We start from the raw sequence: 57,671 nt of genomic DNA on the forward strand, positions 1-57,671 counted from the left end.
AGTCAGACGATGTATATCATCAAACACTAAAGTCGGTGTATTTCTGACAGTTAGGCCGCCAGTATTAATTGGCGGCTTTTTCTATTTTTTTAATTTGCTCTCAGTGGTGATGAGATAATTAAATCTATCTGGTCACTTTATGTTTAGATTATTTTACTACATTTAACATTGCGTTTTGTTAGTGTCAGACGGTTCTGTTATGGCTGCGGCGAGCTATCCTGGTTCACCACCTTTAAAGATCGGGTGGCTAGCGCTACACTGAGCTAATTGCATGATAAATTACGAAATAGAGGATGTTGTTGTGGATGTAGTCGAAGGGAAAGCACTTCAAGTCTCTGATGCGGTTTATGCCTATCAACTCGATGGTAAAGGGGGGGTGACGTCAATAAGTGTTGATGCCGTCGCCACCGCGGGGCAGCCTTGCTGGTTGCATCTGGATTATACCTATCCGCAAAGTGCAGCCTGGCTGCAAAATACACCATTACTGCCAGAGGTGGTCCGTGATGGCCTGGCGGGGGAGAGTGTGCGTCCTAAGGTCACCCGGCTGGGTGATGGCACGATGATAACCTTGCGTGGTATTAACTTTAACACCGATGCCCGTCCCGATCAGTTAGTGACGATTAGGGTCTATATCACGGATAAATTGATCGTCTCAACTCGCCATCGTAAGGTTTACTCCATCGATGATGTATTAAATGATTTACAAAGCGGCACCGGCCCGACAGACAGTGGTAATTGGCTGGTGGAGATTGTCGATGGCCTGACCGACCATACCAGTGAGTTTATCGAAGACTTACACGACAAAATTATCGATCTTGAAGATGATTTACTGGAGCAAAAAATCCCCCAGCGTGGGCAAATGGCATTATTACGCAAGCAGCTAATTGTGTTACGCCGCTATATGGCACCACAGCGCGATGTATTCTCTCGATTAGCTAGTGAGCGTTTGCCCTGGATGAATGATGATGATCGGCGTCGAATGCAGGAAATCTCAGAACGTCTGGGCCGTGGATTAGAGGATTTAGATTCAAGCATCGCCCGCACGGCAGTGCTGTCTGATGAAATTAGTTCATTAATGGCTGATGCGATGAACCGGCGGACCTATACCATGTCGCTTTTGGCAATGGTCTTTTTACCGACGACCTTTTTGACCGGTTTGTTTGGGGTCAACCTTGGTGGGATCCCCGGTAACACCGACTCTTTTGGTTTTGCAACTTTTTGCATGATGTTGGTGGCTTTGGTATTAGGTGTTGCCTGGTGGTTAAAGCGCAGTAAATGGCTCTAATAATGAAGCGGCAGGCGTGTAAAAGAGTGTGCCAGAGATAGGGTTAATCACTGCAAAATTGAGCCACATCAAGATTTGATGGTAATGACTCAGGCATTATCACTGTGCAGGTGAATGCAACGTCAAGCGATGGGCGTTGCGCTCCATATTTGTAATACTTTTATTTTGAATTACTGCATAGCACATAATTGTTACGATGCCGATGTTGTCTCAACATCGGCATTTTTTTTATGCATTTTTAGCCAGATATTTAATTCCTTTCAACCTGCTCAGGGTCGCTGCAATTTCTACTGTTTCATGGATGCATAAACTTACGTATAATAACGCTTTACTTTTTCACTCGGAATTAGTCGCTCTGAACGTTATTAGAGACCTGATAAGTATTTATGAATCAAGAAGATACAAGAAAAGAAACCCTTGAGTTCAATAAACTCCAGAAGCGCATTCGGAGAAATGTCGGCAATGCTATCACCGATTACAACATGATCGAAGATAATGACGTTGTAATGGCATGCATGAGTGGTGGGAAGGACTCGTTTGCAATGTTGGACATCCTGCTCGGCCTACAAAAGGTTGCGCCGATCAAGTTCGATGTTATTGCGGTAAATTTAGACCAAAAACAACCCGGTTTTCCTGAACATATTCTGCCTGAGTATCTTGAAAGCCTTAATATCCCTTATTATATTGTGGATAAAGATACTTATTCGGTTGTTAAAGAGAAAATACCTGAAGGTAAAACAACCTGCGGGCTATGTTCTCGTCTACGCAGAGGAACATTGTATTCATTTGCGGAGAAGATTGGCGCTACAAAAATCGCGCTCGGTCACCATATGGATGACATTGTTGAAACGCTATTTTTGAATATTTTCCATGGTGCACGCATGAAAGCGATGCCGCCAAAATTACGTTCTGACGATGGACGTAATATTGTTATCAGGCCGCTGGCATATTGCCGCGAGAAAGACCTGATTAAGTATTCTGAGTATAAAACTTTTCCAATAATTCCATGTAACCTGTGTGGTTCGCAGGAGAATTTGCAACGTCAGGCGATTAAAACCATGCTAAGCGAATGGGATAAAAAAGATCCGGGCCGGGTTGAGAGTGTATTTAAGTCAATACAAAACGTAAGCCCAAGCCAGTTAGCTGACCGTAACCTTTTTGATTTCGTCAACCTGCCGTTAGATCGTGAAGGGGATAGGGAAGAGTACGCGTTTAGTGAAGCAACGGTTTCTTCTACCAATATCAATAACGCCCTGTATATAGATGTAACCAATCTCTGATTTTATTTATCTATTAAGTTAACGCGGTAATATCACCTTTGACCCATTCTGCTATTCCCCCATTGATTTATGGGGGAATACTCAGTACGAGAAAAACAATAGAATAGGGTGCCCCCAGAATCAAAACCCGCAGTACAACGCCCCGAATGAGGCGTTGTTATCCTGCTGATAAACGATGTTGATACTGAGTGGACTTATCCCTCAGAGGCGGTTTTTTCTGTTTTCCCTGCCAGTAAGCTCAGGAAGTCGTAGCGTTTTTTCAAGTCTTTCTCCGCCGCCGCGTACAACTGTGCCGCCACCTCCGGCTCTTGGGTATTGAGTCGGCGGAAACGTTGCTCATTCAGCAGTGTGGTGGTCAGGTCACTGCTTGGTGGGCGGGAGTCCAATGCCAAGGCCGCTTTGCCTTCGTCAGTGCGGCGTGGGTCAAAGCGGTATAGCGGCCAGAAACCGGTGGCGGTTAATTGCTTCATTTGATCATGGCTGTAGGCCAAATCATAACCATGCTCCTCACACGGACTGTAAGCGATAATCAGCGATGGGCCAGGATAGGCTTCCGCTTCTTGAATGGCTTTTACCGTCTGATTGAGCTGCGCTCCCAGCGAAATCTGCGCAACATAGACATGGCCATACATCATCATACTGACGCCTAAGTCTTTGCGCGCCTTACGTTTGCCATGCTCACCAAATTTAGTGACTGCCCCGAGCGGGGTCGCTTTAGATTGCTGGCCGCCGGTGTTGGAGTAACACTGGGTATCGAGCACCAGCACATTGACGTTTTCTGTTAGGCTCAATACATGGTCAAGTCCACCAAAACCAATGTCATATGCCCAGCCATCGCCACCAATCAACCAGATGGATTTATCGACTAAATAATCCGCATCCGTTGCCAATTGTTGAGCATCATTGCCTGGGATGTCACGCAATAGCTGACGCAATTGAGAGACTTGCTCACGGCGTACTTCTGGCGTGGCATCCTGAAGTATTAACTGATCGACCAGCTCTTGCGGCAACTGTGGTGCCAGTTGGTTGATTAGGCGGGTTACCCGCTGACGATGCTGATCGACGGTGAGGCGGAAGCCCAGCCCGAACTCGGCATTATCTTCGAACAGTGAGTTAGCCCATGCCGGACCACGGCCATCGGCGTTGGTGGTATAAGGCGTGGTAGGTAGATTGCCGCCATAGATTGATGAGCAACCGGTGGCGTTGGCAATTAACAGACGATCGCCATATAACTGGGTCAACAGCTTAATATACGGTGTTTCGCCACAACCCGAACAGGCTCCAGAGTATTCAAACAGCGGGGAAATCAATTGTGACGTACGGATATCAATACGTTCCATTTGGGTTTTATCGATTTCCGGCAATTTGAGGAAGAAGTCATAGTGCGTTTTTTCTTCCACCAGGTGCTCCAGCCGTGGTTGCATGTTGATGGCTTTGATTTCAGGATTCTGGCGATCTTTGGCCGGACAGACTTCATAGCACAGGTTACATCCGGTGCAATCTTCCGGCGCAACTTGTAACACATACTTCTGCCCACGCATATCACGGGCTTTGACATCGAGTGACTGCAAGCTGTCAGGTGCACCAGACATAGCCTCTGGCGGTACCACTTTGGCACGGATTGCTGAGTGCGGGCAGGCGGCAACGCAGTGGTTGCACTGGGTACAGAGATCGGGCTGCCAGATAGGAATATTTTCTGCAATATTGCGTTTTTCCCACTGGGTCGTACCCACCGGCCAGGTTCCATCAGGCGGGAAGGCCGACACCGGCAGCGCGTCACCCAAACCAGCCAACATGGTTGCGGTAACTGTTTTGACGAAATCAGGTGCCTGATCGGAGACGATCGGTGGCCGCATCGGGCTGTTTTCATTAATCGGTTGTAGCGGGATTTCAATCAGTGCATCAAGGGTGGCATCCAGCGCCTGCCAGTTGCGCGTGACAATTTCTGGCCCTTTATTGCTGTAGCTACCATCAATCGCGGCCCGCAACTGCTGTTGCGCCATCGCAGTGGGTAAAATCTGTGTCAGATGGAAGAACGCCATCTGCATCACGGTATTAATACGAGCGCCCAGTTTGCATTCACGGGCAATTTTGGCTGCATTGATCACAAACAGCCGTGCATTGCGCTGGTGTAATACGGCTTGCACTTCTTGTGGTAGGCGAGACCACATTTCGTCTGCACTGAATGGGGTATTAATCAGGAAGATACCACCCGGTTTCAGCCGTTCGGCCATTTGGTAAATATCAATAAACTGCAACTGGTGGCAACCGACAAAATCGGCGTGGCTGACCAGATAGGCGGAATTGATCGGCGTTTCACTGACGCGCAAGTGCGAGACCGTCAGGCCACCCGCTTTTTTCGAGTCATAAACAAAATAACCCTGTGCATACAGTGAGGTACTGTTGCCGATTATCTTGATGTTGTTTTTAGTGGCAGAGACCGAACCATCACTGCCCAGGCCATAGAACAGCGCCTCCAGTGTGGCGCGTTGTTCTATCTTTTCATCAGTCAATGGTAATGACAGGCCAGTAACATCATCAAAAATCCCTACGGTGAAACGTGGACGAGGCAGATCTAATGTCAACTCTTTGAAAATGGCGAGAGCACAATCAGGGCCAAACTCCTTGGAAGACAAACCATAACGACCACCAATCACTTTCGGTAATGTGGCGCGTTCGCCACGGCTATAGGCTTCAGCCAATGCGGTCATCACATCAAGATAGAGTGGCTCGGCCAGTGCACCCGGTTCTTTGGTGCGATCCAACACGGCCACTTTTATTACTGATTGGGGTAAGACACTCAACAGCTGCGCTGCAGAGAAAGGGCGGAATAGACGCACTTTAAGCACGCCGACTTTTTCGCCGCGCGTCAACAAAGTATCGATCACTTCTTCGCAGGTGCCGATAGCGGAACCCATTAAGATAATGACACGCTCCGCCTGTGGGTGGCCGTAATATTCAAATGGTTTATATTCGCGCCCAGTGGCCTCGGCAAAAGCGGCCATGGCATCAGCAACATGCTGATAGGTGTTGTTATACCAAGGGTTGGTCGCTTCGCGCGACTGGAAATAGGTATCAGGGTTGGCAGAGGTACCGCGCACAACCGGACTCTCCGGTGACAGCGCTCGGCTACGGTGGCCATCTATCCCTTTTTGCGGCAATAATTGGCGTAGCGTGTCATCATCGAGTGGCACAATTTTATTGATTTCATGTGAGGTGCGAAAACCATCAAAGAAATGAATAAATGGAATGCGACTATTGAGCGTCGCTACCTGTGAAATCAGGGCGAAATCCTGCGCTTCTTGTACACTGCTGGCGCACAGCATGGCACAACCGGTCTGGCGCACGGCCATAACATCGGAGTGATCACCAAAAATGGATAAGGCATGAGTCGCAATGGTTCGGGCTGCAACATGCAGTACGAAAGGGGTCAGTTCACCCGCTAACTTATACAACGTGGGGATCATCAACAGCAATCCCTGCGAAGAGGTAAAGGAGGTCGACAGCGCGCCAGTTTGTAGTGCGCCATGCACAGTGGCAATGGCGCCGCCTTCTGACTGCATTTCAACCACGCGGGGAACGTCTCCCCAAATATTGACTTTACCATCACCTGACCATGCATCAGCAAGCTCTGCCATGGTAGAACTGGGTGTAATAGGGTAGATAGCAATAACTTCGCTGGCGCGATAGGCCACAGAAGCTACTGCACTGTTACCGTCAGTAGTAATCATTAATTTATACCTTCACATTGCTTGTCACGCAGAGACCAAAGTAGTAATGGGTGCCTCTGACGGTTAACGAATTATTTGAACTAATACTGAAATTCTAGCAGAGTGCATTTTTGTCAGTTATCGAATTTGTGTGGCTGGGGGGCTAAATGCTTTCAGTTAAAATGCAGAAAATAAGCCAGTAACGCTGGCAAAGCTTATATAGATGTTATTCGGATAATAATTATTACAATTAGAAAACTATTTATTGCGCTGCTCAGATATCGCTTGGCGAAGCAATACCTATGGGTGCTTTTGTAAAATAATTGTGAAACTGAATTAGATTTAATGAACATTTAATATGGGACGGGCATAATGTTGACCCAATACTGAAATGAGAAAATGATGATGAGCGGTTTCATGTATTTAATGATGGCAATTGTTGCCGAAGTAGTGGCGACTACGATGCTGAAAGCATCTGATGGGTTTACCCGATTGGTACCCTCAATTGTGGTGGTTATTGGCTACGGTGTTGCATTTTGGGGGCTTTCGCAGGTGGTTAAAACCATGCCATTGGGTATCGCTTATGCCATCTGGTCAGGGTTGGGTATTGTTTTGGTGTCGATCGCCGCTACCTTTATGTACCAACAAAAACTTGATTGGGCAGCCATTGCCGGGATGACGCTAATCATTGCGGGGGTTATGGTGATTAATCTGCTGTCTAAGACACCCATGCATTAATCACGCCTGTAGGATACAGGCGGAACTCATCTATTAGCGCGTTATCGTGGTGGGGCGGGATAACACGCTAATGGGTGAGGGTCGGTGTCACTGAAACGTAGGACAACGTCCTTTTCAACTATTTAATGTCTAATTGATGTATGCCATCAATAGCCAATAACGTCTCATAAAACTGATCGAGACTTTTTCTAGGTGACAAGGTCACTTCCATGGTCAGTTCACAACCGGCATTCTTCTCTTCACGTTTTTGTACCACTGACAGGTTAATTGGCCGCAGTCGCAGTTTTTGCAGTGCGACCAGAATAAGTGGCACACTCTCGGGTAACAGTTTGATCGAGACATAATGGTGCTGGCCAAGCAGGCGATTACTCAATTGGCGGAAGATCTCCAGTACCACCAGTGTCATCAGCGTGCCATAGATGCCAATTTCATACAGGCCGCTACCAATCACCAGGCCGATAGCCGCTGTTACCCACATACCGGCTGCGGTTGTTAGGCCTTTAACCATCTGCTTTTGAATCATAATCGTCCCGGCCCCCAGGAACCCCATGCCGCTGACAACCTGTGCTGCGACTCGACTAGGGTCAAAACTGACGTGTTCCAGTGTCAGTAAATCCTCGAAACCGTATTTTGAAACAATCATAAACATGGCACTGCCGATGCCAACCAGGATATGAGTACGCAATCCTGCTTCTTTTGACCGCAATTGACGTTCAATACCTATTAACCCACCCAGCAATCCGGCAAGGGCTATTCGTAGCAGTAAATCAGTGATCATAGTTATTCCCGTTTTATTTTTATCCAAATCGTAGGTAACTGATTCTCTATCTAATTAGTCTCGGTTTGGTTATTTCGCCAAATTTTTAACAGCAAACTACCTTGATAATTCGGCTATTCACCTTGTTACAGGTTAAGTTTAATTATCGAATTTGCGCTTATTTATGTTGTGTTTTAATTATAACAGATATTATATAAGCCAATTAGCGTAGATGAAATTGCATTAAACAATAGATTTATGCCTTTCTCATGCCGGAGCAGAAGAATGAAAGTATTATCAATGTTTGTGGGTGGCGCTGTGTTCTTTTTAGCCGCCTGTAGCAGCAATGACCCAACGGATACAGCTTTAAATAATGTTGATGCCTATGAACCCGTGCAACAAGCCACCAGCGCCAGTGTCCACCATAATATTAATATGGCCAATCCGGCGGCATTCAATTGTGCCAATGCCGGTGGTGTATTAACCATTGCCAAACAACTCAATGGTGGCAGCGTAGGGATGTGTCAGTTACCCGATGGTAAACGTTGTGAAGAATGGGCGTTAATGCGCGGCGCTTGTCCGGCACGTTGATACCCGCCATCTTTCAAGTATCAGGTGTATTGGCTACTTCTGTTTGCCATCTGCCTGTGCTCGAAATCTATTGGGTATCTCATGCTGCCGCTTGTTAAACGTATAAATAATCAGGCGGTAATAATATTCGGGCAGGGTTCACCCTTTTTCAACTGGGCAATATTCTGCATTGTGGTGGCCGAAATACTGGTCAGCGCCTCTTCGGTCAGAAACGCCTGATGCCCGGTAAATAACACGTTATGACAAGAAGATAAACGGCGGAAAACATCATCCTGAATCACGTCGTTGGATTTGTCTTCAAAGAACAGGTCACGTTCATTTTCATATACATCCATGCCGAGCGAACCTATTTTTTGCTGTTTCAGGGCATCAATGGCTGCGGTAGAGTCAATCAGACCACCCCTACTGGTGTTGATGATCATTACACCGTTTTTCATTTGATCAAATGATTGTTTATTAAGCAGATGATGGTTTTCCGGTGTCATCGGGCAATGCAAGGAAATAACGTCAGATTCAGCATATAGCGTTTTGAGATCGACATATTCAGCACCCAGTTCCAGAGCTTGCGCACTTGGATAGGGGTCAAAAGCGAGCAGACGCATACCAAAACCCTTCAGAATGCGCATGGTTGCCACACCAATTTTACCGGTACCGATAATCCCGGCAGTACGGTTATGCATATTGAAGCCGATCAGTCCTTCCAGCGAGAAATTGGCATCACGGGTGCGCTGATAAGCACGATGAATTCGGCGGTTAAGGCTCATCATCATACCCACAGCATGTTCAGCGACCGCCTCAGGTGAATAGGCCGGGACACGAACTACCTGAATTCCCAGTTCTTTCGCGGCTTCCAGATCCACATTATTGAAACCAGCGCAACGCAACGCCAGAATCTCGACGCCGACACTTTTCAGTTCTTCTAATGTCGCACGACAACCATCATCGTTGACGAAAAGACAGACCGCATCACAGCCAGCAGCCATTTTTGCTGTTTTTGGCGTTAACAGAAAATCGAAAAACTCTAATTCAAAGCCAAAATCTTTGTTGACCAATTCGAGGTATTTACGGTCATACTGTTTAGTACTGTAAACGGCTAATTTCATCGCGATATCTCCGCTAAAATATTGTGATCAATCTAACAGATTTGAATAAATCATACAATTTGCCACAATAATAAGTTAAATAGAGCACTTGTAACTTTTTCATGCCAAAGAGATAAGGTTTTTATGCCAACTTTCAATGGCAACAGTTTTGTCTGAGTTGCAAGGGTAGCGTTATCTATTATGGTATCTTGCGGTGATTTGATTAAAGCACACCGTAAGTCTGGTTGGGGATAAAACAAGGCGAGTCATGGCTAAATGCGCAAAAATAGTGGGTTGGTTGTTATTAATCAGCGCAATTTCTCTGATGGCATTATGGAAAACCCTGCCACAGTGGTTACCCAAAGTGGCACATTATTGGTTACCTGTGGGGAGTCAGATAACGCTGGCTACGCCACCGGTATGGCGTGACGGCGCACTGCGTATCAAGCAATTGCGCTATTCGATACAAGACTGCACCCTCGCTAATATGAATCAATTGAGTGTCGGCTACCATCAGGGGCGCTGGCAACTTGCGGCCGGTAATGTTGCGTTGGATACCGCCTGTTTGAGTAAATTACCGACTAATGGCGACAGCGCACCACTGAATTTAGCTTACTGGCAACAGCAGTTATCGGTGCTGGATCTGGATATCAGTAATTTGCAGATTACGCCCTGGCAGCAATATGCCGGTAAACTGACCCTCACCTCGCCCGATAAGCTTAAATTGATTCAAGAGTTACGTTATCAAGGGCCGCAACTGAGCTTTGCCGCGACCCTTGATCAGGATCAACAACTGAGTTTGCATCAATTCTCTATTGCGGTTCCTGGTACCCCGCAGCCTTTCGAACTCAGTGGCAAAATAAAGATTCCTTTGTCACTGGATGATTGGCCGGAACAGGGTGAATTACAGGGGATGCTAACCACCGGTTATCTGTCTAAACCACTGCTTCTAAACTTGAGCTGGCAACAGCAGCAAGGTGTGCTGACGCTCACTGAGCGTGGCGATGATGTGCCGCTCGCACGGTTGCCATGGCGTGTTGCGGTAAACCAAATTCAGCTAGTTAACGGACAGTGGCAATGGCCATACGCGCAGCAACCATTAAGTGGCGGTATTAACCTGACGTTACATGACTGGGACCAAGGGTTGGATCAGACCTCAGTTGACGCACGAATTAATGTGATTACCTCTGGGCAGAGCGGTAAGGGGAATGCCGTGTTGACCCTCGGGCCGGGTAATCTGAGCATGATAAACAGCGATTTAAAATTCCAACTCAGTGGTCAGGCCAATCTGGAGAAAATGGTGCTTAATGCCACCATTCCAGGGCTGCTCAGTGGTTCGGTGTTGAACCCAACGTGGGTGCTGCACCCAGGGGCGTTACTGCGCGCGCATGGCAATGTGACGCCTGAATTGCGGATAAGAGATGCTCGCTGGCCATTGGCTGGTGTCAAGGTCACGGCTGCCGGGGTTAGCGGGCGTCTACAAGCCATCGTTGATGCACAAGACAGCTATTGGGGGAATTTCAACCTGCATTTGGATGGTCAGGCGCAAGAGTTTTGGCCGGACAAAGGTTATTGGCAGTGGCGTTACTGGGGCAATGGTCACCTGCCGCCACTGGCTGCTCGCTGGGATATGGCGGGCAAGGGGAGTTGGCGCGATACATTAATCACCGTTGACCAGCTCTCGACCGGTTTTGATCGGTTGCAATATGGTCTGGTTAAGGTTGAGGCACCAAGACTGACATTGGTGAAGCCACTCACCTGGCAGCGCGATAACCATCACCCAGCCTTTATTGCCGGTTTTGCATTAGGGGCGAAAAAAGTGTCGTTCAGCGACGGGGGCGGTTATCTACCTCCCGCTGAATTATCTTTGCAACTCAATGGTCGGGAACCAAACAGCTTTCTGTGGCAGGGGCAATTGCAGGCGCAGCCGATCGGGCCGATCCCACTGCGCGGCCGCTGGGATGGCGAGCGGTTACGGGGTGAGGGCTGGTGGCCGAAACAATCGTTAACCGTATTCCAGCCGCTTATCGCATCAGAATTAGGCATCAAACTGCGTGATGGAGAGCTGTATGCTCAGGCGGCCTTTTCGGCAGCCCGAGAACAAGGCTTTACCGCCGGTGGTCACTGGGTGGTGAACAATGGCGGGATGTGGCTGAAAGACGGCGAAATGAGCGGGTTAGATTTTGTTATGTCGTATCGCTTGCAGAATCACCACTGGCAGTTGGGCGCGAAAGACCCGGTGATGTTGCGTATCGCCTCAATAAGCAACTTGTTTGAAATGCAGAATATTACTGCTGATTTACAAGGTACTTATCCCTATTCTGATGATGCACCGTTAACTTTGAGTAACGTCGGTATGGACATTCTTAACGGCCATCTGAGTTTGTCCGCGTTACGCTTACCGCAACACGACGCCGCCGTGCTGAAATTAACTGCCATTGACTTGAGTGAGCTATTTACGGTGCTACAACCGAAACAGTTTGCGATGTCGGGGAAGGTCAACGGGGAATTGCCTCTTTATCTCAATAACCCACAGTGGTTGGTGCGTAATGGTTGGATTGCTAACGATGGCAGGGTGACATTGCGCCTCGATCAAGATCTGGCCAATTCAATCGGTGATAGTAACTTTGTCGCCGGTGCCGCGATTGATTGGTTACGCTATATGGAGATTTATCAATCTTATGCCAAAGTGGATCTGGATAATTTGGGGCAATTGACATTACGCTCGAAGATTCATGGTGTGAATACGCAAAAAAACTCAAAGCGTGAGATAGTATTGAATTATCAGCATCAGGAAAATGTGTTCCAACTCTGGCGTAGCCTGCGTTTTGGTGACAATTTACAAGAGTGGCTACAACAGACGCTTTCTTTACAACCAACAGTGATACCGGCGAGGACGAAGGAATGAAGATCTTGACAGGGGAACGTGTGGCAATAGCTTTGGGTGTTTTGATGCTCAGTGGCTGTTTACGCCTTGAGGTAGCGACACCGGAAAAACCGATCACTATCAATATGAACGTCAAGATTGAGCATGAAATCCAGATAAAAGTTGATAAAGATGTGGAAAACTTGCTTAAAAATCAATCCAATCTATTTTAAGGAGCCACGATGAAAAAGCAAAGTTCAGGCTGGATTGGTGGCAGACTAAGGCTGATTCGAGTGATGTTGGGGTGGACGATATTGAGTGGCAGTTTGCTGTTCAGCGCCATGGCTTTCGCCCTGACAGTGGAACAGGCAAAGCAGCAAGGGCGGGTTGGCGAAACCCTAAGTGGTTATTTGGCTCCGGTCAAAAAAGATCCTGAGACACTGGCGTTGGTAGAGCAAATCAATATTGCCAGAACAGAGAAATATCAGGAAGTGGCGCAGAAAAACCATATTTCAACTGAAGATGTTGCCAAGCTGGCAGGGCAAAAGTTAGTTAACCGTGCGGCTGCCGGTGAATATGTGCGCGGTATTAATGGCCAGTGGATGCAGCGCTAATTGTTGCGATGATGGTATCAATGACGCTATGGAAAACGCCCGTCTCAGCACGGGCGTTTTTTATGTCTAAACTTCGGGTTGCTGAAATATTGATTTCGACGGTATTGGCCTCAGCTTAAAAAATAACCCGCTAGCGCTCAGGGTGTAAACTGGCCGTAGCAGGATGCCCCGCGAGGCTATCGAGTGATTCTTTGCGATAATAGGTATCTGCATGCCCTGGTTGCTCAACTTTAACAATCAGGGTCAGCACAGCAGCAATCAGATACAGCGCAGTATAAACCCACACCACGCCAACAATATCGAAGAAAGGTAACACCAGCGAGGCAATCGCCGGGGCAACAAAGTTACTCAGACCCGCAGACAAGTTATAAATCGAGATGGCTGCACCTTTGTGTTCCGGTTCCAATACCGGGAATACCGCGGTCATCGGAACGAAAGCGGCTACGGTTATCCCCAACATTACTGCCGGGATCAGGGCCGCCCAGAAATTATGGCCGAAATGAACCGGAATATAGTAGAACGCCAGACTGGAAAGGGCACAACCGATACAGCCAAACCAACGCACCTGCCGCATCCAACCAATTTTTTCGCCCAAGATCCCCCACATAATATTGGTGAAAATTGTCACGAAGAAGAACACCGCCCAGATTTGCAGCCATTCAGACATGGTAAAACCAAGTCGGCCAACGAACAGGAGCGGCATAATAACGGCAAAACCAAATAATGACAGGGTGTTGATGATGCGGATTAAACAGGATAAGAAGATGTTTTTATTGGTAAACAGAATAGTGACGGCCCGAGACAACTCTTTGATTTTTTCTTTATTTGAGAGTGATGCTTTAGGGCTGGCAGTGCCAACATTGCGCAGTAATATCAACGCCATCATACCGCCGGCCATGACCCAGACAATGGCAAACCACAACGTACCGGTTTCACCCATCACCGGAATGGTAAAACTGGGCAAATAGCTCCCTATGACACCGATACCGACTGAATACATCGCCCAAAACCAACCCATGGCAGAAGAGAGTTGCTGTTTAGGGACGTTTTGGACAATTAACATAACAAATGAATAGATAAATAACGGATAGGCCAACCCACGAATACCATAGAACAGCAACATAAGTGGATAACTTTTAATGCCTAAACCGAATACCATAAATAAGCAGTGCATGACCACCCACAGCACAAAACCAATCCGCATGGCGCGTTGTGGCGTGATGATCTCTGCAACCACACCAGAGCTCCAGGCGGCAATGGCAGCAGCTAGGCCATAGAGTGTAAACACAAAGGCTGATTGTGCCGGAGAAAAGCCCATATCAGTAATATGTTTGGATAAGAAGGCCATTTCAAATCCATCGCCGCTCATAAAAATGGCAATGGCAATGTAACCCCAGAACAAATTCATTGGCAAACCAAACCAGTGGGTAGGTTTTTTTTGCATAGTAAGTTCCTCTGGCGCTTGAGCGCCGGCTGGTTGAGTTGCTGGTAGGAGCAACAGTTATAGGGACAGAGAAAAAGGGCGATAGGCTCGCCCGGGCTTGTTATATCTTTATTTTTTAGATGGTTATTGCGGCAGTTGTTGGCGTAACTGCCGCTGCTGTTGATAGAGCAGTCGATAGCGTTCAAGGCGGGCAAACAAGGCATCTTGCCGGTTAACATCAGGGATGAAGCGTTGGTCGATTTGTGGTTTGCTGCACACCTCCTGCTCATCACCGCCGCTGGCGAGCCACCCTAAACGTGCGGCACCTAAAGCCCCACCAGCCTCCCCACCGCTGTGGGTGACAATTGGCAGGTTAAGGGTGTCAGCCATCAATTGCCCCCACCACACACTGCGTGCACCACCACCAATCAAGGAGGATTGGCTCAGTTGGGTACCGGCCTGCTGTAACACCGCCAGGCCATCAGCAATACCGAAAGTCACCCCCTCCAGCACGGCATATCCCAGCGCCGCACGGTCTGTCGCATGAGTCATGCCATGAAACGCGCCAGTTGCCAGCGGATCGTTATGGGGGGTGCGTTCGCCTGAAAGGTAAGGCAGGAAAATTGGTGCCAGCCGCTGCTCTGACCGACTGAGTTGCGCCACCTCGGATAGAAGGGTGGTTTCATTGGTTCCCAGCAGTTGGCACAACCAGCGCAGGGCGCTGGCTGCGGTCAGCATGACACTCATCTGATGCCAGCGATGTGGCAAAGCATGGCAAAAGGCATGAACGGCAGATTGTGGATTGGGCCGGTAGCAATCATTAACGGCAAACAATACACCGGACGTGCCCAGAGAGATGAAGCCATCACCAGGATTGATGGCACCAATCCCAACGGCACTGGCTGCGTTATCGCCACCACCGCCAGCAATAATCACTTTATCGGCTAAGCCCCACTCGCGCGCAATATCTGCTTTCAGGTAACCACTGGGTTCATTACCTTCAATCAAACGCGGCATCATATCGCGGGATAATCCGCAGGCAGCCAGGAGAGAGTCCGACCAGTCGCGCCTGGCGACATCCAACCATAACGTTCCGGCGGCATCAGACATATCACTGACCTTATCGCCACTCATCATCCAGCGCAGATAATCTTTAGGTAGCAGTACCGTCGCCAGTTGTGCGAACACCTCCGGCTCATGGCGAGCAACCCACAGCAGTTTCGGTGCAGTAAAGCCTGGCATCGCCAGATTTCCGGCAATCTGATGTAACTGTGGGGCATTGCGGGTCAACTCATCACACTCTTCGGCACAGCGCGCATCATTCCACAAAATAGCCGGTCGCAAGATACGATCCTCGCGGCTCAACAGCACCGCGCCATGCATTTGACCGGAAAGGCCAATCGCGAGGATCTCACCCCAGCGCTGGGGTATTTTATGGCGCAGGCGGCCAATAACCCGTTGTGTCGCCTGCCACCAGTCAGTGGGATTTTGCTCCGACCATAAAGGATGTGGGCGCTGCACGGTCAAGGGTTCGCCTTCACTGGCCAGAATCTGGCCCCGGTCATCAATCACCATGGCTTTAATTTCTGACGTCCCTAAATCAAGTCCAAGATACATAGCAATTCCTTGTCGATGATTAACGGTTAGCAACGAGCCAGGTATTTACCCGGTCAATCGATTGGCGCAGCAGCTGTTCAAACTGGCTGTCACTGGCTAGTGGCCCAAATAGCTTGCTGTCGCGAGCGAACAGACCTACCGGATCAGCTGATTGGAACATGGCATGGACGGCGGCGGCGTCCAGTATTCCGTCCTGGTATTCATACGGCAGGGTGCCCTGATGCCAACTTTCCATAAATACGAAGAATAATGCGGGTAGTATCGCGGTTGCTGCTGGGGTATCACCTCGTTGGTAGCACTCCATCAATGTGGGCGTAATAAATCCGGGAATTTTGGAAAAGCCATCTGCCGCCACCCGTTGGTTGGTGTCACGAATATACGGATTACTGAAACGGTCCAGCACCACATCACGGTAATTGGCAAGATCCAGTGGGCTTGGCGACAGTGATGGGATGACATCCTGAGTCACATAGTCATAGGCCATCTGGCGAATAGCGTCAGTCTGGGTACTTTCATGAATGTAACTTTGCCCAAGCAAGGTGCCAGCCCAGGCAATACAACTGTGACTGGCATTGAGGATGCGGATTTTTGCCTCTTCATACGGCAGAACTGATTCCACCATCTCTACACCCACATTCTCCAATGCTGGGCGTCCGGCAATAAAATCGTCCTCAATAACCCACTGGATGAATGATTCCCCCATAACCGGTGCCAGATCAGCGAAACCGGTTTGTTCCAGCACCCGTGGTGCGATGTCATCAGCGGGGCGCGGGGTAATGCGGTCAACCATGGTATTGGGACTACGGGTTTGACTTGTCACCCAACTGAGCAAGCTTTGCTGGTCGCGAAGTGCGAGGAACTCAAGCAGGCAATGGCGGAAACGCTCACCGTTATGACGCAAATTATCACAGTTCAGCAAGGTCACTGGCCCGTTCTGCATCTGTTGGCGTTGCAGCAAGATACGGCTGATAGCACCGTATATTGTGCGGCAATCACCTTTGAGGCCAGCCTGGATATCCGCATTATCCTGTTGCAGGTTAAATTGGTTATCCAGGTAGTAACCGCCCTCGGTCACGGTAAAGGAGATAACGCGCGTTTCTGGCAGGCTACCTTGTGCTACCAATTGGCTCAGTTCTTTATCCCAAGGGATGATTTTGCGGATTGATGTGATTTTTTCATATTGACGCTCTCCCCCTGGTGTCACGGTTTCCAAGGTGTATTCGCCGTTTTGGGCTTGTAATGCATTGAGCAACGGGGTCGTGTCATCCCGAATATTAGCCAGAGCAATAGACCAACGATTATCGCCTATGGCCCGTAACCGGTGTAGATACCAGGCTTGGTGAGCACGGTGGAAGGAGCCTGCACCAATGTGCAACCACACTGCATGGGGGGTATTTAGAAAACTGTTCATAAATTATCTCCACAATCACGGTAAGTGTTGGCGTTATAATTTGAGCATAAGCTCTAATGTAGGGCATTTGCTCCGATGGCGTTAGGGTAATGTAACTTTTGCCCGAAAGGTGGGCTTTGGCTCACATAACCGTAAGTAGAGATAAAAATCTGTCAAATAGAGGCGTAAGATAATGACCATGGTGGTTTCACCCCCTATCTCTATTTCAAACAATATTGCGCAGATAACTCATGCAGAAGAGTGATAAGAAGCTGGATCAAGCGGCCAGAGCGGCCTGGATGTATTACGTTGCCGGGCAGACGCAACATGAAATTGCTGATGCCCTGGGGGTTTCGCGTCAGGTGGCCCAGCGGCTGGTGGCGTGTGCTATTGATAACGGGCTGGTCAGTGTCAGCATTGCTCACCCGGTTGGCCGCTGTATGGCGCTGGCCGAACAGGTGCAAAAGCAGTATGGCTTGCATCAGTGTCAGGTGGTCCCCAGCTTGGGGATGGACAGCGCGGGTATCCAACGAGCCATTGCTGTGGTGGGGGCTGAAGTGATGTCGCAATTTCTGCGTCAAGAACAGCCACTGGTCATTGGTGTCGGCTCTGGTCGCAGTTTGAAAGCCGCCATTGATGAGTTACCTGATTTCGAACGTCCTCAGCACAGTTGTGTCTCACTTATCGGCGCTATTGCTGCTGATGGTTCCTGTACACGTTATGACGTCCCGCTGTGGATGGCCGAGAAAACACAAGGACGCTACTTTATTTTGCCCGCCCCTTTGTTTGCTGACAGCGCGGCGGATCGTGACCTGTGGTGTAATCACCGGATTTACCGCACTGTCACTGAGAAAGCAGCTCAGGCTGATGTTACGTTTATCGGTATTGGCTCAATGGGGTATCATTGTCCATTGCATAAAGATGGCTTTATTTCTGCACAAGATGTCGATGTGCTCATGGCCGCGAATGTTGTGGCAGAAATGCTGGGTAATTTCATTGATAGCGATGGTCAGCGCGTCGCCTATGAATTGGATCAGCGTTTAACCAGTGCCAGCTTACGTATTCAGCCAGAAAAACCGGTGATTGCTATCGCAGGTGGTAAGGAGAAACATCAGGCTATTAAAGCGGCGCTCAGGGGGCATTGGGTGAATGGTTTGGTTACGGATGAAGAGAGTGCGATGGCGTTACTGGCATAATCACAGAGAAAAAAGCGCGCCGAAAGGCGCGCAATTAACCAATGACACTACTGGGTAACACGAGGGTAATACAAGGTCATTTTCAGTCGCGCATTGACGGAGACACCCACTTCTGCGCGAAAGTTATCAATTAAGCACTGACAACCTGAGCCAGTAACTGTTTGGCATCAGCTTGTGCTTTGGTCGCCACTTCAGGACCATAAGCAATGCCTTCTGCAAACACAAATTCAACATCGGTAATGCCGATAAAGCCCAGGAACAGACGCAAGTAAGGCACCACCAGATCAGTTGGGGTATCTTTATGAATGCCTCCACGGCTGGTCAGAATAATGGCACGTTTGCCAGTTACCAAGCCTTCTGGACCTTTTTCTGTGTAGCGGAAAGTCACGCCAGCACGGGCAATCAGGTCAAAATAGTTTTTCAACTGCGTCGGGATATTGAAGTTGTACATTGGTGCTGCCATAACTATCACGTCATTGGCTTGCAGTTCAGCAATCAGCTCATCAGACAGTGCCAAAGCCTCTTGTTGGCGCGGTGTTAGCGCGGCATCTGAAGGGCGCAGAGCACCCACCAGTTCACCATCTAACACAGGAACCGGTTGAGCGGCCAAGTCACGTACAGTGATTTCGTCGTCAGCATGGGCTGCTTGCCATTGTTCGACAAAAAAGTCAGCTAATTGGTTGGATTGTGAATAAGTTGCCAGAATGCTTGATTTCAGGACCAGTACTTTGCTCATCGTAATTCCTTAACAGGTAACAGAGACTTAGGCGGTTCGCCCTTTCAATGAGATACACTTTATTAATATTTTTCTATTAGTGATAGCGCAATATTTTGCGTTCTTTGTTCGATTTAATTGAATGATGATAATCAGATAGGAAATTTCCGCCGGGTTACAGCGTAATCCGAGGCTGTGTTACCATATCGGGTAAGGGTTTATCTAATAAAAGCTATGGGTCACTCATCTATTTGGCCTCGAAAATGGGTGTATTGGCAGGTTAAAAATTGATACCGATTAATAAAAAATATCGGCCAATCAAACTCATAGCATAAAATCATTGGGCTGATACCGTAGGTTGCAGCCGCATCGTAACAAGGAACACAGAACGTGAAATCTTCGCTCGCAGCATTATCCACCCAACTCGGTGAGTTGATGCTCCGTGACCAACAACGCCTGCGGCGTCGGCTGCAAGGCGCACGAAAAATTAATAATCCACAGGCCGTAGAGGCGATTAGCCTCGAGCTTGAGGCTGATATAGCAACCGCCATGCAGCGGGTTATTCGTCGTCGAGCTGCTTGTCCGGCGATAACTTATCCTGAAAACTTGCCAGTCAGCCAGAAAAAGCAAGATATCTACCATGCTATTCGTGACCATCAGGTGGTGATCGTCGCCGGTGAAACCGGTTCCGGTAAAACCACCCAGTTGCCGAAAATTTGCCTGGAGCTGGGGCGGGGCGTGCAAGGGGTGATCGGCCATACTCAACCACGTCGTCTGGCTGCGCGCACCGTCGCAAACCGTATTGCGGATGAACTGGATACCTCCCTGGGCGGTTGTGTCGGTTATAAAGTGCGTTTTAACGATCAAGTGGGTGAAAACACGCTGGTTAAGTTGATGACCGACGGGATTTTGTTGGCTGAAATTCAGCAAGATCGTCTGTTGATGCAATATGACACGTTGATTATCGATGAAGCCCATGAACGTAGCCTGAACATTGATTTCATCTTGGGCTATTTGCGTGAATTATTACCCAAACGCCCAGATCTAAAAGTGATTATCACTTCGGCGACCATTGATCCGCAGCGTTTCTCCCAGCATTTCAATAATGCCCCTATTATCGAGGTTTCTGGCCGCACCTATCCGGTCGAAGTACGTTATCGCCCTATTGTGGATGATGCCGATGATGTTGAACGTGACCAACTACAGGCTATTTTTGATGCGGTTGATGAGTTAGGCCATGAAAGCCCTGGCGATATTCTGATCTTTATGAGTGGTGAGCGTGAGATTCGTGATACCGCTGATGCATTGATGAAGCAAAATCTGCCTCATACGGAAGTGCTACCACTCTATGCCCGCTTATCAAACAGTGAGCAGAATAGGGTGTTCCAGTCGCATCATGGGCGGCGCATTGTATTGGCGACCAACGTGGCCGAAACCTCGCTCACCGTACCTGGGATTAAGTACGTGATTGACCCCGGTACAGCTCGCATCAGCCGTTATAGCTTCCGTACTAAGGTGCAGCGGTTGCCTATCGAGCCGGTGTCTCAGGCGTCAGCTAATCAGCGTAAAGGCCGTTGTGGCCGTGTGTCAGACGGTATCTGTATCCGTCTTTATTCTGAGCAGGACTTTCTCTCTCGCCCAGAGTTTACTGACCCGGAAATTCTACGAACCAACCTGGCCTCCGTCATTTTGCAAATGACCTCACTCGGTCTGGGTGATATTGCGGCATTCCCGTTTGTGGAAGCCCCCGATAAACGCAATATCCAAGATGGTGTTCGGTTACTGGAAGAACTGGGTGCGATACAAACCGCCGATAATGGTCATCAACAACTGACCCCACTGGGGCGGCAATTAGCGCAATTGCCCGTCGACCCTCGTCTGGCACGGATGGTGCTGGAAGCACAGAAAAGTGGCAGTGTCCGCGAATTGATGATCATTACCTCGGCGTTGTCGATTCAGGACCCGCGTGAACGGCCAATGGATAAGCAGCAGGCTTCTGATGAAAAACATCGTCGCTTTGCGGATAAGGATTCTGATTTCCTGGCATTTGTTAACTTATGGGATTACCTGAAAGAGCAGCAAAAAGAGTTGTCATCAGCGCAGTTCCGTAAACTGTGCCGCAGTGACTTTCTCAACTATCTGCGGGTGCGCGAATGGCAGGATATCTACACGCAACTGCGCCAGGTGGTGAAAGAACTGGGTATTCCGGTGAATAGTGTTGCAGCCGACTACCGTAGCGTGCATACCGCGATATTGACCGGTTTGTTATCTCATATCGGCCAAAAAGATGTTGAAAAGCAAGAGTATACTGGTGCTCGTAACGCAAGGTTTGCTATCTTCCCCGGTTCCGGCTTATTTAAAAAACCGCCGAAATGGAGCATGGTGGCTGAGCTGGTCGAAACCAGTCGCTTATGGGGCCGCATTGCTGCCCGCATCGAGCCGGAATGGATCGAACCTTTGGCGCAGCATTTGGTGAAACACCATTATAGTGATCCGCATTGGGAGAAAGCACAGGGTGCGGTGATGGCCAGTGAGAAAGTCACCCTATTCGGTTTACCCATTGTTGCTGAGCGCAAAATCAATTACGGCCCGATTGACCCACCGCTATGCCGTGAGCTGTTTATTCGTCATGGCTTGGTGGAGGGGGATTGGCAAACGCGTCACGCTTTTTTCCGCGCCAATCTCAAACTATTGGCTGAAGTTGAAGAGTTGGAGCACAAATCACGTCGGCGCGATATTCTGGTGGATGATGAGACACTGTTTAACTTCTATGACCAGCGAATTGGTCGCGAGGTTATTTCAGCCCGTCATTTTGATAGCTGGTGGAAGAAAACCAGCCAGACACAGCCAGAGTTATTGAACTTTGAAAAAACCATGCTTATCAAAGATGGCGCGAACAAAGTTAACCCGCTCGACTATCCCAACTTTTGGTATCAGGGTTCGCTTAAGTTACGGCTTTCCTACCAATTTGAACCCGGTACTGACGCTGATGGGGTAACCGTACATATTCCGTTGCCCATCCTTAATCAGATCCAAGAGCAGGGGTTTGATTGGCAGATACCGGGGATTCGGCGTGAATTAGTGATTGCACTGATCAAGTCTTTGCCTAAACCGGTGCGGCGCAATTTTGTCCCCGCGCCCAATTATGCTGAGGCGTTTCTGGCTCGCGTTACCCCGATGGAGGTGGGGCTGCTCGATGCATTAGAGCGTGAACTGCGGCGCATGACGGGTGTGACAGTGTCACGTGATAGTTGGCAATGGGACCAAGTGCCAGATCATCTTAAAATAACCTTCCGTGTGCTCGATGATAAAAATCGTATTTTGCGTGAAGGTAAAGACCTTGCTGCCTTGAAGCTACAGTTACAAGAGAAAGTGCAGGAAACATTGTCCGCCGTTGCCGACGATGGTATTGAACAAACTGACTTACATATCTGGAGTTTCGGTGATCTACCGCTGTGCTATGAGCAGCGTCGTGGTGGCTATGAAGTCAAGGCATACCCGGCACTGGTGGATGAAAAAGACAGTGTCGCTATTCGCTTGTTTGATACAGAATCTCAGCAACAACAAGCTATGTGGCAGGGGACAAGACGTTTACTATTATTGAATATCCCATCCCCTATAAAGTATTTACATGAGAAATTGCCGAACAAATCCAAGCTCGGGCTCTATTTCAATCCTTATGGCAAAGTGTTGGACCTGATTGATGACTGCATAGCTTGTGGTGTGGATAAGTTAGTTGCGCAGTATGGTGGCCCCGCATGGCAAGAGGCGGAGTTCGCTCGACTACAGGAAAAGGTTCGTGCTGAACTGAATGACACGGTGGTTGAGATTGCCAAGCAAGTTGAACAAATTCTGACGACGGTATTCAGTATTAATAAGCGACTGAAAGGCCGGATAGATATCTCAATGGCATTGGCTCTCTCTGATATTAAAGCCCAGCTAGGGGGGCTTATTTATCGTGGTTTCGTGACCAATAATGGTTGGAAACGTCTGCCGGATACACTGCGTTATCTGCAAGCGATTGAGCGCCGATTGGAAAAGCTGGCTATGGACCCGCATCGTGATCGTGCCCAAATGCTACGCGTAGAACACGTGCAACAGATGTGGCAGCAATGGCTGCATAAATTGCCGCCAAAACGCCAGCAAGATGAAGAAGTTAAAGAAGTTCGCTGGATGATTGAAGAACTGCGTGTGAGCTTATTTGCTCAGCAATTGGGGACAGCTTACCCTATTTCTGACAAGCGTATTCTGCAAACTATCGAACAGCTTTCTGCCTGATTAGCGATTAATATCACTCCGCGTTCTAAGTATCATTGATTTAGGCGCGGAGTCTCTTACTGACTAAATTCCTTCCTAATATACCGCTATAAAATTCACTATCTTTATGATTCGTCTATTTTTATCTGCATGTCAACTATGTAATAGATGAAACTTGCTGATGTTGATGCGAAGCCTCTCGAGAATTGTAAATTAACTGGGCTGCATGGCCGCGGCGTTATTGCCTCCTATCTTGAACTCCCGCTATATGGATACTGACAAATCAGACCATTGGGTTAAAGTTTGTCTGCTTTAGGGTCACCATATTTGATTACCTATGGTGAGTTTGATAGAGTTTTTCCAGCGCAGGGATTGCTTATGTATCAAATTAGTTTGTTGAGGTTGGCACAGCGCGAGTTGTTTAAATTACCTGTAGGCATTCAGGCGGCTCTGATTAAAGCTATGGATGAGTTAGAGGCTTATGGTCATGAGTTGCGGGAGCCAGAGGTGCGGGATATTGGGCGCGGGCTAAAGGAGTTGCGGGTTAGTGCTAGAGAGGGGGGCGGGCGTGGTTTTTTCTTTTACCACCTGGGTCGGCGGGTTTACATCATTCATATCTTACAAAAGAAGACGCAAAAGACCCCAAGACGAACACTAATGTTGGCTTATCAGCGGATGAAGGAAATCAAACGGAGATTGCAACCATGAAAAAACAAGATGACTTTGACATTATTTCTTTTGCTGAGATTAAAGAAGATGCTTTAAATCATCCTCAGGTCAAAGAAGCTTACACAGACTTGCAGATTCGCGACGCCATGATGACTGAGCTGAAAGCTGCCCGTCAGCAATGTAATTTAACACAAGAGGAAGTGGCGCAACGAGCAGGGCTGAAAAAACAAAATATCAGTCGTATGGAGAAAGGTATCATTTCTCCCAACCTCACCACGTTGAGCCGTTACGCAGCAGCATTAGGTGGGACTTTTGTTTTCAAATTCAACCAAAAGCCCCATTGTGTCAGTAAGAAATAGGGGATATCCCTCACTCTGTGTATCACTGAATAAAGTGGTCACTTTGCTGCATTTTTAGCGAGCGTTTTTAACCGTTCTCTAATCGCCGTTACCGCCAGGGCGCGGTTATCCGCAAGATAGCGGTCTTTGGCGGCCGGTGCAGAACTTTGAATCGCAATTAAAGACCACGCGTCGCCATTTTTTAGTAATAGTGGGGAACCACTGTCACCTGGCAAGGTATCGCATTGGTGTGAGAGTACGCCCTGTTGTGCCCAACCGGTAACCAGACAGTCTTCATGGCTGTATAAAGTTTCAAGATGATCAAGGGGATAACCCGCTTGAGTTATCTTACGATTAACCAATTTAAGCGCTTGTGTCAGCTCACTTGAGGTTCCATCCCAAAGCGGTAACGGCTTAATCGGGATAGGCTTTGTGTTAGTTAACCGAATAAGTGCAAAATCATAAGCGGCGGCGGCGGGTGGAACTATCCAACCATCGCCATCAGGTTTAAGTTTTTTACCTAATTTGGCATCAACCAGCGTTTCCAGTCGGGTAATCTGGTACTTCCAATGACCATCATGAGACATAAAACGTAAGGCAACCGCGCGATCAATTTTCCCCGGTGGGGTAAGAACGCAATGGCCTGCGGTGAGCGCCAGACGAGGGGAGATTAACGTTGCTGTGCAAAGGTTGCCACTGGTTGTTTCAACTTGCCCGATGGCTTGCCACGGCCACTCCGTACTGTTTGTTATCGCTGTACGGTCATCTTTCCCGAAGAACAACGTGGTTTGATCCGCAATGCTGCTTTCGTCATCCGGCTTGTCAGTGGGGGGAAGGGCTAAAGCCATAGAGATGGAAAGTGGCAACAGACTCAATAGCAATAATGAAGATAAACGCATAAATAATTAGCCTTGCCTTTATTTACTGACCAAAGGTTATCCATTAACACACCTGAGACCTGCTGATTAGACGGCTAATCACAGCTCCACTAGCGCTAACTATAGACATAATAAGTTGTGTCATATGTTGTCAGTAATTGATTTTTCGATAATTTTAGAGCGCTATCGGCCGTTGGTACTATAAATAAAAGAATAATGTGATCAGACCGCAAATAACTAATATGGCTAAAGTGATTTCAAATAAATAATGGCGCAGCATTATCAGCACTCCTAATAAAAAACACCCGGTAAACCGGGTGTCGAGTGAATCGCTGTTGCAGGTCAATCGTGAGAGCCTGTTGTGGCTTTCACAAGTTAAATGCTGCCGCTATTTGGTCACTGGCACTGCGGTTGGAGCAGACTTACTGTGTGTCGCTTTTTTATGGTGTTTTTTGGCCGCCTGTGCTTTTTGCACTGGGGCTGCTTTATCCATTTTTTTCATCGAATCAGATTTTTTAGCTTTCTTGTGGTGCATGGTTTTAGCCGGTGCATTATGAGCTACTGGTGCTGTAACAACGGGTGCCGCCGGTGGTGCAACGGTGTCGGCGGCTATTGCTATAGATGATACACCCAAGGTTGCAGCAACAATCAGAGCTAATACTGTTTTCATAATTTATTCCTCAGTGTTCTGTTTGTATATCGGCCCCGTTGGGTCGTTATAAAGAGAGTAGAGGAAATATATACTGGCTTCCGTGAGTCATTGGTTTCGGCTTGTAACCGATTGTACAACGGTAATAAACCAGATAAATAACCGACAAAATCACTTGTTTTAGTTACAACATACAGTAAGCGTTTTAATAAACTTATCGTCTTATGTAACATCAACGTCGCTTGATAGTGGGATGTAATTTGAGTTATGCAGGGAGAGGGGCGCCCAACCCTAATGAGAGGTTAGGCGCAGACCAACACGCAATAAATTACAAATAACGCCGCTCTAAATGTTGGCGGAAGTAGCGAGGGTTAAGTGTTTCACCGGTAGCCTTGGTCATTAATTCTGCGGTTGAGTAACGGCTGCCATGCTGCCAGATATTCTGTTGTAACCAGGTGAATAGGGCGCTGAGATCGCCACTAGCGATACTCTTATCCAGCCCCGGAATAGCATCACGGGCAGTTTGGAACAGTTGCGCTGCATACATTGCACCCAATGTATACGTTGGGAAATAGCCAAAAGCACCATCGGTCCAATGGATATCTTGCATACATCCATTACGGTAATTACCCTCAGTATTAATACCGAGGTATTGCTGCATTTTCTCATTCCACAGCATAGGGATATCATCTACTTCGATTTCACCACTGATCAACGCTTTTTCGATTTCATAACGCAATATAACATGGGCAGGATAGCTCACTTCATCGGCATCAACTCGAATAAAACCCGTTTTAACCCGTTGATTGAGAACTATGAAGTTCTGTTGCGCAAAAGCGGGTTGATCGCCAAATTGGTTTGCTACCAGTGGGCGGATCACTTGTAAGAATTCATTACTACGTGCTAATTGCATCTCAAACAGTAAGCTTTGGGACTCATGGATGGCGGTTGACCGTGCATGGGAAATGGGTTGCCCTAACCATTCACGTGGTAGATTTTGCTCATAACGGGCATGGCCTGTTTCATGCACAATACCCATTAATGAACTGAGAAATTCTTGTTCGTTATAACGAGTTGTAATGCGTACGTCTTGAGGAACACCACCGCAGAACGGATGTACACTGACATCGACCCGCCCGCCGTCAAAGTCAAAACCGAGTACTTTCATCACTTGTAACCCAAGCTGACGCTGTTTTTCCACGTCAAAAGGGCCCTGTGGTATCAGGCAGTTTTCATTGGCTTGTTTAGCCGTCACTTTTTGTAATAGGTCAGGTAGCCATTGCTTAAGATCACCAAATATACGGTCTAAATCGGCACTGTTAGTCCCTGGTTCATAGAGATTAAGTAATGCGTCATAACCCGAGATACCAGCCGCCTGAGAACGTATCGAGGCTTCTTCACGGCTGAGTTTGACCACTTCCCGCAAGTTTTTTGCAAAACCATGCCAATCATTAGCGATACGCTGTTGCCGCCATGCATGCTCACATCGCGCACCTGCCAGTGATTTAGCTTCTACCAGTGCTTCTGGCAGCAGGACTGCATTGTCATAATGGCGACGCATTTCGCATAAATTTGCCTGCGCAATATCATCAAGCGTTTCTTGCTCAGCTTGTTTTAACCACTCACCAACCTGGTTGGCCGTTAATATCTGGTGTTGTAAGACATTTAGCTCCGCCATCGCTTCTGAGCGGGCAAGATTACCTTTCGCTGGCATCATAGTCTGCATATCCCATCCGGCAATAGCCGACAGGTGTTCGAAACGTGCAAGACGGGTAAAGGTTGTACGCAGGTGGTGGTAAGCGGTGGTCATAAAACACTCCAAAGTAAAAGTTAGTGCTTAATCTTGAGCAACGGACAGTGAGTAAAGGCTTTTTACCGGCCAACAGAACCGGAAACTGGCACCGCCTAATGAACTGGCATCGACGGAGATACTGCCCTGATAAGCCAGTGCGATGGAGTGAACAATCGCCAAGCCCAGGCCACAGCCTCCTGTTGCCCGGTCGCGACTGGGATCGAGGCGAACAAAAGGCTCAAAAACGCGTGCGCGCTCTTCCAAAGGGATACCAGGCCCATCATCTTCAACTTGCAAGCAGGCGTTGTCACCATCAAACCATAATCCGATACGTAGTCGTTGAGTGGAATAGCGTAGCGCGTTATTAACCAGATTATCTAATACACGCTCCATCAGACGCAGGTCAACAGCACCAAAGTCACCGCGATGGGGGATATCGAGTTCGATTTCCCGATCACTATGGATTAAGCGCATATCCACGACTTTTGCTGTTAACCAGGCGGGTAGGTCGATGGGTTCCAGATTAAGGGAAACCTGCGGGCGGTCCAATCGAGCGTAGGTCAGTAACTCATCAATCAGTGCTTCTAACTGGCCAATATCATGATTTAAAGCCAATTGTTCACTTTCTGTCAGGTTGTCACTCATCGCTAAACGATAACGTAAACGCACGAGCGGTGTGCGGAGTTCATGAGCAATACCATCAATGAGTAATTTCTTGCTAACAATCAGAGTATTGATATTGTCAGCCATTTGATTAAACGCCACGCCTAAGCGGTTTAAACTGGACGTAGGATCAAAATGGGTTCGCTCGTCAAGATAGCCAGCCCCCAGTCGCTGAGCCGCATTCTCCAGTTTCAGGAGGTCTTTCCAGTGCGGGCGCATCCACAAGAATACTGGCAGCGCTAAGGACATACCAATCAGGATTAATAAGGCCAAGTCGAGCAGGCGCATTTGATGCAAATAAAATAAATAGGGGACTGGGCCGACAGCAAGAACGTAGTGACTGCGTGGGATACGTTGCAGGAAAGTATATTCATCATCTAACGCAATAATTTCACCGGCACGCAGGCGTTTATTCAAACGCTCGCCGAGATCTCGTTTATCGAGAGGTTCTATATGCAACTGAAAGGAAAGATTTAAATCCAGTGTAGCAATGGTTTTATTCCAATCCTTCAGGGGAATTTCTCGCAATTCACTGCGCATCAACGAAAGTGAACTTTTCATCAGGTCATCTAATGACTGCCGGCCAGCACGCTCTGCGGTGACTTTGTAAACCAAACCGACCAGCATCGCCATCACCATAAAACAGACGAACAGCAATAAGAAAAACTGAATAAATAGCTTCCTCATTGTTGCACGGACTCCCAGGCATTGGGGGCGAATAAATAGCCTTTATTACGCACGGTTTTGATGCGAAATGGCTCGAAAGCATTGTCATAGAGTTTGCGCCGCAAACGCGAGATGGCAACGTCTATACTGCGGTCCATGCCGTCGTAGCTGACTCCGCGTAAATTTTTCAGTAGCGCTTCACGGTCCATTATTATTCCTGCATGGGTAGCTAACTCCCATAACAAATCAAAATCAGACGTGGATAATGTTATCTCTTCATCATTAAGATTAACTTGGCGGTTTACCGGATCGATACACAGTAAGCCGAAATGAATCGCATTATGACCGGTAAATGGCGGACTAATGATCTCTTTGCTTTGTTGCTGGTTATGCTGGCGAAGATGTAGCCGTAGGCGTGCTAGCAGTACTGCGGGTGGTGTGGTTTTGAGAATATAGTCATTTGCGCCCATTTCAAGCGACAGAATATGGTTCATATCACTGTCAAGCGAGGTCAGTAGCACAATCGGCCCCTCATAAACCGGCCGCAAATCACGACACAGCGTCATGCCATCTTTTCCTGGCAACATGATATCAAGCAATACCAAGTCCGGTTGTTGTTGTTCAATCACCGCCTGGGCAGTATCGCCACGGGGTTCTACAAACACATCAATGTCATGCTTACCCAGATAGGCCGCAATCAATTTTCCGACTTCCGGGTCGTCTTCCACAAAAACAATTTTGGTCATGTTTTTCAGTTTATAAAGGTGCCAGAATTCAGCATAGCGCGCAGTTGACAGCAATACTATGCATGTTATTTATTCCGCTTATCATTAATGCTGATGAGTGATTGCTAGACAACAGGCAAATCATTTCATTATATTAATAAAAGTGATTATATCGTCATCTCTATTTTGTTGCGCCTATCGTTTATATATCAATACTTACGATTAATGAATAGCTGTATCGATCAGCTGAGGACTGAGGGATGAGTGGCGAACACATTGGTGCGCCAGCGCACAGTGAAAAGGTTTGTTTCAATTACACGGAATTTTTAGCCGCATCATGCAAAAAACGGTGGAGTTTTATCGATGCGATTTATGGTGTTATGCCGATATTTGGCATGGTAGTAAAATCGCAGACTGAATCGGAAAAAACACCGCAAGAGCGGCTTAACGCATTGGCCTTACAGGTATTATCTACCCAGCTTAATGACCAAACCAATATTGTTCGCTTGATTCGGCTAGCCGAACAACAGGGCATTACGGTGTTGGATATCCAGTTGCCTTACCCTTTGGAGACTGCTCAACTCGGCGAGATTAAACAAAAATTGCCGGAATCGATAAAATTAAGCCAGCAGGGGGAGTGTTTATCGGTGGATTTGGCGGGGGCAACTAATCATTAGTTAACAGACGATACTCAAACGGGCAAACTGAGGTAACGCGGTCAGCCCATTTGAGATCTTATTTTTCGCCGCTTTTATTCGGGCTTAATGCATCGCGAACCAGGTTGCTGGAATAGTTGCAATCAACACCAGGCCGATAGCCGCTCGCTCCACGGTATTGAGTAATTTCAGCCCTTCATGCCCTTTGCGCGCATAAATAAATACCAATAATCCTGGGGCATATAACAGAACGGACAACAGCAGGTACACTAACCCGGCAGCATAAATTAACCACAAACCATACAAGCACGCGCCACTGGCAGCAACAATCAAACGCCAGTCATGACGTTTTAAGGCGACTTTAAATAAGAAGGCTCCCACGAGGAAATAGGGTACCAGAATCATTTCTGACGCAATTGTTAGTAAGGTATTGTAGTTGCTGCCCGTCAGCCAAATCAGAATCAGAGCCACCTGTACTGCGCAGTTGGTTAACCACAAAGATTGTGCCGGTGCATTGTTTTTATTCTGATGGCGGAACATTTTGGGAAAAGCCCCGTGCTTAGCTGCAACCATCGGCACTTCAGCAGCCATAATGGTCCAGCTAAGATAAGCGCCACACACAGAAATAATGAGCCCAGTGGCAATGATGACTTCACCCCAAGGGCCAATCATCTCGACCATAATTCCAGCCATCGACGGATTACGCATACCTGCTAACTCAGCCCGCGGCACTACGCCAAGAGACAATAGGGTAATGAGCAAATAAACGCACAGGGCAGAAAGCACGGCTAACATGGTTGCCCGACCCACATCTTTTTTATTGCGTGCGCGGGCCGAAACAACGACTGCGCCTTCCACACCAATAAAGACCCAGAGCGTTATTAGCATGGTGTCCTTAACCTGCTGCCAGACCGGGGTATGCAGCGCGACACCACTAAAATCAAAACTGAAAGTATCAAGGCTGAATGCCAGGCCTGCCAACACAATAAAGCCACCGATAGGCAGCAGTTTTGCCAAGGTGGCGGCCAGGTTAATACTGGCGGCGGTTTGGACACCGCGCAGAACCAGTGCATGCACCAACCATAGCAGGAAGGAGGCTCCCAGCAATGCCTGCCAAGTATTCCCTTCACCGAAGATAATGTGACCCGATTTATCAGTAAAGAAGCTTAATGCAGCAAAAACAATTACTAAGTAAGAGACATTAGCAATAACGGCGCATAGCCAGTAACCCCAGGCTGAGAAAAAACCGATAAGATCACCAAAGCCTTCTTTGGCATAGGTGAATATTCCGCCATCGAGATCAGGGCGCAAGCGCGTCAGTAACAGCATGGCAAACGCCAGGAAGATGATCCCCACGCCGGTAATACTCCAGCCGATAAGCAGTGCCGCAGGGCTGGCAACTTCTGCCATATTTTGCGGTAAGCTGAAGACACCTGCTCCCAGCATTGAGCTAAGCACCAGCGCGGTTAGCGCAGTCAGGCCGAGTTTTTTTTCCAATTATGGATCCTGGTTTTGAAAGTATTAATGAATGGTTACTGACTTGTAAGCAGCATTATATGAGGAAAGATTATCGATAATTGACAGATAATAGCCCCAAATTTTTTGGGAGATTTTACGGAGTGGAACGCGATCATGCAATGATTGGTTATGCGATTTGGGCAAAAAATTATTCAGTCCGTACCAATAAGAAGCAGGACAACAACAGACACATAAAAAAAGGCAGCACATAGCTGCCCTTACAGTAACGATTTAAGCAAACTTATTTGAACAAGTCAGCGCTAACACTCAGGTTACCACCACTTTGGTTCTGCCACTGGCGAGTCACATGGTAATACTTCGCACCTTTTGCCGCAGCACGTTTAGCCACTTCATGAGATACGTCAGTCATGCTGTTGTAGTGACCGCTAAAGGTAATAGAATCAAACGGCACCATCTGTGCGGCTGTCGTGTTATTCAGCTCCTGAATTTGAGTACCATCATTCAGGGTGACAGTGTAACGTTTGCCGGTTGATGATTGCGTTTCGAAGAAACGGCCCACATCAGCACTTGGCGTACCTGAAGAGGCAACACCTGGGATTTCAACGTTGGCAGCAGCTGCGCCACCGGCAGCCAGTGCCGCACGGCCAGCATCAGAATCGGCAGGAATAACATCCGGGCTCTGAACAACACGTTTTGCCGCATCTGCTTTATAAACATATGCCGTCACAAACTGGTTGCCGCCTTGGTTTGCATCAACCTGACGCACGATAAAGAAGGAGTATGCCCCTTTCTCTTTTGCCGCTTTTGAAATGGCATCGTTGATATCAGGCTGGCTGCGGAAGAAGCCACTAACAGAAACGGTATCATAAGGCTGAAGCGCGTAGGCTTCTGCTTTTGGCAATTCTTTCACATCATTAAAGACGCGATACTGGGTTTCTTTGCTCACTTCCGCTGCATCGTTATGATAAACATCGGCCGTTACACGCCAGTTGCCGCCATTATTGTTGCTGTTGATATCCTGAATATAGAAGGAGTCTGCACCCAATTTGTCAGCACGGCGGGATACCGCATCCGCTGCTTCATTTATTGCATTAAATCGGCCAGTAATAGTAATGCGATCAAATGGCTTAATGGCTGCTGCTTGCTCAGGCGCGAGTTCTTTTGCCGCTTGTGCAGCAGAAAGCGCGGTGAGTGATAGCAATGCCGATGCGATGATCGTGTATTTCAGCTTCATAAAAAATCCTTTCGCCTTGCGCATTAACGTTGATACGTGCGGAACAATTGATGTGTAACAGAATAGCAGATGATTATTACATGTAATAATGGCGGGTGTCTCAGCAATTTATATGACTTAGTATATCAATTCTGAAGATTAGCCCGCCGGTACTTTACAGCAATAATAGGGATAAGCTTTACGAATAATTGCTTTAACGTCATAAGTGCTGATTATTTACATTTTGCTAACCTGCTGCCGCGCCATTACTGGGCTGCCTCATTATTGTCCGGCTTGTTATTTTGGTGCAAAGTTGCAGGACAAGCCGCTGGTAAATATTATTTTTGTAGTGAATTATAGAGAGTTCTTTCCGCCTGCCAGTTTTAGTGCAAAAACTGCACCAGAAGCACACACAGATATGGATCATCAGTCACATTTTCAGTAGGTTATAGGGAGCTGTAGCAAAGCAGGTTTATCAGTAACCAAATAGAACTGAAGCATACCCAAATTAGTGGGTGTTGCCGGTAGGCTGCAAGCAAACGAATCCCACGTCAGTGGTTCGGGTGAGTGTAGGTCGCTAACGTCCCAGCAACGCCGAGTAAGATGGATATGGCAATACTCATCATCAAAGACAGGTAAAAAGGGAACATTATGCGTATTGGTGTACCAAAAGAGCGGTTGGCCAATGAAGCCCGTGTTGCAGCAACGCCGAAAACGGTGGAACAACTGCTGAAATTAGGCTTCACCGTGGCGATTGAAAGTGGAGCTGGTCACTTAGCCAGCTTCGACGATGCGGCGTACCAGGAAGCGGGTGCCACCATTACGGATACCACCGATGTGTGGCAATCCGACCTTATCCTCAAAGTGAATGCGCCCCTTGAGGAAGAAATTAGCCTGATGCGCGCCGGGAGTACGTTAGCCAGTTTTATCTGGCCAGCTCAAAACCCGGAATTACTGCAAAAGTTAGCGGAGCGTCAGGTAACCGTATTGGCCATGGATTCAGTGCCGCGCATATCTCGCGCGCAATCGATGGATGCGCTCAGTTCAATGGCAAATATAGCCGGCTATCGTGCCATTGTTGAAGCTGCCCATGAATTTGGTCGCTTCTTCACTGGGCAAATTACGGCCGCGGGTAAAGTTCCACCGGCGAAAGTGGTGATTATCGGGGCTGGGGTTGCAGGTTTGGCAGCCATCGGGGCGGCAGGGAGTATGGGTGCTATCGTGCGTGCATTCGACACCCGCCCAGAAGTAAAAGAACAAGTTCAGAGTATGGGGGCTGAATTCCTTGAGCTGGACTTTGAGGAAGAAGCGGGCAGTGGTGATGGTTACGCCAAAGTGATGTCTGACGCTTTTATCAAAGCCGAGATGGCACTGTTTGCCGCTCAAGCTGCTGAAGTGGACATCATTGTTACCACTGCACTGATTCCGGGTAAACCTGCTCCTCGGTTGATCACCAAAGAGATGGTGGCATCCATGAAGTCGGGCAGTGTGATTGTTGATCTGGCCGCGCAAACCGGTGGTAACTGTGAACTGACCGTCGCCGATAAAGTGACAGTGACAGACAATGGCGTAAAAATTATCGGTTATACCGATCTACCCAGCCGTTTACCCACACAGTCATCGCAACTTTACGGAACTAACCTGGTTAACTTGCTGAAATTACTCTGTAAAGAGAAAAATGGTGAGATAGATATTGATTTCGAAGATACCGTGATTCGCGGTGTAACCGTGGTCAAAACCGGTGAAATAACGTGGCCAGCACCGCCTATTCAGGTATCAGCACAGCCTCAGGCGGCTAAAGCTGAACCTATTGTGAAAGAAGACGCCAAGCCTGGCTCGCCATGGCCGAAATACATCATTATGGCACTGGTCGTTGTGTTGTTTGGCTGGTTAGCAAATGTTGCTCCGAAAGAGTTTTTATCTCACTTTACGGTGTTTGCACTGGCGTGCGTAGTGGGTTATTACGTGGTGTGGAACGTCAGCCATGCACTACATACACCTTTAATGTCAGTCACTAACGCCATTTCAGGCATTATTGTTGTCGGCGCATTATTGCAGATTGGCCATGGCGGCTGGGTAAGCTTCTTATCCTTTATTGCCGTACTGATTGCCAGTATCAACATTTTTGGTGGCTTTACGGTCACCCAGCGCATGCTGAAAATGTTCCGTAAAAACTGAGTGGTATAAAACTCGGTGGGTATAAAAATAATGTCACACAAAAATATAGGGGTAACTGATGTCTAGTGGTCTCGTTACAGCTGCGTACATAGTTGCTGCGATTTTATTTATTTTCAGTTTGGCTGGGCTGTCGCGCCACGAAACATCCAAACAAGGTAACACTTTCGGTGTGACCGGTATGGCCATCGCGCTTATCGCCACCATCCTTGGGCCGGATTCAGGTAATGTTGGCTGGATTATCATTGCCATGGTGATTGGTGGCGCAATTGGTATCTATCTGGCGAAGAAAGTCGAAATGACTGAAATGCCAGAACTGGTCGCCATTTTGCACAGTTTCGTCGGTCTGGCAGCCGTTCTGGTTGGCTTTAACAGCTATCTGGATCACGGCCCGGTGGTGATGGACGCGGTGATGGTGAATATCCATCTGACCGAAGTCTTCTTAGGTATCTTTATCGGGGCAGTCACATTCACCGGTTCTATTGTCGCCTTTGGTAAGTTACGCGGGATTATCTCATCCAAGCCACTGATGTTGCCACAACGCCATAAGTTGAATCTGGTGGCGCTGGTTGTGTCATTCCTGCTGATGATTCTGTTCGTCAAAACCGACAGCGTTAGCTTACAAGTGGTCGCGTTGTTATTGATGACGGTGATTGCTTTGGGCTTTGGCTGGCACTTGGTGGCATCTATCGGTGGTGCTGACATGCCGGTTGTGGTCTCAATGCTGAACTCCTACTCCGGTTGGGCTGCGGCTGCCGCAGGTTTCATGTTGAGCAATGACCTGTTGATTGTAACGGGGGCCTTGGTCGGTTCTTCCGGTGCTATTCTGTCTTACATCATGTGTAAAGCGATGAATCGCTCATTTATCAGTGTGATCGCCGGTGGCTTTGGTACTGATGGTTCTTCAACCGGTAATGCTGAAGAAATGGGTGAGTACCGTGAAACCACGGCTGAAGAAGTGGCTGACCTGCTGAAAAATGCTAGCTCAGTTATCATCACTCCGGGTTATGGCATGGCAGTGGCACAGGCACAATACCCCGTCGCTGAGATTACTGCAAAACTACAAGCGCGGGGCATCAAAGTCCGCTTTGGTATTCACCCGGTAGCTGGGCGTTTGCCAGGTCATATGAACGTGTTATTGGCTGAAGCCAAGGTCCCTTATGACGTAGTGCTGGAAATGGATGAAATCAATGATGATTTCCCAAGTACTGATGTCGTGTTGGTGATTGGTGCCAACGATACGGTTAACCCAGCAGCACTTGAAGACCCGCGTAGTCCGATTGCCGGCATGCCGGTGTTGGAAGTATGGAAAGCGCAAAGTGTTATTGCCTTTAAACGTTCAATGAATACCGGTTATGCTGGCGTGCAAAACCCATTGTTCTTTAAAGAAAATACCCAAATGTTGTTTGGCGATGCTAAAGACAGCGTAGAAGCAATTTTACGCGCGTTGTAATTCGTTATTACGAATCGCAGATCAAGGGCCACCTATTCGGTGGCCCTTCTTTTTGATTTAATCAATGGGTGATGTCAGACAAGGGTTATTCAATCTCTTCCAGATCTTCATGACCTTCTATCGGACAGGTAAATCCTTCGGGTTTAATTGCCAGTAAGTCACACTTAAGATGGTCGATCACATGTTCGGTAGTATTGCCAATAAAGGCGGCAGATAGCCCAGTACGCCCCAAGGTACCCAGAACAACCACCCCAGCCCGCAAGTGTTCAGCCAAATCAGGAATAACCTCTTCAGGGAGACCTTTTTCAACATGGGTGAATTTTTCATCAATGCCAAATTGCTGGCGTAATGCTTTCATCGCAACCAAATGCTGACCACGAATTGCATCGTTATAGACGCTCGGGTCAAAATCAGGCAATTCAATGGCGATATTAATCGGGGTTACCGGGTAGGCGCTGATCAGATGCACTGGCGTTTGATTGACATGTTCGGCTAACTCTCTGGTCTCTTTGACCAAACGGAGATTTAGTGGGTCATGGAGTGGATCTTCACTTGAGAGGTTAACGGCCACCAGCGCTGTGGCGCCTTCCGGCCAAGGTTGGTCTTTCACCATCCAGACTGGGCATGGGCACTTACGCAATAAATGCCAGTCGGTTGGGGTAAAAATAATCGACTCCAGGCGGTCGTGTTGATGCGCCATTTTTAACAACAAATCGTGCTTGGCGTTCAGGATTTCCTGAATAATGGCCTCATAGGGCCGATTATGCCATACCACTTTGATTTCAATTGGAATACCGGCATCAAGATAAAAGCGGCATTGCTCGCTTATCCATGCGGAACGTTGGCTGATAACCCCTTTACGCATTGCGGTACGCTCATCAGGCGACAGCAGGGTGGTCATATCATATGACAGATCATAAATAGCCAAAAATGCTTTGATGGTGCCGCCATTGCGCTGCACAAGGTAAACTGCACGTCTTAGTGCAGGTTGATCATCCTGATTGGGGTCAATAGCAACCAGAATATTCTGATACTTTGCCATAGAGTCTCCTTACAAACGTGAATTAACAGTATGTTAGTTAAAGAGTAAACCATGAAAGGGAAACAGGATAGGTGGCTGTGGGAAGCAGACCAATAAATTTTCAAGTTGCGGATTTGCTGGCGGCTTGCGTTACCCGGTCGATCCTCAGACCTGGCCTCTACGAGGCCGTTACTTACCGCCTTCCTGCAACTTGAAATCTATCGGGTATTTATTATTCTGGTTTTGATCAGGTTACAGACTTGGTCTTGGATTACCCGCCAGTTTGGCCAGAGCTTCGGTATTCTCGATAGTAATGTACTTACCTTTCACACTCAGAATATCGCTTTTCTGGAAACGGCCCAGTAAACGGCTGATGGTTTCTACCGTCAGACCTAAATAGTTACCAATATCACCACGGGTCATCGTCAGGCGGAACTCACGTGGAGAGAAACCACGTTGAGCAAAACGGCGAGACAGATTATAGATAAAGGCCGCCAGACGCTCTTCTGCATTCTTTTTGGAAAGTAGCAAAATCATATCTTGGTCACCTTTGATCTCACCACTCATCAGGCGCATCATCTGCTGGCGCAGATTTGGCATTTTGCCGGATAAATCGTCCAACGTATCAAACGGGATTTCACAAACCATGGATGTTTCCAGAGCTTGTGCGAAGCTCGGATGCTGCAAATTGCTGATAGCGTCAAAACCGACCAAATCACCCGCCAGATGGAAACCGGTGATTTGCTCATCACCTTCTTCGGTAATGGTGTAGCTTTTAATGGTCCCGGAACGGATGGCATACAGGGATTTGAGTTCATCACCCGCTTTAAACAGCGCCTGTCCTTTCTGAATAGGTTTCTTCCTTTCAATGATATTGTCGAGCTGATCCAGCTCGTTTTCATTTAAGGTAAACGGAATACAGAGCTGGCTAATACTGCAATCCTGACAGTGAATTGCACAACCACCAGACTGGATACGTCGGATTACGCGTTTTTCCGGGATCATAGGGTATTCCCATTAATATTGATATGCGTCAATTTTAACATCTTTTCTTGCGTCTGATAAGAGCAACAATAGTTAGCGTGCTAAAAGATAACCCTCATGCATTAGTAACCAGCGTTTTCTCTCCACTCCACCGGCATATCCTGTCAATGCACCTTGTTGCCCAATGACCCGATGACAAGGGACAACAATTGAAATAGGGTTCAATCCATTCGCCATCCCGACAGCCCGCGAAGCGGTAGGGCGGTTGATTCGTTTGGCTAACTCGCCATAAGTAATCGTTTCGCCACAGGGGATTTTTCGCAGCTCTTGCCAGACTTGACGCTGAAAATCAGTCCCAGCGGTTTTAACCGGTAAATTATCAATAATGCTCAGGTCACCAGCAAAATAGCGTTGCATACTGTCACTTAGCCCACCGGGATTGCGTTGTTCAACCAATGTAAACGCGCCCGGGCCGTAATGGTTGCCTAGCAACTTCATCAGACGCTCGTAGTGGTCAGTCCAATCGATGGCACGTAGCCGGTTTTCTTGGTCTGCGATCAGTAACAGTTCACCTTGTGGAGTTGCCATCCGATCAATAAAAAACGTTTCCATAAGTCTCCGCTATGCTGCTGCCGTTGGTTGTAGACAGTTTTACCGATAATGATTGCCTGAAATATGGCATCAAAAGATACCTACTGTGGCGATAATCGCATAACCAAGAAAATTTAGGTATCAATTCGGGGTGGGCGAACCCAACATTAGCGGCTAGGATGAGAGCTTATTGATTACGAAAGCCCTTGATTGTGAGTATTAACTGTTGTGACGACTGATACTTACGATTGCCACTTCATGCCAGGTACTAACTCCATGTCAAATATCATTTTGTCTCCTTTATTACGTGATGGCGATCCTCAGTCAGCTGTTATCGAGCGCCCGCACAGCCAATCGCCATTTATCTTACTGGCCGACCATGCCGGTCAACGGATACCGGTTCAACTTGGTGATTTGGGGTTACCCTCAGGAGAAATTGACCGCCACATCGGTTGGGATATAGGTTCATTGGCAACGGCGCGGTTACTTAGCCAGTATCTGGATGCAACCTTGATTCATCAGCAATATTCGCGATTGGTGATTGATTGCAATCGCACGCCGGGAATCGCCAGTTCGATCCCTGAAATTTCCGAGCACACTCGGATCCCGCGCAATATTGGTGTCACCGTAGCAGAGGCTGAAGCGCGCCGGGTTGAGGTATTCCAGCCTTATCATGATTTGATTACACAAACGCTGAATCAACGCCGTGATAGCGGCCAGATGAGTGTGATCCTCTCCATGCACAGTTTTACACCGTCGTTTAAAAACATCGCGCGCCCCTGGCAGATTGGTACCTTGTTTCATCGTAATCCTGAGTTTGCTTTGCAACTGGTTTCATTGTTACAGCAAGAAAGTGACCTGCACGTCGGGATTAACGAACCTTATGCCATGACGGATGCAACGGATTTCACGTTACCCTTCCACGCAGAACAGCGGCAGTTACCTTATGTGGGTATTGAGATTCGTCAGGATCTTATTACGCATCAAGCAGGTCAGGCGCTCTGGGCTTGCCGTTTGGCGCGACTGTTGCCGCAGGTGTTAGCGGCATTGAATTATGCAAAATAAGCAGCAATGCCATTTATTGACATGAAAATTATCGGTTCTGCACCAATTATCAACGCACGCTCATGACCAACAGCCATTAATTGGTTATTATCAGCATAATCATCATTTTTTATTCGCTGCATAATATTAAGGTTGATAATTACGTGGAACCAAAACCTGCGCGCATTCTGATCAGTGCCTGTTTAATGGGAAAACCGGTGCGTTATAACGGCAGTGCCCTGTCTGTTAGCGATGAAATTATTCAACGCTGGCAGGATGAGGGACGACTGGTCCTTATTTGCCCTGAATTATCCGCAGGTATGCCGGTACCGCGTCCGCCAGCCGAAATTCAGCAAGGTAACGGCGAGGCGGTGTTGCAAGGGCTGGCGCGGGTGATCGAGCAGTGGGGCAATGATGTTAGCCGGGAGTTTTTGCAAGGGGCTTATCAGGCTCTGGAGTTGGCGCAAAAGCACTGCTGCACAGTAGCAATTTTGACCGAAGGGAGCCCATCTTGTGGGAGCAGTCGCATCTATGATGGTCATTTTAGCGGCACCCAGCGCACAGGACAGGGAGTCACCACGGCGTTATTGCGCCGCCACGGAATAACCGTTTTCAGCCATCATCAGCTTAAACAGGCAGATGATTTTTTGCGAAGCTCTTCACAAATCAAGGTTGAAAATTAACCGAATGTCATAAAATCTCGCTATACTGTATGAATGTACAGTTGTGGCGTAAAATCGCATTTTTGGTCACTTCATCTTTCTTGAAACCATTAAGTCGAGGTAGCGATATGACATTTAAGATAGTAGAAAAGCAACCGCAGCAAATAGTCAGTATTCGGCTGGTCGGCCCTTATCACGAGACTATCCCGCAAGGCTTTAACCAACTTTCTTCACTCTATACTCAGTACCAAATCCCTGGGAAAGAGTGGTTGGCTCTTTACTGGGACAATCCTGAGACTAATCCTCCTGCTGAGCTACGGGCTGACGTATCCTTGTCGGTGGCTGACGATTATGTGTTGCCCGCAGAACTCAGTGATCAACTACAACTACAAGTGATTCCCGGCGGTTTGTATGCGGTGTATCACACCAGGGTAACGGATGATGATTATGCCAAAGCCTGGAGCGAGTTGTATAACCAGCATCTGCCACAAAGTGGTTATCGTTCGGTAGAAGGTGCGTGTTATGAGGTTTACCTCAATGACGGCATAACCGATGGTTATTTTGATATCGATATCTGTCAATCGGTTGAAAAAGCACAATAATGAGTGGCGGCCGTGTCGGTTGGTGCGGCTGCCTATCGTGGCAACATGGATTCAGGATAGGCGTACCGGCGTATTATCACTTTATCTCAGTGGCAAGAAATAACTGGCTCAACCAGTCACTGAAAATACGTACTCGAGGGGAAAGCTGGCGGTTGTGAGGATACAGGAACGAGACTGGCATCGGGGGTGGTGCGTATTTTGGTAGTATCTCAACCAAGGTGCCGGCGATTAAGTCAGATTCGATATGGTAACGAGGCACTTGAATAATACCCAATCCAAGACGTGCGGCTGCTACAAAGCTTTCTGCACCACTGACTGATAGAACCGTCGGTAATTTTATTTGCTGAGTTTTAGTATATGAAGACGAAGCAGAGGGTAGATATGCGCTTTCTGTTATTACCCTGGAGGACGGTGCTTTATTATAACCTGTTGTTTTATCGCGGCTAAGGGTGCTGTCAGTGCCAAATTCCAGTGGCATCAGGCTACCGGTTGCGCTAGAACGAAAACCTACCATCTGATGACCTGATAATTGGTCCAACCGGAGTGGGGTACCCTGTCGTTGTAAATATTGAGGTGCAGCACAGGTGACTTGTGGCAACAGCGCCACTCGGCGGGCGACCATATCGCTGTCTTGTAAATTACCTACACGTAGCACCCCGTCAATACCTTCTCGAATAAGGTCGACCAAGCGGTCACCTTCACTGATAAATAACTCAATGTCAGGATATTGAGCAATAAAATCAGGTAATTGTGGCAAGACGAAATGGCGGGCTAGCGTGCCCTGTACATCAATTCGTAACAAACCCCGTGGCTTAGCATTGGCAAAGGCCATTTCAGCATCTTCAATATCAGCAATAATACGCAGACAGCGCTGGTAGTAAGCGCCACCATCCAGCGTAGGGCTAACATGTCGGGTAGTTCGCTGCAATAAGCGCACATTTAAACGCTTTTCGAGCTGTTTAATAGCATCTGTCACTGTAGATCGCGGTAGATTTAAATCTTGGGCGGTTTGGGTAAAACTGCGTTGTTCCACTACCCTGATAAATACCCGCATTGCATCAATTCGGTCCACGTGATTGTTCGCTTTATTCGGATAGTGTTAACGAATAATAGATGATTATCCGAAACGATAAAAGTGGCATTCTCTGTTTGCGGGCGGTTAAACATAGCATGCTCCACTTGCTGGATAGCAATCAATGCATCGTCACAAACGATAAAACACACGTCGAGGAGAAAATCATGGTGAATACAACCGGGCAGGTTGCCATTGTAACCGGAGCATCACGGGGTATTGGCGCAGCAATTGCTGAGCGTTTGGCTCAGGAGGGGTATACCGTTCTAATCAATTATGCCCGGAGTGACATTGAGGCGGAAACACTGGTGCGCAAAATTCAACAAGCGGGCGGAAATGCAGTGAGTGCGAAGGGGGATATCAGTGATGCCGCAGCGGTTGCACAGTTATTTTCTCAAGCAGAAGCTGCGTTTGGCGGGGTTGATGTCTTGGTCAACAATGCTGGAATTCTATCTCTCAGTGCCATTGCAGACAGTGATGATGAACACTTTGACCGCCAGATCGCCATTAACCTGAAAGGGAGCTTTAACGGGATGCGTGAAGCGGCAAAGCGTTTGAAAGATGGCGGCCGCATCGTAAACTTTTCAACCAGTGTTGTCGGGCTGAAACTGGAAAAATACGGTGTTTATGCTGCAACCAAAGCGGCGGTTGAAACCATGACAGCTATTCTGGCGAAAGAGTTGCGGGGGCGTAATATCACCGTTAATGCTGTGGCTCCTGGGCCGACGGCAACCTCGCTCTTCCTTGATGGTAAATCACCAGAATTAATTGAAAAAATGGCGCCACTAGAAAGATTAGGAACGCCAGAGGATATTGCAGCAGCGGTGGCTTTTCTGGTTGGAAAAGACGGTGGCTGGATTAATGGGCAAGTTTTACGCGCCAACGGTGGCCTGATTTAGCCTGTGGTGAACACGTGGAAAGGTCAGGGGAGCCTGCATTGTCAGAGATAACAATTAATCGCGACTGTCATAAAAGCGTCATTCGCTTGTTCTAGTATCCGTTGTAACCAATCAATACAAATTGTATTACTGTTTTACAACAAGGAATTATACCGATGCAGAACCGCGTATCCACTTTGTCCGGCATAGCGTTATCCACTCTGATACTCACCAGTTCATTGTTTACACCGAATGCTGTTGCTTCCGCCACTGGCTTATATGACCGTAGCGCCAAGGGAGATGTCACTCAATTTGGTGGGGCACGACGTTTGACCGGTGATCAGACACAGGCTCTTCGTGATTCGCTTTCCAATAAAACCGTAAAGAATGTCATTTTACTGATTGGCGATGGTATGGGCGATTCAGAAATCACCTCAGCACGTAACTATGCTATGGGGGCCGGTGGTTTCTTTAAAGGAATTGATGCGTTACCGCTGACAGGGCAATACACGCACTACTCATTAGATAAGAAAACGCAAAAACCAGACTACGTGACTGACTCGGCTGCCTCCGCAACAGCTTGGTCCTCAGGTGTAAAAACGTATAACGGCGCGCTGGGTGTTGATGTGTTCGGAAAAGATCACGTCACCTTGTTGGAGTTAGCGAAGAAAGCCGGTAAAGCAACCGGTAACGTTTCAACTGCTGAACTGCAAGATGCCACTCCTGCGGCACAGTTTGCTCACGTAACTGGGCGAAAATGCTATGGCCCGGAGGAAACGAGCGAGAAGTGCAGTAGCAATGCGCTGGAAAATGGTGGGCGCGGTTCAATTACTGAGCAGATGATTGCCGGGCGCGCGGATGTCACATTGGGTGGTGGCGCTAAATCATTCAGCCAAGTCGCTAAAGCCGGTGAATGGAAAGATAAATCTCTGCGTGAACAAGCCCTGGCTCGAGGTTATGTTATTGTCGAAAATCTTGCTGATCTGAATGCAATAAAGCAGGCAGACCAACAAAAACCGCTATTAGGGTTATTTAGCCCAGGTAACATGCCAGTACGTTGGCAGGGGCCGAAAGCGTCTTATCATGGCAATTTAGATAAGCCGCCGGTAGTTTGTGAAAACAATGCTGAGCGTACTAAAGATATTCCAACCTTGGCAGTGATGACTGAAAAAGCAATTGACCTGCTGAAACATAACGAAAAAGGATTCTTCTTACAGGTTGAAGGGGCATCCATTGATAAACAAGACCATGCGGCGAACCCTTGTGGTCAGTTCGGTGAAACTGTCGATTTGGATGAAGCAGTACAAAAAGCACTGGAGTTTGCGCGTGCAGACGGTAATACCTTGGTTATTGTGACGGCAGATCACGCGCATTCCAGTCAAATTATTGAAGCAGATGCAAAAGCTCCTGGCTTAACACAAGCGTTAACCACGAAAGATGGCGCAGTTATGGCGATAAGCTACGGCAACTCTGAAGATGATTCTCAAGGGCACACGGGTACCCAATTGCGCATAGCAGCTTACGGACCGCATGCGGCAAATGTGGTTGGTCTAACAGACCAGACCGACCTGTTCTTTACCATGCGTGATGCTATGGCGATTAAATAAGCCACGATACACCTGTTACAACACAATTCCCTGAATAATCCCGGTGCAATAATGGCCGGGATTTTTAGTTTCTGTTAGCCACGATTATATCCATCCTCTAAATATCACTGATTTACATTATCATTCCTTACCAATTGTTATAATAATAACATTTTAATTCATGTCAAACTCCTGTCGTTCCCATGCTGCGCACTTCAATTGCTGCGATCTTTGTCACACACATAACATTTGTCAGCTGATAATGTTATTGCAATAACATTTCGTGGTGAAAATTAGAATAAAGGGGTTAACAATGGATATTGCAGTAATTGGTTCCAACATGGTTGATCTGATCACCTATATTGATGAAATGCCGCAAGTCGGGGAAACATTGGAGGCACCGAATTTTGAAATTGGGTGCGGCGGTAAAGGGGCCAATCAGGCGGTTGCCGCTGCCAAGTTAGGTGCCAATGTGATGATGGTTACTCGGGTTGGTGATGATCTGTTTGCGGAAAATACCATAAGGAATCTACAAAAAGCTGGGGTTGATACCCAGTATGTAAAAGCAGTTACAGGGGCCTCGAGTGGTGTGGCTCCGATTTTCGTCGATAAATCATCACAAAATCGAATTTTGATTATCAAAGGCGCTAACAATCATTTGTTACCCGCGGATGTCGCTGCTGCTGCTGATGCGCTCAAAGCTTGCCAATTGATTATTCTACAACTCGAAATTCCGCTGGAAACGGTCTACGCCGCTATCGACTTTGCCCGCCAGCACCAGATTAAAGTTATTCTTAATCCAGCCCCCGCATCTAAAGCATTGGATATCGGCTATGCATGTCAGTGCGAGTTCTTTATGCCAAATGAAACTGAGCTCGCGATTCTGACCGGAATGCCAGTTGATAGTCTGGATAACATTTACCGTGCGGGGCGCAGCTTATTGGATAAAGGGTTACATAACCTGATCATTACTTTGGGGCATCGCGGCTCATTATGGATGCACGGTGAACACATTGACCATGTGCCACCGGTTAGTGTCCACGCCATCGACACCAGCGGCGCAGGTGATGCTTTCATTGGTTGTTTTGCTCATGAATATGTCCAGCACGGCAATATATTAAAAGCGATGGAAATGGCTTCTGCTTTTGCAGCCTACAGTGTCACAGGAAAGGGAACCCAACGTTCTTATCCTGATGCGTCGCAATTTATTGATTTTTTAAAGACCCTACACCAAGGAAAATAAAATGCGCCTTAATACCGTTCAACTGCCAGATGGCTATTTAAATAAAACACCGTTATTCCAATTTATTTTGCTTTCCTGCTTATTCCCACTATGGGGATGTGCAGCCAGTCTGAATGATATTTTAATTACTCAATTTAAAAGCGTATTTGCACTCAGTGATTTTGCCAGTGCACTGGTACAAAGTGCCTTTTATGGCGGTTATTTTCTGATTGCTATTCCTGCCTCTTTGGTCATCAAAAAAAGCAGTTACAAAGTTGCTATATTAATCGGGTTAATACTTTATATTATCGGATGTATGTTGTTTTATCCTGCCTCCCATATGGCAACATATACTATGTTTCTGGCCGCTATTTTTGCCATCGCTATTGGTTTAAGTTTCCTTGAAACTGCTGCTAACACCTACAGCTCCATGATTGGTCATAAAGACTATGCCACTTTACGGCTTAATATCAGCCAAACTTTCTACCCGATCGGCGCATTGATGGGGATAGTACTCGGTAAATACCTGGTATTTCAGGAAGGTGATAGTTTACACAACCAAATGGCCGCGATGACGCCAGATCAGATTCATGCTTTTCGTCTTACGATGTTAGAACATACATTGGAACCTTATAAATATCTGATTTTTGTTCTGCTGCTGGTTATGCTGTTATTTGTTATTACTCGTTATCCTCATTGCAAACCACAAGGTGATAGCGGTAAAAAAGTGGTTTCACCGTCATTAAAAGAAACCTTAAAATATTTAGCTGGGAACAGTCGTTTTAAAAAAGGCATTGCGGCGCAGTTCCTCTATGTGGGTATGCAAGTCGCAGTATGGTCCTTTACGATTCGCCTGGCCTTAAACCTGGGCGCATCTAATGAACGAGATGCCTCGAACTTTATGATTTACAGTTTTATTTGCTTCTTTATTGGTAAGTTTGTGGCCAACTTCCTGATGACACGATTTAAAGCCGAAAAAGTGTTAATTGCCTATTCTATTTTAGGTGCATTAACGCTGCTTTATGTCGTAACCGTACCCAACTTTACTGCGGTATATGCAGCCGTATTTGTCAGCGTCTTGTTTGGGCCCTGCTGGGCGACTATCTATGCAGGCACCCTGGATACAGTAGACAACAAATATACCGAAGTGGCCGGGGCCATTATTGTGATGTCGATAGTGGGGGCCGCAGTGGTACCAGCATTACAAGGGTTTGTCTCTGACCATCTTGGTTCAATGCAACATGCATTTTTTGTCTCATTATTGTGTTTCGCCTATGTTGGTTTCTATTTTTGGGGTGAACTGCGCAATAAACAACGGACAAGTGCGGCAACATTGGCAAATAATGAGTCTTAATTGAACCGGGAGTAACAATAAATGACCGCCAAAATAACGCTAATCCGTGAACAGTTCAGTCACCAGGAGCAAGAGATCTATAGCAGTAGTGATTTTACTGTTATCAGTTTTAAATATGCCTCAGGTATTGAAGCTCTGAAAATTGTTAATTCTCGTGGGTACCTGACCGTTTTACCTTATTACGGCCAAATGATTTGGGATGCGGAATTTGATGGACATAACCTGAAAATGGAAAATATGTTCTCTCAACCTAAGCGCGGAGAGAACATTGTTGATACCTACGGTTGTTTTGCTTTCCATTCGGGTTTGCGCCGTAATGGTTGTCCATCGCCTGAGGACGACCATGTATTACACGGCGAGATGCCTTGTGCTGAAATGGACTACGCTTGGCTCCTTATTGACGGCGACACACTTGCCGTCACGGGCAGTGTGGAATATGTGAAAGGGTTCGGTGATCATTATTGTGCGCAACCGCTGGTTAGGCTCAGGGCCGGTAGCGCGCAGTTCGATATTGAGATGAAGGTGACTAACTTATCCAGTATGCCGATGCCTTTGCAATATATGTGTCATATGAACTACACCTATATTCCTGGGGCCACTTTCCGTCAAAACTTACCCGGTTCAGCACTGAAATTGCGTGAGACAGTGCCGGCACATGTACACCCAACCCCGCAATGGTTGCACTACACCCAACAATTACGGGAAAGAACTCAGGGATTAACCGATTTAAATGAATCGGAGTTTTACGATCCAGAAATTGTATTTTTTGCCGATAATCTTGCGCAATATGTTGATAATGCAGAATTCTTTATGTTGTCCCCGCAAGGACATCGTTTTGTTACTCGTTTTTCCACCGCGCAGTTTAATTATGCTACTCGTTGGATTTTACATAATGGCGATCAGAAAGTGGCTGCATTTATTTTACCTGCAACCTGTCGCCCGGAAGGGTATTTGGCGGCGAAAGAAAAGGGGACGTTATTAATGTTATCCCCAGGAGAGAGCCGCCATTTCAGCGTGACCACCGGAGTGGTTTAATAATGTTGTATGCTGGCAGAAAATAGCTATGTTATTAGCGGGCAAGGACGCCCGCAGAGCCGTTAAGTAAATGTAAAACCACTGAAAACTAAATACGACCGTAAAAAGTCATTCTGGCTGTCTCGGATAGCGCAATATCGGGTTGAGCATTATAGGCTAACACTACCAGCATTCGTGTGACATCCCCTTGGGTCGGCGTGACTCGGTGAATCGCATTTCTTCCACGAAATAGCACTAAGTCCCCCGCTTCAATTTGCAATGTTTTAGGTGTGACCTGTTGGTTTAACAGTCGTTCCACTCCTGAGTAATTCATCTCTCCTTTATCGGCATCGCGCATCTCTTCAATATATTCAAAGACGCCACCCGCTTGCGGTTTTTGTACTAATAAGGTGATGGCGAATGATGAATTATCAAAATGCCAACCTAACTCTTGGCCTTGACTGGCATAGTGCAAGTTAATGGAAGAAAGTGAATCGGCGTAAGGGTAGAGTTGTTTTTCATCTAATACGGCACACAAGAAGTCTTGGAAATCTTGCGCATTGTACAGCGTTCGTAATGCGGAATCGGTAGGGATCTCTTCGTCAGTAATACAGCCTTTTGATGAGGTAACCAACCGATTACGGGGATGGTCAGCAGGGAAGGCGGGATCGGCTTTGGTCAGATAAACATTATGCTGATTAGCGGCATAGTAAGCTCGATGCTTATGACTGACGCCTTCTTGTTTAATACTACTCAGCGCGCGGGGCTGCAAGAAGCCTGATAGTACCAAGGCACCGTATGTTTCTAACGTGTTCTTGCACTGTGTGATGAACATAACATCGTTGATTGGGTTGGCTTCCATATTAATAATTTCGCTGAGCTGCTGCATATATCCTCCCAGTAATGCTAAATGTTGCTTGGTTTTTGTTCCTAACTGTATAGGATTAGTTGTAACTGGAATAACAATAAAACGTTACTGTTAGGTTAAGTTTGGCTATCGGTATCAATATAATGCGTTATGGATAAGGGAGGCTGTTATGAATAGTTTGAAGGCTGTTCGTTTGCCAAAGTTAACCACCATTTTAGCATTCGAGACAGCTGCTAATACCGGCAGTCTGGCCAGTGCGGCGGCCCGGTTATCATTAACGCCAGCGGCGGTTAGCCAGCAAATACGTCAGTTAGAGCAACATCTGGGGATTCAATTATTTGCCCGTTCGAAATCAGGCGTTGAACTGACCTCGCAGGGTAGTGCCTATTTAGCTTATGTACAGCAGGCATTTGAAACATTACGGATGGCCCAACAGGGTATGGCGCGGGATAAAGGCAATATATCATTGAATATCTCAGCACTGCCCGCCCTGGCGAGTCGATGGCTTAATCCGCATCTCAAGCAGTGGTTAGCCCAATATCCCGATGTGGATATTCGGATTCATGCTACTCACGGGGTGGTTGATTTCAATCGTACTGCGGCAGATTTTTATCTGGCTTTTGGTGATGAACATTATCCCCAGCAAGAGAAAGAAATGCTATTTCAGGATTGGGTTTTTCCGGTTGCAAGCCCACTGCTATTAACTACCCCTTGGCTTGATGGTAAACACAACATTATCTACCCAATGATACATGTTGATTGGGGCAAAGAAGGGCAGTTCTTACCTGATTGGCATGAATGGCTGCTGTCAGCAAAATTAGATGAGTGTGTTCCCAACCGAGGGCCAATCTACAACTTAACCTCCATGGCGATTGATTCGGCCGTGGCGGGGAACGGTATTTTACTGGGCCAACAACATTTGATTAAAAAAGAATTAGATGAGGGGTGTTTAATTCAGTTGTCTGAACATAAATTACCCGTTACAAAACCTTATTATCTAATTTACCCCAAGCGAACCCTGGACAAACCAAGAGCGGCGGAGTTTATCCAATGGTTGCATAGTCTTTGCTAGCTGAATGCATAATCAACTGGCATAATTGATTTATTGTGCATTCTGGCCTGTTGTTATGGTGGGCAGATGCATTAAATTAAAACACTGACTTATTATTTAACCTGTAAATTGCACTTAAGTTAAATTTACAGGTTTTTTCTACGGCTTTTTGCCGTGGTTTATTTGTGTAAAAACGGTGTGTGAAAAGAGTTATTTATTAAAAATCGCCATTAAAGGCAGAATAAAAATTACTATTTTAAGATAGGGGCATATAAACCATCGTGGCGAAGAGAAAATCTACCGGTACCGGCTGGGTTATCCTACTAATAGTCGTTTTAGGGCTGATTACAGGTATCCCAAGAGAAGTGTGGATTGCACTGAGTGCGGCTATCTTATGCATGTATTTTGTCTGGCAAAATCTTAAAGGGACGAAGCGGTCTGTCGCCTCATCTATTAGCGCGGACATGCAGAAAACTGCAGCGATACCTGATCTTGGCGATTATTCTATTACCCCTTCGCAGCTTGAACCCGAACATAGCATTGAAGGTAGCAGCGCAAATCAGACCCCATCAGTTGATGAAATCAAGAAACCCGCGACTAAAAAACCCGAGACCTCGCGAGGATCTTTAGCCCGCGCTTCCTGGTTACGTCCTGGCGAGTTGGCGGTTGTGGCTGGAATAAATTTACCCGATGGCATGATTTACATTGGTAATAAATACAAAAGTAATCGCACTGGTGCGGAACCTGCATTTATTAACCCATCGATGGATGTGGCAGAACAAGAAATAGATATCTCCTTGCCGCTGATTGATAATGCGCCTGATTACTCGACATGTTCGCCGCAAGCGAGAAGAGCTTATTTACAATGGCTTGCAGATGGGCGTAAATCACCTACTGCGCATATTGGTTACGTCTTCCTATTCTTCTATGGTTTGGAACATCGGATTTTAATCGATGCTGCAATTGATCCGGTAGCGAAAAAAGAACTTCCTATTCTTGAAGAAGAAATTAATCGCCTGCTAAATATTTATGGGAAAAATAACGCATTTAATCATTATGCGCAGAACTTGTTGGTTTATATATCTCGAGTGAATATAGAAGAGAAACTCTATCTCTCTCCCCCCATTAACCCGCGAGGCATCAACAGAACTTCCGTTGGCGCTACTGGTTGGTTTAGGGCAGTTGGCTGTTGACCAGCAACCTTTGCCTGCCGCCTGGGCGCTCGCCTGGGGCGAGGCTGATCCGGCGATAAATCAGAATATCTCAATGGCACATTGTGCTGATATTTTCTCCTCACTTTTTCAGCAGCGTTATCGTGAGCAGTATGGAGACGGATTTTTATTACCCATAAATAAAACCAAGCTACTGATATTTTATCGCCCTGCATCTGCGGGATTAATGGGGCAAGAGTTCTTTCAGCAGATGGGGGAACTGCCGAATGTGGCTGTGTGTAAAGCGCATAGGGATAAGCTGAGGCCAATATTTGAATCTTGCCAGCATGACCTGGATATCTATAACCGTTTTGCCAGTGTTAATCCAAAGAAAAAAATGTCACTGGAAGGGCAACTATTACTACCGATGCCGTTGTGGTCAGCAGCATTAAAAACAGAGTTAGAAAGTATCAAAGCGAGAGTGGGTTATGGTTTGTTGATGGTAACGCTGGATGAGCTTTTTCTTCGGCTCAGTACGGCGTGCGACACCAAGCCATTAGAGCGTTTATCCCGCAGTCAGGTTATGGCATTAACCTTTGCATTAGCATCACTGCAAGTGGGTATTGAACCTGATGTCAGAGCAGATAACCGCACACCTGTTTTGCAAGATACTGTGGCACTGTTCCCTATTGAGTCAATGGTGGCTGAATCTGCCACCTTTGCCGCATACCGCGTGACCATGCTTGCGGTGGAGTTGGCTTGCGCAGCGGTGATGATCGATGGGCGTATCGGTGAGCCAGAATCCATGATATTGACCCGACATATTGATGCCTGGGGTTATCTTAGCCCCGGTCAGCGTATGCGGTTGAAAGCTTATCTCCAACCCGGTATCAGGAAAAATAATACCCTACTGGCCCTGAAAAATAATCTTGAGCCGCTCTCGCTGGAGAACCGTCGGGCCATTGCTCGCTTTTTGGCACATTTGATTCAGGTAGAGGGAACCATTACGCCACCAGAAGTGAAATTTCTTGAACGGGTATATAAGCGTTTTGCCTTAGACAGCAAATTGGTTTATAGCGATCTTGATAGCCGTGCAACCCCGATGACACTGAGTCTGCCGTCTCAAGCCGCTGAAGTTATTAATGATACAGACCGTATTAATCTGTTAAAAAATGAAAGCCAGCAATTAGTGGTGTTGCTGGAGAGTCTGTTTGTTACTGAAAATACTGAGGTATCGACTCAGGAAGAGATTAATCCACAATCAATAACAGCAATTAGTGCTAATTTGCCCGATAGCATCGTGACTTTCTTGAAATTATTGATTTCCCGCGACTCTTGGGAAAGAGAAAAATTAGCAGATATCGCGTTAGATATGGAAATCAAAATTGACGACGCGCTGATTGAAATAAACCGCAAAGTATTGTCGGCGTTTGATGCCCCCTTAGTAACCGGTGAAGACATTATCGCAATAAACCGTGATATATCGGCAGCACTATTAATATGATTAGCCAGGTATCGTCGCGGTGTAACTTGAGCTGAACGCTAATAGTCGCTACCATAGCGCGCCTAATAATGTCAGAGAGATAGTCGTGATGAAATACCAATGGATACTGTTCGATGCGGATGAGACACTATTTCACTTTGATGCATATCAAGGGTTAAAGCTGATGTTTTCTCGCTTTAATGTGGATTTTTCCGTGCAGGATTTCGATTATTATCAATTGGTTAATAAACCACTGTGGGTTGATTATCAAGATGGGAAAATATCCGCCAGCGAATTACAAAACACCCGTTTTGAGATGTGGGCAGAGAAACTGGGGGTGGCAGCTACCCGGTTGAACAGTGAGTTTTTAGTCGCCATGGCGGATATCTGTTCACTCCTACCGGGTGCCCGTGAGTTGGTTGATGCCTTGAGTGGTAAAGTGAATATGGGCATTATTACCAATGGTTTTACCGAGCTACAAACGATACGTTTGGAACGTACTGGTCTGAAAAATGTCTTTTCTCCGCTGATCATTTCTGAACAAGTCGGGGTGGCCAAACCGGATGTGGCTATATTTGAGCATGCTTTCAATTTAATGAATAACCCGGCCAAAGAGCATATTCTAATGGTGGGCGATAATCTGCATTCCGATATTCAGGGTGGTATTAATGCAGGGATAGATACTTGCTGGCTTAATATGCACGGCAGTGTACCGGATGATAATATTGCGCCTCGTTACCAAGTCAGTTCGCTGGCAGAGTTACAGAAATTACTCTTGGCCTAATTAACCTCTTATCTAATTTTAAAAGGCCGTTAACGGTATATTATCGATAACAGCCGGTTATCTATGCTCGTATATTAGTTGCAAGCTTGAAGGTCTGCCATCCAACGTAATTCAATGCTAGTGACAACGTCACCGTTGATTGGCAATTAAGTCTTCTACTTGGTCAAAAATAGGCATTTCAGGCCCGAAGCGGCGCACCTGGAGCACATCCTCCAGTTTCTCCAACTGGCTTATCATTTGCAGTAATCGCTGATCATCCAAGACTTGCAGCCAAATGCGACTTTCGTCACCGCCAGCCAACGGCATACATAAAATTCCCTCGACGTTAAATGCGCGCCGGGCAAATAACCCGCAAATATGGGACATCACCCCCGGGTGGTTGCGTACGGTGAGTAACAGTGTCACCTGCGCAGAAGTCGATAGGTTTGGTGTTGGTTGTCCTGCCATTTGTTGAGTCGTCATATTACTCCCCTCCAATCATATCGATATTTGCCGCACCCGGTGGCACCATCGGATACACTTTTTCATCCACATCAATCAGTGCGTGGATCAATACCGGGCCTGGTCGGTTTAAGGCTTCATGCAAGGCAGCATAAGGGTCGCTGGCTGTGTTGAGGTCACATGTGGAGAAACCAAACCCTTCTGCGATATGGATGAAGTTTGTGCGATACGGGTAGTCGGCTGCAAAAATACGTTTACCAAAGAACAGTTCCTGTTGCTGATGGACTAAACCCAATGATTGGTTATTCATCAAAATAATCTTAACGTTCAGCTGTTCTTCAGCGGCGGTCGCCATTTCCTGAATATTCATCATCAGGCTGCCATCACCAGAAAAACACACTACTTTTGCCTCTGGTTTCGCCAGTGCTGCACCAATGGCAGCGGGCAGACCAAATCCCATGGTGCCCAGTCCGCCAGACGTTAACCACTGTCGCGGGCGATGCAACGGATAAGCCTGCGCTACCCACATCTGGTGTTGTCCCACATCAGTGGTAATGATGGTGTCATCATCCAGCGCTTCGGCCGCCGCGCGAATCAAACCATAGTGGCACAGTGGGTTGGTGCTGTTGGGTTGATTGAACGGAAATTCGCGCTGCATATCACTGACGGTTGAGCGCCATTCGCTGCGTGAACGAGTTTCAACTAAAGGCAACAGGTGGGTTAATACCTGCTTAATGTCGGCATTCATCGCCAGGTGTGGTCGGCGGATTTTGCCTAACTCAGCCGGGTCAATATCAATATGAATGATGCTGGCATCAGGGCAGAATTGTTCTGCTTTTCCGATAGCACGATCATCAAATCTCGCCCCAAGTACGATCAATAAATCAGCTTGTTGCATGATCAGATTGGTTGAGCGTGCTGCATGCATTCCCAACATTCCCAAGGATAATGGGTGGTCAACGGGCATGGTACCCAGTGCCATTAATGTCATGGTAGTTGGCAGTCCAGCCTGTTCAGCCAGTTGTATTGCTTGTTGGTGCGCCTGCGAACTGACGATTCCTCCCCCCAGATAGAGCACAGGCCGTGCCGCACGGTTGATCATTTGAGCGGCGTGCGCGATAGCTTGTGGGTCTATTGGGCAAGGCTCATCGGCAACGCCTGGTAGCGGCAAACTCTCAAGCTCAATTTCTGCAGTTTGCACATCTTTGGGAATATCAATCCATACCGGGCCGGGCCGTCCAGACTGGGCAATGCGAAATGCCGCTGGGATCACCCGGGGCAATTCGCTGATATCGCGAACCAGATAATTATGTTTGGTGATAGGTATCGATATGCCATAGGTATCAACCTCTTGAAAAGCATCGGTGCCAATCATTGAGGAGGAAACCTGACCTGTAATACACACGAGTGGAATAGAGTCGAGTTTGGCATCGGCAATTGCCGTGACCAGATTGGTTGCCCCAGGGCCGCTGGAGGCTAAGCAGACTGCGGTTTGGCCGGTGGCGCGGGCCATGCCTTGAGCCATAAAGCCAGCACCTTGTTCGTGTCGTGCCAGCACATGGCGAATAATACGGCTTTGTCCTAGAGCATCATACAGCGGTAACGCTGCGCCGCCGGGAATGCCTGCGACCGTGGTAATACCTTGCTGCTCGAGCAAGCGAACTATTAATTGGGCGCCTGTATAACGCATGGTTATATCCTTCATCAGGGCCGGCGGTTAACAGAGTGGGGCTAAAAAGAAACCCCGCTCGGCTGGCGCCGGCGGGGTTTGGGAATCTTTCTGGATTCGGTACCCGTTACGGCGCGCTGCCGACCACCACCACTAGCACGCGTACGACTACCACTGCGTTAACATACGCAGTATTTTGTAGACTGAAGGTGGCAGTGGAATAGTTCACGAGGTATCTCATCAATAAGTGTAATAAGCCTTAAAAGATAAACACGATTCGCCAAAAGGCACAAGCAATCAGAATGATAACAATGCAAAAATCTGAGGCGGATCACAACGTTACTGGTGTGGCTGGACGCTGTAGTTAAATATTTTTTTGTTTAATTATTTGAAAATTAAGGTAATTAATAGATGTTTGGTTAGCGATTTAGCAAGATAAGGTTTTTTATCATATAGCATGAGGTGTCAGCACTCAGATAGCCTATCAACACAGACTAATCTGCTCTTGTTGATACCCTGTTTAAAATTTAAACATTAAAGTAAAACTCTTGGAGTGTATGGAATAGCCGCTTGATAAGGCATAGAAGGGACTTATGCATAAATCGTTATCTTTGGTTCTCATTGCTGTTATCGCAGGATGTGGTGCGAAACAACCCCCTCCCGAAACGGTCAGCATTGATAATTACACCGCAAATCGTATCACCAGTATTATAGAAGCTAAATTAGAAACAGCACCTTATAGCAATAAGGGTGATGTTATTGCGAATATATCTGCTGAGTTTTTAGGTACACCTTATGAGGCAAATGTACTCATTGGTTCACTAACGCAACCTGAACAGTTAGTGGTCGATTTCCGTGGATTGGACTGTTTCACCTACCTGGATTATGTTGAAGCCTTGCGAAAATCAGGAAGCAAGGCGGAGTTTGTGCAGCAAGTTATCAGAACAAGATATGTTGATGCTGATATCAGCTACTTGCACCGAAAACATTTCTTTACTGACTGGTCACAGCGATCCCCTTTAAACGCACAAGATGTTACTGCACAAATAAGTACTCATACCCACACTGTTCTCAAAAATCTGAACCAGAAAAAAGAGGGTGGCGAGTTTATCCCCGGGTTGAGTGCTATTGAGCGTAATATTGTTTATATTCCGGCTGAGTTTATTAATGATGCGGTCGTCGCAGAGTTAAAAAATGGGGATTATATCGGCATTTACACCCCTATTTTAGGTCTGGATGTCACCCATACAGGAATATTTATCAGGACAGCAAAAGGCGCGATGTTCCGTAATGCATCATCAATGAAAGGGAACAATA

At 47.2% G+C, this 57,671-nt stretch carries 48 protein-coding genes and 1 pseudogene (2 of these 49 running past the window's edge); 27 read left to right on the forward strand and 22 right to left on the reverse strand.

What is annotated here, in order from left to right; all coding sequences use genetic code 11:
* From V1956_RS12935 to ttcA, 3 genes are all read left to right on the forward strand, one after another.
* Positions 1 to 30, forward strand: the final stretch of a protein-coding gene (locus V1956_RS12935) for a peptide ABC transporter substrate-binding protein (RefSeq protein WP_083158778.1). The gene continues 1,587 nt to the left of window position 1, outside the view; 30 of the gene's 1,617 nt are visible here — the last part of the coding sequence; the start codon falls outside the window, past its left edge; its stop codon occupies positions 28 to 30.
* A gap of 271 nt (positions 31 to 301) precedes the next feature.
* Positions 302 to 1,285, forward strand: coding sequence for a zinc transporter ZntB (gene zntB, locus V1956_RS12940; protein ID WP_372559086.1), 984 nt, complete (start codon positions 302 to 304; stop codon positions 1,283 to 1,285).
* A gap of 386 nt (positions 1,286 to 1,671) precedes the next feature.
* On the forward strand, positions 1,672 to 2,565 hold the full coding sequence (gene ttcA / locus V1956_RS12945) for a tRNA 2-thiocytidine(32) synthetase TtcA (protein WP_372559085.1): 894 nt from the start codon (positions 1,672 to 1,674) through the stop codon (positions 2,563 to 2,565).
* A 194-nt stretch (positions 2,566 to 2,759) separates the two neighbouring features.
* On the opposite strand, the gene nifJ is transcribed toward ttcA, so the two are convergent.
* Positions 2,760 to 6,296: a pyruvate:ferredoxin (flavodoxin) oxidoreductase gene (gene nifJ / locus V1956_RS12950; protein WP_442825192.1), complete on the reverse strand. Its 3,537-nt coding sequence runs from the start codon at positions 6,294 to 6,296 to the stop codon at positions 2,760 to 2,762.
* Between the two features lie 384 nt (positions 6,297 to 6,680).
* On the opposite strand from nifJ, the gene V1956_RS12955 reads away from it, so the two are divergent.
* Positions 6,681 to 7,013, forward strand: a complete 333-nt coding sequence (locus V1956_RS12955) for a DMT family transporter (protein WP_372559906.1) — start codon at positions 6,681 to 6,683, stop codon at positions 7,011 to 7,013.
* A 118-nt stretch (positions 7,014 to 7,131) separates the two neighbouring features.
* Here V1956_RS12955 and V1956_RS12960 read toward each other — a convergent pair whose 3' ends face one another.
* Positions 7,132 to 7,791: an MgtC/SapB family protein gene (locus V1956_RS12960; RefSeq protein WP_420075148.1), complete on the reverse strand. Its 660-nt coding sequence runs from the start codon at positions 7,789 to 7,791 to the stop codon at positions 7,132 to 7,134.
* 264 nt (positions 7,792 to 8,055) lie between these two features.
* Here V1956_RS12960 and V1956_RS12965 point away from each other — a divergent pair, with 264 nt between their 5' ends.
* Complete coding sequence (locus V1956_RS12965) at positions 8,056 to 8,361, forward strand: putative hemolysin (protein ID WP_442825193.1); 306 nt, start codon at positions 8,056 to 8,058, stop codon at positions 8,359 to 8,361.
* A 110-nt stretch (positions 8,362 to 8,471) separates the two neighbouring features.
* On the opposite strand, the gene V1956_RS12970 is transcribed toward V1956_RS12965, so the two are convergent.
* Positions 8,472 to 9,464, reverse strand: coding sequence for a 2-hydroxyacid dehydrogenase (locus tag V1956_RS12970; RefSeq protein ID WP_083158784.1), 993 nt, complete (start codon positions 9,462 to 9,464; stop codon positions 8,472 to 8,474).
* Between the two features lie 247 nt (positions 9,465 to 9,711).
* Between V1956_RS12970 and V1956_RS12975 the strand changes: the two genes are divergently transcribed.
* From V1956_RS12975 to V1956_RS12985, 3 genes are read left to right on the forward strand one after another with little or no spacing between them, the layout of a single operon-like run.
* Positions 9,712 to 12,351, forward strand: a complete 2,640-nt coding sequence (locus tag V1956_RS12975; protein ID WP_442825194.1) for a YdbH family protein — start codon at positions 9,712 to 9,714, stop codon at positions 12,349 to 12,351.
* Positions 12,348 to 12,542, forward strand: coding sequence for a YnbE family lipoprotein (locus V1956_RS12980; protein WP_372559081.1), 195 nt, complete (start codon positions 12,348 to 12,350; stop codon positions 12,540 to 12,542). The genes V1956_RS12975 and V1956_RS12980 overlap by 4 nt, the downstream gene beginning before the upstream one ends.
* Positions 12,543 to 12,551: 9 nt before the next feature.
* The gene (locus V1956_RS12985; protein ID WP_442825195.1) at positions 12,552 to 12,923 is read left to right on the forward strand and encodes a YdbL family protein; all 372 of its coding nucleotides are present in this window, start codon (positions 12,552 to 12,554) and stop codon (positions 12,921 to 12,923) included.
* Between the two features lie 130 nt (positions 12,924 to 13,053).
* Here the strand turns inward: V1956_RS12985 and V1956_RS12990 are convergent, their stop codons facing one another.
* The 3 genes from V1956_RS12990 to dalD all read right to left on the reverse strand — a co-directional run bounded on the left by V1956_RS12990 (position 13,054) and on the right by dalD (position 17,374).
* On the reverse strand, positions 13,054 to 14,367 hold the full coding sequence (locus V1956_RS12990; protein WP_372559080.1) for an MFS transporter: 1,314 nt from the start codon (positions 14,365 to 14,367) through the stop codon (positions 13,054 to 13,056).
* A 123-nt stretch (positions 14,368 to 14,490) separates the two neighbouring features.
* The gene (gene xylB / locus V1956_RS12995) at positions 14,491 to 15,963 is read right to left on the reverse strand and encodes a xylulokinase (protein WP_050085292.1); all 1,473 of its coding nucleotides are present in this window, start codon (positions 15,961 to 15,963) and stop codon (positions 14,491 to 14,493) included.
* 19 nt (positions 15,964 to 15,982) lie between these two features.
* A complete protein-coding gene (gene dalD, locus V1956_RS13000) occupies positions 15,983 to 17,374 on the reverse strand; it encodes a D-arabinitol 4-dehydrogenase (protein ID WP_442825196.1) in 1,392 nt (463 codons plus the stop codon).
* Between the two features lie 230 nt (positions 17,375 to 17,604).
* On the opposite strand from dalD, the gene V1956_RS13005 reads away from it, so the two are divergent.
* Positions 17,605 to 18,549 (forward strand): sugar-binding transcriptional regulator, encoded by a 945-nt coding sequence (locus V1956_RS13005; protein WP_372559077.1) that lies wholly within the window; start codon positions 17,605 to 17,607, stop codon positions 18,547 to 18,549.
* A 130-nt stretch (positions 18,550 to 18,679) separates the two neighbouring features.
* Here the strand turns inward: V1956_RS13005 and azoR are convergent, their stop codons facing one another.
* On the reverse strand, positions 18,680 to 19,285 hold the full coding sequence (gene azoR / locus V1956_RS13010) for an FMN-dependent NADH-azoreductase (protein ID WP_083158789.1): 606 nt from the start codon (positions 19,283 to 19,285) through the stop codon (positions 18,680 to 18,682).
* 369 nt (positions 19,286 to 19,654) lie between these two features.
* Here azoR and hrpA point away from each other — a divergent pair, with 369 nt between their 5' ends.
* The 3 genes from hrpA (at position 19,655) to V1956_RS13025 (ending at position 24,549) form a co-directional block, all read left to right on the forward strand.
* Positions 19,655 to 23,542, forward strand: coding sequence for an ATP-dependent RNA helicase HrpA (gene hrpA / locus V1956_RS13015; protein WP_372559076.1), 3,888 nt, complete (start codon positions 19,655 to 19,657; stop codon positions 23,540 to 23,542).
* 357 nt (positions 23,543 to 23,899) lie between these two features.
* Positions 23,900 to 24,229, forward strand: a complete 330-nt coding sequence (locus V1956_RS13020) for a type II toxin-antitoxin system RelE/ParE family toxin (RefSeq protein WP_442825197.1) — start codon at positions 23,900 to 23,902, stop codon at positions 24,227 to 24,229.
* Positions 24,226 to 24,549 (forward strand): helix-turn-helix domain-containing protein, encoded by a 324-nt coding sequence (locus V1956_RS13025; RefSeq protein ID WP_442825198.1) that lies wholly within the window; start codon positions 24,226 to 24,228, stop codon positions 24,547 to 24,549. Before V1956_RS13020 ends, V1956_RS13025 begins: the two co-directional genes overlap by 4 nt.
* Positions 24,550 to 24,587: 38 nt before the next feature.
* Here the strand turns inward: V1956_RS13025 and V1956_RS13030 are convergent, their stop codons facing one another.
* The 5 genes from V1956_RS13030 to rstA all read right to left on the reverse strand — a co-directional run bounded on the left by V1956_RS13030 (position 24,588) and on the right by rstA (position 29,922).
* On the reverse strand, positions 24,588 to 25,427 hold the full coding sequence (locus tag V1956_RS13030) for a trypsin-like serine peptidase (protein ID WP_372559073.1): 840 nt from the start codon (positions 25,425 to 25,427) through the stop codon (positions 24,588 to 24,590).
* A gap of 367 nt (positions 25,428 to 25,794) precedes the next feature.
* Positions 25,795 to 26,076, reverse strand: coding sequence for an acid resistance repetitive basic protein Asr (asr, locus tag V1956_RS13035; protein WP_442825199.1), 282 nt, complete (start codon positions 26,074 to 26,076; stop codon positions 25,795 to 25,797).
* Between the two features lie 307 nt (positions 26,077 to 26,383).
* The gene (locus tag V1956_RS13040; RefSeq protein WP_420074463.1) at positions 26,384 to 27,865 is read right to left on the reverse strand and encodes a carboxypeptidase M32; all 1,482 of its coding nucleotides are present in this window, start codon (positions 27,863 to 27,865) and stop codon (positions 26,384 to 26,386) included.
* 27 nt (positions 27,866 to 27,892) lie between these two features.
* The gene (rstB, locus tag V1956_RS13045) at positions 27,893 to 29,197 is read right to left on the reverse strand and encodes a two-component system sensor histidine kinase RstB (protein WP_083158795.1); all 1,305 of its coding nucleotides are present in this window, start codon (positions 29,195 to 29,197) and stop codon (positions 27,893 to 27,895) included.
* Positions 29,194 to 29,922: a two-component system response regulator RstA gene (gene rstA, locus V1956_RS13050; protein WP_083163624.1), complete on the reverse strand. Its 729-nt coding sequence runs from the start codon at positions 29,920 to 29,922 to the stop codon at positions 29,194 to 29,196. Before rstA ends, rstB begins: the two co-directional genes overlap by 4 nt.
* Positions 29,923 to 30,161: 239 nt before the next feature.
* On the opposite strand from rstA, the gene V1956_RS13055 reads away from it, so the two are divergent.
* Complete coding sequence (locus V1956_RS13055; RefSeq protein ID WP_372559068.1) at positions 30,162 to 30,578, forward strand: hypothetical protein; 417 nt, start codon at positions 30,162 to 30,164, stop codon at positions 30,576 to 30,578.
* An 84-nt stretch (positions 30,579 to 30,662) separates the two neighbouring features.
* On the opposite strand, the gene V1956_RS13060 is transcribed toward V1956_RS13055, so the two are convergent.
* Positions 30,663 to 32,054 carry an amino acid permease gene (locus V1956_RS13060; RefSeq protein ID WP_372559067.1) on the reverse strand — a complete coding sequence of 464 codons (1,392 nt, stop codon included), beginning with the start codon at positions 32,052 to 32,054 and terminating at the stop codon, positions 30,663 to 30,665.
* Between the two features lie 262 nt (positions 32,055 to 32,316).
* Positions 32,317 to 33,270, reverse strand: a complete 954-nt coding sequence (gene ydgH / locus V1956_RS13065) for a DUF1471 family protein YdgH (RefSeq protein ID WP_083158798.1) — start codon at positions 33,268 to 33,270, stop codon at positions 32,317 to 32,319.
* A gap of 630 nt (positions 33,271 to 33,900) precedes the next feature.
* On the opposite strand from ydgH, the gene pntA reads away from it, so the two are divergent.
* Together pntA and pntB are read left to right on the forward strand one after the other, a co-directional pair.
* The gene (pntA, locus tag V1956_RS13070) at positions 33,901 to 35,427 is read left to right on the forward strand and encodes a Re/Si-specific NAD(P)(+) transhydrogenase subunit alpha (protein WP_372559066.1); all 1,527 of its coding nucleotides are present in this window, start codon (positions 33,901 to 33,903) and stop codon (positions 35,425 to 35,427) included.
* Between the two features lie 58 nt (positions 35,428 to 35,485).
* Complete coding sequence (gene pntB / locus V1956_RS13075) at positions 35,486 to 36,877, forward strand: Re/Si-specific NAD(P)(+) transhydrogenase subunit beta (RefSeq protein ID WP_372559065.1); 1,392 nt, start codon at positions 35,486 to 35,488, stop codon at positions 36,875 to 36,877.
* A gap of 85 nt (positions 36,878 to 36,962) precedes the next feature.
* Here the strand turns inward: pntB and uspE are convergent, their stop codons facing one another.
* The 3 genes from uspE to ogt all read right to left on the reverse strand — a co-directional run bounded on the left by uspE (position 36,963) and on the right by ogt (position 39,494).
* Positions 36,963 to 37,919 carry a universal stress protein UspE gene (gene uspE / locus V1956_RS13080; protein ID WP_083158802.1) on the reverse strand — a complete coding sequence of 319 codons (957 nt, stop codon included), beginning with the start codon at positions 37,917 to 37,919 and terminating at the stop codon, positions 36,963 to 36,965.
* Between the two features lie 231 nt (positions 37,920 to 38,150).
* Positions 38,151 to 38,903 carry an FNR family transcription factor gene (locus V1956_RS13085; RefSeq protein WP_004390269.1) on the reverse strand — a complete coding sequence of 251 codons (753 nt, stop codon included), beginning with the start codon at positions 38,901 to 38,903 and terminating at the stop codon, positions 38,151 to 38,153.
* A gap of 72 nt (positions 38,904 to 38,975) precedes the next feature.
* A complete protein-coding gene (gene ogt, locus V1956_RS13090; protein WP_372559064.1) occupies positions 38,976 to 39,494 on the reverse strand; it encodes a methylated-DNA--[protein]-cysteine S-methyltransferase in 519 nt (172 codons plus the stop codon).
* A gap of 255 nt (positions 39,495 to 39,749) precedes the next feature.
* Between ogt and V1956_RS13095 the strand changes: the two genes are divergently transcribed.
* From V1956_RS13095 to sbmC, 3 genes are all read left to right on the forward strand, one after another.
* Positions 39,750 to 40,538: an N-formylglutamate amidohydrolase gene (locus V1956_RS13095; protein ID WP_442825200.1), complete on the forward strand. Its 789-nt coding sequence runs from the start codon at positions 39,750 to 39,752 to the stop codon at positions 40,536 to 40,538.
* A gap of 143 nt (positions 40,539 to 40,681) precedes the next feature.
* Positions 40,682 to 41,200 carry a DUF523 domain-containing protein gene (locus V1956_RS13100; RefSeq protein ID WP_372559062.1) on the forward strand — a complete coding sequence of 173 codons (519 nt, stop codon included), beginning with the start codon at positions 40,682 to 40,684 and terminating at the stop codon, positions 41,198 to 41,200.
* A gap of 107 nt (positions 41,201 to 41,307) precedes the next feature.
* Entirely contained in the window at positions 41,308 to 41,781 is a 474-nt protein-coding gene (sbmC, locus tag V1956_RS13105; RefSeq protein ID WP_420070821.1) for a DNA gyrase inhibitor SbmC, read from the forward strand.
* A gap of 76 nt (positions 41,782 to 41,857) precedes the next feature.
* Here sbmC and V1956_RS13110 read toward each other — a convergent pair whose 3' ends face one another.
* On the reverse strand, positions 41,858 to 42,853 hold the full coding sequence (locus tag V1956_RS13110) for a LysR family transcriptional regulator (RefSeq protein ID WP_372559060.1): 996 nt from the start codon (positions 42,851 to 42,853) through the stop codon (positions 41,858 to 41,860).
* 167 nt (positions 42,854 to 43,020) lie between these two features.
* On the opposite strand from V1956_RS13110, the gene V1956_RS13115 reads away from it, so the two are divergent.
* From V1956_RS13115 to V1956_RS13135, 5 genes are all read left to right on the forward strand, one after another.
* Complete coding sequence (locus V1956_RS13115) at positions 43,021 to 43,752, forward strand: SDR family oxidoreductase (protein WP_442825201.1); 732 nt, start codon at positions 43,021 to 43,023, stop codon at positions 43,750 to 43,752.
* Positions 43,753 to 43,907: 155 nt separating this feature from the next.
* Positions 43,908 to 45,338 carry an alkaline phosphatase gene (gene phoA, locus V1956_RS13120; protein WP_420074464.1) on the forward strand — a complete coding sequence of 477 codons (1,431 nt, stop codon included), beginning with the start codon at positions 43,908 to 43,910 and terminating at the stop codon, positions 45,336 to 45,338.
* Between the two features lie 292 nt (positions 45,339 to 45,630).
* Positions 45,631 to 46,560: a ribokinase gene (rbsK, locus tag V1956_RS13125; RefSeq protein ID WP_442825202.1), complete on the forward strand. Its 930-nt coding sequence runs from the start codon at positions 45,631 to 45,633 to the stop codon at positions 46,558 to 46,560.
* Position 46,561: 1 nt separating this feature from the next.
* Positions 46,562 to 47,893 carry an L-fucose:H+ symporter permease gene (gene fucP, locus V1956_RS13130; RefSeq protein WP_442825203.1) on the forward strand — a complete coding sequence of 444 codons (1,332 nt, stop codon included), beginning with the start codon at positions 46,562 to 46,564 and terminating at the stop codon, positions 47,891 to 47,893.
* A 21-nt stretch (positions 47,894 to 47,914) separates the two neighbouring features.
* Positions 47,915 to 48,928 (forward strand): aldose 1-epimerase family protein, encoded by a 1,014-nt coding sequence (locus V1956_RS13135; protein ID WP_420070824.1) that lies wholly within the window; start codon positions 47,915 to 47,917, stop codon positions 48,926 to 48,928.
* Positions 48,929 to 49,016: 88 nt separating this feature from the next.
* Here V1956_RS13135 and V1956_RS13140 read toward each other — a convergent pair whose 3' ends face one another.
* Positions 49,017 to 49,796: a HalD/BesD family halogenase gene (locus V1956_RS13140; protein WP_442825204.1), complete on the reverse strand. Its 780-nt coding sequence runs from the start codon at positions 49,794 to 49,796 to the stop codon at positions 49,017 to 49,019.
* 148 nt (positions 49,797 to 49,944) lie between these two features.
* On the opposite strand from V1956_RS13140, the gene V1956_RS13145 reads away from it, so the two are divergent.
* The 3 genes and pseudogenes from V1956_RS13145 (at position 49,945) to yjjG (ending at position 54,244) form a co-directional block, all read left to right on the forward strand.
* A complete protein-coding gene (locus tag V1956_RS13145; RefSeq protein ID WP_442825205.1) occupies positions 49,945 to 50,847 on the forward strand; it encodes a LysR substrate-binding domain-containing protein in 903 nt (300 codons plus the stop codon).
* Positions 50,848 to 51,107: 260 nt separating this feature from the next.
* Positions 51,108 to 53,481: pseudogene (locus V1956_RS13150) on the forward strand (TerB N-terminal domain-containing protein).
* 88 nt (positions 53,482 to 53,569) lie between these two features.
* Entirely contained in the window at positions 53,570 to 54,244 is a 675-nt protein-coding gene (gene yjjG, locus V1956_RS13155) for a pyrimidine 5'-nucleotidase (RefSeq protein WP_083158814.1), read from the forward strand.
* 129 nt (positions 54,245 to 54,373) lie between these two features.
* On the opposite strand, the gene ilvN is transcribed toward yjjG, so the two are convergent.
* From ilvN to V1956_RS13170, 3 genes are all read right to left on the reverse strand, one after another.
* On the reverse strand, positions 54,374 to 54,706 hold the full coding sequence (gene ilvN / locus V1956_RS13160; RefSeq protein ID WP_372559051.1) for an acetolactate synthase small subunit: 333 nt from the start codon (positions 54,704 to 54,706) through the stop codon (positions 54,374 to 54,376).
* A gap of 1 nt (position 54,707) precedes the next feature.
* The gene (ilvB, locus tag V1956_RS13165; protein ID WP_193784659.1) at positions 54,708 to 56,375 is read right to left on the reverse strand and encodes an acetolactate synthase large subunit; all 1,668 of its coding nucleotides are present in this window, start codon (positions 56,373 to 56,375) and stop codon (positions 54,708 to 54,710) included.
* 106 nt (positions 56,376 to 56,481) lie between these two features.
* Complete coding sequence (locus V1956_RS13170) at positions 56,482 to 56,583, reverse strand: ilvB operon leader peptide IvbL (RefSeq protein WP_227746532.1); 102 nt, start codon at positions 56,581 to 56,583, stop codon at positions 56,482 to 56,484.
* Between the two features lie 364 nt (positions 56,584 to 56,947).
* Here V1956_RS13170 and V1956_RS13175 point away from each other — a divergent pair, with 364 nt between their 5' ends.
* On the forward strand, positions 56,948 to 57,671 hold the 5' portion of the coding sequence (locus tag V1956_RS13175) for a DUF1460 domain-containing protein (protein ID WP_442825206.1). Its footprint extends 104 nt past the window's final position; only the first 724 of its 828 coding nucleotides appear in the window; the start codon lies at positions 56,948 to 56,950; its stop codon lies off the right edge, out of view.

Origin of the sequence: Yersinia sp. 2540 StPb PI (genome assembly GCF_052217165.1) — a bacterium.
In the GTDB taxonomy this organism is placed as follows: Bacteria; Pseudomonadota; Gammaproteobacteria; order Enterobacterales; family Enterobacteriaceae; genus Yersinia; species Yersinia enterocolitica_E.

Excerpts from the sequence above, each read along its gene's own strand:
- uspE (WP_083158802.1), bottom strand. The coding sequence starts at position 37,919 with ATGGCAAAGTATCAGAATATTCTGGTTGCTATTGACCCCAATCAGGAT.
- V1956_RS12955 (WP_372559906.1), top strand. The coding sequence starts at position 6,681 with ATGAGCGGTTTCATGTATTTAATGATGGCAATTGTTGCCGAAGTAGTG.
- pntA (WP_372559066.1), top strand. The coding sequence starts at position 33,901 with ATGCGTATTGGTGTACCAAAAGAGCGGTTGGCCAATGAAGCCCGTGTT.
- azoR (WP_083158789.1), bottom strand. The coding sequence starts at position 19,285 with ATGAGCAAAGTACTGGTCCTGAAATCAAGCATTCTGGCAACTTATTCA.
- V1956_RS12965 (WP_442825193.1), top strand. The coding sequence starts at position 8,056 with ATGAAAGTATTATCAATGTTTGTGGGTGGCGCTGTGTTCTTTTTAGCC.
- rstB (WP_083158795.1), bottom strand. The coding sequence starts at position 29,197 with ATGAGGAAGCTATTTATTCAGTTTTTCTTATTGCTGTTCGTCTGTTTT.
- V1956_RS13030 (WP_372559073.1), bottom strand. The coding sequence starts at position 25,427 with ATGCGTTTATCTTCATTATTGCTATTGAGTCTGTTGCCACTTTCCATC.
- pntB (WP_372559065.1), top strand. The coding sequence starts at position 35,486 with ATGTCTAGTGGTCTCGTTACAGCTGCGTACATAGTTGCTGCGATTTTA.
- V1956_RS13140 (WP_442825204.1), bottom strand. The coding sequence starts at position 49,796 with ATGCAGCAGCTCAGCGAAATTATTAATATGGAAGCCAACCCAATCAAC.
- V1956_RS13025 (WP_442825198.1), top strand. The coding sequence starts at position 24,226 with ATGAAAAAACAAGATGACTTTGACATTATTTCTTTTGCTGAGATTAAA.
- V1956_RS12990 (WP_372559080.1), bottom strand. The coding sequence starts at position 14,367 with ATGCAAAAAAAACCTACCCACTGGTTTGGTTTGCCAATGAATTTGTTC.
- ogt (WP_372559064.1), bottom strand. The coding sequence starts at position 39,494 with ATGGAAACGTTTTTTATTGATCGGATGGCAACTCCACAAGGTGAACTG.
- rbsK (WP_442825202.1), top strand. The coding sequence starts at position 45,631 with ATGGATATTGCAGTAATTGGTTCCAACATGGTTGATCTGATCACCTAT.
- xylB (WP_050085292.1), bottom strand. The coding sequence starts at position 15,963 with ATGTATCTTGGACTTGATTTAGGGACGTCAGAAATTAAAGCCATGGTG.
- V1956_RS13135 (WP_420070824.1), top strand. The coding sequence starts at position 47,915 with ATGACCGCCAAAATAACGCTAATCCGTGAACAGTTCAGTCACCAGGAG.
- V1956_RS13020 (WP_442825197.1), top strand. The coding sequence starts at position 23,900 with ATGTATCAAATTAGTTTGTTGAGGTTGGCACAGCGCGAGTTGTTTAAA.
- ydgH (WP_083158798.1), bottom strand. The coding sequence starts at position 33,270 with ATGAAGCTGAAATACACGATCATCGCATCGGCATTGCTATCACTCACC.
- V1956_RS12980 (WP_372559081.1), top strand. The coding sequence starts at position 12,348 with ATGAAGATCTTGACAGGGGAACGTGTGGCAATAGCTTTGGGTGTTTTG.
- dalD (WP_442825196.1), bottom strand. The coding sequence starts at position 17,374 with ATGAACAGTTTTCTAAATACCCCCCATGCAGTGTGGTTGCACATTGGT.
- fucP (WP_442825203.1), top strand. The coding sequence starts at position 46,562 with ATGCGCCTTAATACCGTTCAACTGCCAGATGGCTATTTAAATAAAACA.
- V1956_RS13040 (WP_420074463.1), bottom strand. The coding sequence starts at position 27,865 with ATGACCACCGCTTACCACCACCTGCGTACAACCTTTACCCGTCTTGCA.
- V1956_RS13055 (WP_372559068.1), top strand. The coding sequence starts at position 30,162 with ATGAGTGGCGAACACATTGGTGCGCCAGCGCACAGTGAAAAGGTTTGT.
- ilvB (WP_193784659.1), bottom strand. The coding sequence starts at position 56,375 with ATGCGTTATACAGGCGCCCAATTAATAGTTCGCTTGCTCGAGCAGCAA.
- V1956_RS13145 (WP_442825205.1), top strand. The coding sequence starts at position 49,945 with ATGAATAGTTTGAAGGCTGTTCGTTTGCCAAAGTTAACCACCATTTTA.
- sbmC (WP_420070821.1), top strand. The coding sequence starts at position 41,308 with ATGACATTTAAGATAGTAGAAAAGCAACCGCAGCAAATAGTCAGTATT.
- V1956_RS12960 (WP_420075148.1), bottom strand. The coding sequence starts at position 7,791 with ATGATCACTGATTTACTGCTACGAATAGCCCTTGCCGGATTGCTGGGT.
- yjjG (WP_083158814.1), top strand. The coding sequence starts at position 53,570 with ATGAAATACCAATGGATACTGTTCGATGCGGATGAGACACTATTTCAC.
- V1956_RS13005 (WP_372559077.1), top strand. The coding sequence starts at position 17,605 with ATGCAGAAGAGTGATAAGAAGCTGGATCAAGCGGCCAGAGCGGCCTGG.
- ilvN (WP_372559051.1), bottom strand. The coding sequence starts at position 54,706 with ATGACGACTCAACAAATGGCAGGACAACCAACACCAAACCTATCGACT.
- ttcA (WP_372559085.1), top strand. The coding sequence starts at position 1,672 with ATGAATCAAGAAGATACAAGAAAAGAAACCCTTGAGTTCAATAAACTC.
- V1956_RS12970 (WP_083158784.1), bottom strand. The coding sequence starts at position 9,464 with ATGAAATTAGCCGTTTACAGTACTAAACAGTATGACCGTAAATACCTC.
- V1956_RS13095 (WP_442825200.1), top strand. The coding sequence starts at position 39,750 with ATGTCAAATATCATTTTGTCTCCTTTATTACGTGATGGCGATCCTCAG.
- phoA (WP_420074464.1), top strand. The coding sequence starts at position 43,908 with ATGCAGAACCGCGTATCCACTTTGTCCGGCATAGCGTTATCCACTCTG.
- rstA (WP_083163624.1), bottom strand. The coding sequence starts at position 29,922 with ATGACCAAAATTGTTTTTGTGGAAGACGACCCGGAAGTCGGAAAATTG.
- V1956_RS13115 (WP_442825201.1), top strand. The coding sequence starts at position 43,021 with ATGGTGAATACAACCGGGCAGGTTGCCATTGTAACCGGAGCATCACGG.
- V1956_RS13085 (WP_004390269.1), bottom strand. The coding sequence starts at position 38,903 with ATGATCCCGGAAAAACGCGTAATCCGACGTATCCAGTCTGGTGGTTGT.
- V1956_RS12975 (WP_442825194.1), top strand. The coding sequence starts at position 9,712 with ATGGCTAAATGCGCAAAAATAGTGGGTTGGTTGTTATTAATCAGCGCA.
- V1956_RS12985 (WP_442825195.1), top strand. The coding sequence starts at position 12,552 with ATGAAAAAGCAAAGTTCAGGCTGGATTGGTGGCAGACTAAGGCTGATT.
- nifJ (WP_442825192.1), bottom strand. The coding sequence starts at position 6,296 with ATGATTACTACTGACGGTAACAGTGCAGTAGCTTCTGTGGCCTATCGC.
- asr (WP_442825199.1), bottom strand. The coding sequence starts at position 26,076 with ATGAAAACAGTATTAGCTCTGATTGTTGCTGCAACCTTGGGTGTATCA.